The organism is Leucothrix arctica, assembly GCF_003172895.1.
Taxonomy (GTDB): domain Bacteria; phylum Pseudomonadota; class Gammaproteobacteria; order Thiotrichales; family Thiotrichaceae; genus Leucothrix; species Leucothrix arctica.
Map to the genome: position 1 here is coordinate 57672 of NZ_QGKL01000011.1, position 57671 is coordinate 115342.

Below are 57671 nucleotides of genomic sequence, written 5' to 3' on the forward strand. Positions count from 1 at the left end.
GCGATAAGCCCGAGGTTGCTGAAAAAGTAGGGCGTAAGTTAGGTATTGGTACAGTAATAGCTGGTCAGTTACCTGATCAAAAATTGGCTTATTTAAAGAAGCTACAAGCTCAAGGCAATGTGGTAACGATGGTGGGTGATGGTGTAAATGACGCGCCAGTATTAGCAGGGGCTGATGTTTCCATAGCGATGGGCGAGGGAAGTCAGTTGGCACAAGTGAGTGCAGACATGGTGTTAATGTCTAATCGATTGGAGTTACTACCAGAGGCATTGCGCGTATCAGGAAGTACCAAACGTATTATTCTGCAAAACTTAGCGTGGGCTTTAAGTTATAACGCATTAGCATTACCAATGGCTGTATTGGGGTATTTAGCCCCTTGGGCTGCAGCCATTGGTATGTCATTTAGTTCTGTTTTTGTTGTGTTAAATGCATTAAGGCTACGATCTAAATAAGCTTTCTGCATTTAACTTTAGCTATGATCTAGCTGGCTTGAGCTTTTACGACTTCGGCAATTCCAGCGGCAAGCATTGATGTTTCTTGCTCGTCCTGACCTTCAACCATGACTCTTATGAGCGGTTGTGTACCTGATGCACGAAGAAGAACACGTCCCCGTTTACCAAGTTGCGACTCAGCACTACTGACAGCGTCTTTGATTGGTGAATTATTAGCTAGGTCAACGGAGCCACTCAAATCAACATTGATCAGTGTTTGAGGATACTTCGTCATCACTTGTTTAAGCTCATGTAGCGATTTACCGGATTCAATCACAGCTTGCAGAACTTGAAGAGCGGCAATTGTTCCATCACCTGTTTCAATTCGATCACGAATGATAATGTGACCAGAGGACTCTCCACCTAGAAGACCATCGTGTTGCAACATTTGTTCCATTACGTAACGGTCTCCTACGTTGGCACGGTGGAAATTCAATCCCATACCTTCAATCGCTTGCTCAAGACCTAAGTTACTCATTAGTGTCCCAACAATGTGCTGACCTGAGTTACCATTTTTCAATCTGTGCTGAGCAATAATCGCTAATATCTCATCGCCATCAATGATTGCACCAGTATGGTCTATCATCATTAATCGGTCGCCATCACCATCTAGTGCTATGCCTAAATCCGCTTGGTGTAATGTGACTTGCTTTGACAGCATGTCTAGCGATGTTGCACCACATTTGTCATTAATGTTAAAGCCATTTGGCGAGTCAGCAACAGTAATCAAATCTGCACCAAGCTCTTCTAGAACATGAGGTGTTACGTGATAGGTCGCACCATTAGCGCAATCTACAACAATCTTCAGCCCTTCTAGCTTGATATGAGAGGGGAGTGCGCGCTTGCAAAACTCAATATATCGACCTGCTGCATCATCTATACGAACAACTTTACCAAGCTTATCAGATGGGACAGTGACGATGTCTTGATCAAGGTATTCTTCGATCGCTATTTCTGTTTCATCATCTAGCTTTGTTCCGTCAGCGGAGAAGAACTTAACCCCATTGTCTTGGTACGGGTTGTGGGAAGCACTGACAACGATACCTGCTGAGGCTCTAAACGTTTTTGTTAGGTATGCAATTGCAGGGGTAGGCATGGGTCCTAGTAGGCGGATGTTCACGCCTGCAGCCACCAATCCAGCTTCTAGTGCTGATTCCAGCATATACCCAGAAATACGGGTGTCTTTACCGATGAGTACCAAAGGGTTTTTTTGTGTCGCTAGTACTTTACCTGCGGCCCAACCTAACTTTAAAACAAAGTCAGGAGTCATTGGGTATTTGCCGATTTCGCCACGAATTCCATCCGTTCCGAAGTATTTTCTTCCCATTATAATACCTTTTTATTAGTGGTTAGATTTGTAATAGATACAATGTGTAGATCAAGTATCTGGGTTGATTCATATCGTGCACGGTATCAATTTGTATAAGCTGAAGTCAAAAATACCCGACGCATAAACAAAAAAGCAGCAAGAATTTCTCCTTGCTGCTTTTTTGAACTGATAATGTCAGATTAGTTTAGTGTGAGCTTGCTGGGTCCGCACTAACCGTTCCATCTTTCTTATCTGTTTTATCATCATCTGAAACAGCTTTGCCACCATCAATATCACCTTGCTCTGGATGATCATCATCATTCCAGTCTTCAGGAGGAGTAGGCTCTTTGCCTAACATGATTTCAGCAATTTGATCAGCATCAATAGTTTCATACTTAATAAGTGCTTTAGCCATCAAGTGTAAGATATCAATGTTCTCGCGCAGAATGTTCTCGGCACGATCATAGTTTCTATCGATCAAATCACGTACTTCCATATCGATATTCTTAGATGTTTCGCCTGACATTTGCTTGCTAGATGATGAGCCTTGGCCAAGGAATGTTTCGCCTTGTTCGTCAGCATAAGCAATAGCACCCATCTTTTCAGATAGTCCCCACTTAGTCACCATGTTGCGAGCAATATCAGTAGCACGTTCAATATCGTTTGAAGCACCCGTAGTTACACTGTCTTTACCAAAGATCATCTCTTCAGCAATACGTCCGCCATAAAGTGTAGATAGTTGGCTTTCTAAAGACTGCTTACTGTAACTAAAGCGCTCTTCTTCAGGCAAGAACATAGTCACACCTAAGGCACGTCCGCGAGGAATAATTGTAACTTTGTAAACAGGGTCATGGTCTGGCACTTTAAGTCCAATAATCGCATGTCCTGCTTCGTGGTAAGCTGTGTTACTCTTTTCTTTGTCATTCATCACCATGGATCTGCGCTCAGCACCCATCATGATTTTATCTTTAGCTTTTTCGAACTCGACCATGCCAACTGTACGCTTATCACCACGAGCAGCAAATAAAGCCGCTTCGTTGACTAGGTTAGCTAAGTCAGCACCAGAAAATCCAGGTGTACCACGTGCTAATAATGATGGCTTTACGTCGTTTCCTAAAGGAACCTTACGCATGTGCACCTTCAGAATTTGCTCACGGCCACGAACATCTGGCAATGGAACAACAACTTGACGGTCAAAACGACCAGGGCGAAGTAGAGCAGGGTCAAGCACGTCTGGACGGTTAGTCGCAGCAATGATGATTACGCCTTCTGTACCTTCAAAGCCATCCATTTCAACCAATAACTGGTTAAGTGTTTGTTCGCGTTCATCGTTACCGCCGCCCATGCCAGCGCCACGTTTACGACCAACCGCATCGATCTCATCGATAAAGATAATGCAAGGCGCATGCTTTTTAGCTTGCTCAAACATGTCACGTACACGAGAAGCACCAACACCCACAAACATCTCAACAAAGTCAGAACCAGAGATGCTAAAGAATGGAACCTTTGCTTCACCAGCAATCGCCTTAGCGAGAAGTGTTTTACCTGTACCCGGTGAGCCAGCTAAAAGAACACCGCGTGGAATTTTACCACCAAGCTTCTGGAACTTACTCGGGTCACGTAGGAACTCAACTAATTCAAAGACTTCATCTTTCGCTTCCTGACAACCCGCAACGTCATTGAAAGTTACTTTTACTTGGTCTTCAGTCATCATGCGAGCCTTGCTCTTACCAAATGACATTGGGCCGCCTTTGCCGCCGCCGCCTTGCATTTGACGCATGATGTAAATCCACAAACCAACAATAATCAGGAATGGGATAGTATTAATAAGAATGTCGACAAGGATATTGCGACCTTCTGGTGGGTCAACTTTAACTTCTACGTTATTGCTGAGTAATTCATCATACATCTTAGGGTCATTCGTTGGCGCATAGGTGTTGTAAGCCTGTGAACCGCTCGTGTAACCGATGATTGTTTGACCACTAACTTCAACTCTAGATATTTCCTTAGCCTTAATGCGATCAAGGAATGCAGAGTATGGAATATTGTTAGCTGATGTTGTAGGTTCTTGAAATTTACTGAAAACTCCAATTAACACGAGTGCTATTACAACCCACATCAAAATATTTTTGTTTAACTCGCTCAAGAAAAAGTCCTCTATTAAGCTGTATATCGAGTATTAAATTAACCGTCATTCTATCACGGTTTGTTTTAAATACTTTCGGCGCTATTAATTAGTAGAAAAAAACTGCTGTGCTACAACGTATACTTCTCGACTACGCGCTCTGGATGCCTTTGGTTTACGTATTTTTACCTGACGGAAGCTTTTCTTCACTTCTTTAAGGTATTCATCAGATCCAGCACCTTGGAAAAGCTTCACAACCATCGAGCCGTTGGGGGCCAGTATTCGTTGGGCCATATCTAACGTAAGTTCACATAAGTAAATTGACGTAGGCTGATCAATTGCATCATTACCACTTAAGTTGGGGGCCATATCAGAAATAACAATGTCTGCCTTATCTTTTCCAATTAATTCTAAAAGTTCTTCAAGAATACGCTCATCAGTGAAGTCACCCTGTATAAACTCGACAAATGGTATCGGGTCAATTGGTAAAATGTCGCTTCCAATCACTCGCCCTTTTTTGCCTACTAACTCGACAGCATATTGGCACCACCCACCGGGTGCTGCACCAAGGTCAACAACAGTCATCCCTTGTTTGATAATGCGGTCTTTCTCTTGAACTTCTTTTAATTTATAGATTGCACGTGATCTATAGCCCTCTTTTTGCGAGAGTTTCACGTATTCATCATTAAAATGTTCTTTTAGCCACTCAGTACTGCTTTTGCTTCGAGCCATAACGTCATACAATCCCTAGATGGATATGAATACTAAACAAATTAAGCACCTCAAGTCTCTTGGTCACAAATTGAACCCTATTGTTACAGTAGGTCAACATGGAATGAAAGAGAGTATTAATAACGAGTTGGAAATCGCATTGGATTACCACCAGCTAGTAAAACTTAAAGTGAGTGTTGGTGATAGAGATGCGCGTGACGCATTAGTTCAACAAATCGTAGAAACGCATAAGGTACTTTTAGTACAGCGTGTTGGAAATATTGCTCTACTCTATCGTAAAAACAAGAATAAGCCTTCGGTTTTTGAAGTCTCAGTCTAACTTGCTATGTTCACGGTCGCAGAAGGGTGCTTTTTTAGTATGTTTACAGCCGCAAAGGCCATACTTCTTGCTCTCTTCTGCGATAAATTTTAATGGTACAAAGTCGGTTACTGTATGTGAGCCATCACAGAACGGTTGTTTCTCAGAATGGCCACAAGTACACCAAAAGTAAGTTTTACCTTCCTCTAGTTCAACAACGTAAGGGCCTTTCTTAGCAATAACGGGGTTGTTCTTATGGGACATATCACTTTCACCGCTTGTTTATTCTAAATGATTATAAGTACGGGCACAGAGTGCCCGTACTTATAAAGTCATACTTTGATTTTAACTGATTCCTAGAACGGGATATCATCATCAAAATCATCAAAGTTTTGAGGTGCTGCTGGTGCTTGGTTTGACTGAGCAGGAGCCTGATTTCTTTGTTGAGGTGGACGTTGCTGCGGTTGACTGCGTTGCTGTGGAGTTGATGACTGATCCATCTCGCTGCTACCACCAGTACGACTACCTAGCATCTGCATTTCAGAGCCAACTATTTCAGTCGTGTATTTATCTTGTCCGCTCTGATCCTGCCACTTACGTGTACGAAGAGACCCTTCGATATAAACCTGAGAACCCTTCTTAAGGTATTCGCCAGCAATCTCAGCTAAACGATTAAAGAACACAACACGGTGCCACTCTGTTCTATCAACACGCTCGCCAGATGTTTTGTCTTTCCAACTATCTGCAGTCGCTAGACTAAAGTTAGTTACAGCACCACCGCTTGGCATGTACTTTACTTCTGGGTCATTACCCAAATTTCCTACCAGAATGACTTTATTAATGCCCTTGGCCATGGTTGATTCCTTGTATTAGCTTATCATTATTTTCTTTCAGCTTGGCATTATACCGCCTTAGCTGATTTTTTCGATAGGTATTTGAAGTGCTTACGCTTACTGGTTTTGCATTGTCTCAAGTATCTGTTCTAGTTGTGTTTTAGCGGCTGTACTTGGTTGTTCTGTTGTATCTTTTGCGGCATTAGGGACGACAGCTTGCTCTTTTGGTGTTTCGTCAACGACAACTTTGGTTGGTATAACTGCCTTAGCCTCTTCATTAATTGACTGCTGAATAGCGGCAGCTTTGACTTTTTCTTCTTTGAGTTTAAGCGCTAATGCTTCTAGCTTTTCAGTCTCAGCTTTAACCGCCAAGTCTTCTTCATGCTTAACTGCCTCAGCCGCTGCTTCGTTAATAGCTTCAACATCTTCCTGCTTTACCGCTGGTGCTGTAAGAGAAATTGCTGGTTTAGCTGCAACATCGTTTCCAGAGCTAAACACATTTTGTGTCCAAGTTTTTAGCTGTTGATCAAAAGAGGTATCTGCTGGCTTGGTAAAAAGTGACCATATGATGAGTAATACGAGAACTACTAGTAATGTGTTGGCAAGCACAATGAAATAGAACATAAAGGATCGTTTTACTTCAATCGGTTCAATTGTGTTTATATCTTCGACTTCGCTGTGGTCGCTGTATAGAAGGGGGTCTCTACGCACGTTATATTCCTATCTCGGTTAGGCAAACTAGTCGGAAGGTGTTGTTAAGCGGTTTGATGAGCGTGTGTTAATTTATTTTGGTAATTACATTGCCATCGAACTGTAGTGTTAAGTTTTTTTGCTCAGATCGTTGACCGCGCTCCGTTACATAATAAAGGTAGTCCCAACGGGATTGATTAAAATCATCGGTTAAAAGTGGTGAGCCTAGCGCCTGTATGACATCCGATTTACTCATACCTACTTTTATTTGAGAAACAGTTGTTGAGTCTAAAGCATTACCTTGCTGAATGGTCGGCTTGTAATTACTGCAACCAGAGATGCTTACGATAAATAAGGAAATAAGTATTAAATGCTTCATGGCGTCCATTTAGTGGGGGTTAGATTTTGAAGTCCGATATATTTTTTAAGGGACTTTATTTTCATCATTTTAGCGTAGCTGACCTACGCAGCAAGGTTATTTTTCATCAATCGGGTGAAATTTAATGTTATTCGTCAAATAAAATTCGTTTCAACTTTTGCATTTAGCGTGACTCGGGGTATAATGCGCGGCTACTTACTGAATATTTTGTATTGAGAAATCGAATTTTATGCCAAACGTAAAGATTAGAGAGAACGAGCCGTTCGAAGTTGCACTGCGTCGTTTTAAGCGTACTTGTGAAAAAGCAGGTGTTGTTGCAGAAGTTAGAAGTCGTGAATTCTACGAGAAGCCAACATCTATCCGTAAGCGTGAGAAAGCTGCTGCGGTTAAGCGTAACATCAAAAACTTAAAGCGTGAGATCAATCGTCGTACACGCCTATTTTGATTGACCAGTTTCTCTGTCGCTACTATGCTTCACTGCATAGTGCGGCGGCAAACACATTTAAATGTGTATAATAGACGCCCTTTGTTGGCGTTTATTAGTATCTGGGGTTTAGAGATTCCTCAGCGGCCTACTTTCAATGTATCCTCTTACATTGTATTGCTTTAAACGACAATGTCATTTTCTATGATAACGTCCTTCAAATCATAAGCATATTTTTAAGGTTTCCAATCTATGTCTTCTACTGTACTTAAAAACGATCGCTACCTGCGTGCACTTCTTCAAGAACCTGTCGATACAACACCTGTATGGATTATGCGTCAAGCAGGGCGTTATTTACCTGAGTATCGTGCTTTGCGAAAGCAGGCTGGAAGCTTTATGGATCTATGCACAAATCCAGAGCTAGCATGTGAGGTTACTTTACAGCCGCTTGAGCGTTTTGACTTGGATGCGGCGATATTGTTCTCCGATATTCTGACAATTCCAGATGCAATGGGTCTAGGTTTGTACTTTGCAGAAGGTGAAGGCCCGTGTTTTGAGCGTCCTATTAGAAGTGCAGCAGATGTTGCCGCTATTGGTATCCCTGATCCTGAGCTAGAGCTTTCTTATGTGACGGATGCAGTCCGTACTATACGTAAAGCTTTAGACGGTCGCGTACCGCTAATCGGTTTTTCGGGTAGTCCTTGGACGCTTGCAACTTATATGGTTGAAGGCGGTACGAGTAAGGACTTCTCTAAAGTTAAGGGAATGCTATACAGTGACCCTAAAACACTTCATTTGCTGTTAGATAAGCTAGCAGATAGTGTTATTAGTTATTTGAATGCACAAATTGCTGCGGGCGCTCAGTCTGTGATGATCTTTGATACTTGGGGTGGTGTTTTGAGCCCTCATGTTTATAAAGAGTTCTCATTGCAGTATATGGCTAAGATAGTAGATGGCTTACAGCGTGAAGCGGAAGGGCGTAAAGTCCCAGTTACACTGTTTACTAAAAATGGTGGTCGTTGGGCAACGTCTATTGCAGCGACAGGTTGTGATGCTATTGGTGTTGATTGGACAAGTGACTTGAAAGAAGTCGGCGAAGCAGTCGGTGACAAGGTTGCTTTGCAGGGGAATATGGATCCATCGGTTTTATATGCTGACGAAGAAACTATGCGTACTGAAGTGAAGAGAGTATTAAGTGACTTTGGTGATAAGCCAACGGGTCATGTCTTCAATCTAGGTCATGGTATTCACCAGCATGTGAATCCAGACCACCTAAAGATTGTTGTAGACAGTGTTCATGAGTTTGGCCGCAAGGGCTAAGCTGTTATCAGTTTGATGACTCAAGCTGAAAGGCTAACCTAGACAATATCAGTCTAGGTTAGCTCATAGTTCCACTTATTCTAAGTTGAGCTCGTTAATCATTCTCATTAGTTCTTGGTCTTCTGTTAGCGGAGTAGTCGGTGTTACCGCTGTGTTTCCTGTTGTGGTTACAGGAACACCACCATTCGCTTTAGTAAGCCTTTCTGCACGTATTCTTTCCGCCTCAAATAACTTTGCCAGTTCTTCTGGTGGCTCTGGAGGTGGAGCTAGTTGTGCAGGTACAAAGGTACTGCCAATAGATTGTAGTCGGGCAACTTCTTGTTCACGTGCAGCAACTCGACGATTGTAGTTGTCGATTTGTTGTTGATACTCTGCACGTAAGCGATCATTTTGTCGCTGTTGAGCTAAGTCTACTACCGTAATCAAGAACTCTTCAGGGTGCAGTTCCTTATAGAGTGCTAAGTCTTCTTCCGTTGGGATTTGAGATGCAATGACTAATTCATTAATTGTATCTAACGTTAATTCCGAAGGAGGGAAGCCATTCCTAGCATCGATCGTGATGTTGAGCATACCTTTTGGTGGCGGTGCCCATGCAGCACTCTCTGTACCTTCAAGTGCTCCCTTCATGAAATCAATCCATAATGGCAGTGCGGCTCGTGTCGCAGTTTCGCCCCGACCAAGTGGGGCTAGATTATCAAATCCCATCCACACGGTCGTTACTTTTTTAGGTGTGAAGCCTGCGAACCATGAGTCACGTTGGTCATTGGTTGTCCCTGTTTTGCCCGCAAGGTCAGTACGCTGTAGGATTCGGCTCGCTTTTGCTGCAGTGCCTGATCTCGCAACATCACGTAACATACTTGTAATTTGGTAATGTACGTAAGGTTCAATAATGCGTTTTGCGACAGGGTTGCCATTAATGCTAGTCGGCATATTAGGTGCTTCTAGCTCTGTTAACGCAGGAATAGGGCACTGTGTACAAACAGTTGCAGGTTTATGTTCGAATAATATTCTATCGTCTTTATCTTTAATTTCACGAATGTAATAGTTATCAACTTTAAAGCCGCCATTTGCAAAGCTCGCATAAGCCGTCGCTAGGTCAAGTGGTGTCACAGATCCTGAACCTAATGACAGTGTGAGATCTTGCGGTATTGCTTTCTCATCAAAGCCAAATCGTTGCGCATAACTCGTTGCTTGAGCAAGGCCGATTTGTTGTAGTAGCTTGATTGACACAATGTTACGAGACTTTCTCAGCGCTTCACGAAGCAACGTTGGCCCGTGGTATTTTTTGTCATAGTTTTGTGGCGACCAAGTGCTTCCTGGGATAACGATTTCTTCATCTTCAACAACACTTCCAGGTGAGTACTTACCTGTTGCAAGTGCTGCGCTATAAATGAAAGGCTTAAAGCTGGAACCTGGTTGACGCTTTGCCTGAACAGCTCGATTAAACTTACTATAAGTAAAGTCGAAGCCACCGACCATTGCTTCTATGGCACCATCTTTAGGGTCTACAACGGTTAGGGCACCGGTTACTTTTGGTAGTTGAGTAAGCTCCCATTCTGAGTCGCTGTTTTGACTCACCCAAACCGCATCACCTTTAGATAGAACGCTACTGACCTTTTTAATCGTAGGGCCGCGTCGGTTATTACTTTGGTAAGTTCTTGCCCACTTAACAGCGTCTAAATCCAGTGTAAGGGGTGTTGTACTGCCTCGACGCACAAGTGTTGCAGACTCTTCGTTAGACTCTAAAACAACCGCAGGTATTAGGTCTTGGTAGTTGTTATAACTTTGTAGCTGTTTTTCTAGGCTTTCTGGCGTGTTAAATTTATTTAAGTCTAACTTTGCGATAGGGCCTCGGTATCCGTGGCGGCGGCTATAGCTAATTAGGTGTTTGCGCACTGTTTTTAGAGCGATATCTTGCTGGCGACTATCTAATGTCGTGTAAATTTTAAGACCTAGCGTATACATGTTCTCAACACCGTAGCGTTCTTCTGCTTCAGCGCGAGCCATTTCGGCGATGTAAGGTGCGTAGGTTTCAGACTCTACTTGGTAGACTTTTGCTGATACAGACTCATTTTTTGCAGTGGTGTATTGGTCTTGTGTGATGTAGTCAAGCTCGTACATACGCTTGAGAATATAGTCACGACGCTGCTTTGCACGAGTAGGTTGTCTTATTGGATTGTAGCGTGAAGGCGCTTTCGGTAACCCAGCAATCATTGCCATTTGAGCGAGAGAAAGTTCGGATAGCTTCTTGCCGTAATAAATTTCAGCAGCTGATCCCACTCCGTAGGCACGATTTCCTAAGAAGATTTTGTTCACATAAAGCTCAAGAATTTCCTCTTTAGAGAACTCTTTCTCGATCTTAAATGCTAAAAACATTTCTCGTAACTTACGATCAGCTGTTTTTTCAGACGTTAGGAATAGATTTCGCGCGAGCTGCATCGTAATCGTACTTGCACCCTCGGACACTGAGCCAGTCCTGAGCGCTTTCACAACTGCTCTGGCGATACCTCTGAAATCAACCCCAGCATGTTCCCAGTAACGAGCGTCTTCGATAGAGACGAACGCATTAATCATATCTTTTGGGACCTCGTCTATAGTGACAGGCCTTCTACGAAACTGGCCAAACTCAGCAATTAGCTGATTTTCTTTACTATAGACTTGAATAGGAAGCTGTAGCTGAGTGTTCCTTAGTTGTTCAGTTCTAGGTAGATTTGGTTCGTAAAAAAAGTACGCTGCAATGAAGAGCGTGACACTTAGTGTAAAGAGCAAAACTAAGGGCGAGAGGATGCTTTTAAAGAATATTTTTATGATGTTTGACATGTCTTAATCGTTTATTAACAGTCGGTTAATTGGACGTTATTCTCGCAAACCGTTTGTCTAGAGAGTCGTCCAATCAGATGGTTGAGGGTAGACTAATTAAATGCTTGTCGCTACCATTGAGTTAGAAATCTAAATTTCCGCACTAGTCGGAAGTATATAACAATAAAAATAATACGGCGGTATCTATTCTGTGTTTTCTTTCAACAAAAAGGGTGGGCTCTTAGGTATTGATATCAGTTCCTCTGCTGTCAAACTAATCGAACTTTCATACAAAGGCGGCACCTATCGAGTTGATAGTTATGGTGTGGCCTCATTGCCTGAAGGTGCGGCCTATGAGCGTGACATCGTAGAAGCTGATCCAGTTGGTGAAGCTATCAAGCGCGTACTTAAACAAAGTCGGACTAAAACTAGGCATTGTGCTCTAGGTATTCCATCTTCCATGGCGGTTAATAAGGTTATTGCAATGCCTGCTTCTATTCCTGCATCGGAAATGGAAGCTCAAGTAACACTTGAGGCTGAGCAATATATTCCTTACCCGATGGAAGAAGTGAACTTTGATTTTGAAATCTTAGGCCCATCAAGTCAATCACCAGAAATGGTAGATGTACTGCTAGCAGCGACCCGAACTGAAAATGTCGAAATACGACTCGCCGCTGCAGAGATGGCAGGCTTAACGGTCGATATTATTGACTTAGAGTCACATGCTATAGAGTTACTGTTTAGTACCTTGGTAGACGATGTCTCAAGACACAGTACAGTAGCGCTGGTCGATTTTGGTTCGTCTATGACGGGTGTTAACGTGTTCGAAAAAGGCCGTGTTGTGTTCTCTAGAGAACAAGCATTCGGTGGAAAGCAGTTAACAGAAGAGATTATGCAGCGTTACGGTTTACCTTATTCTGAAGCTGGACTTGCAAAGAAAAACGGTAATTTACCAGAAGGCTATATTCCTGAGGTACTAGATCCGTTTAGAGAGAATATGGTTCGTCAGGTACAGCGTTTCCTTCAGTTTTATCATGCGTCAACTCAGCAGGGTAGTGTGGATAAGATCCTGCTGTCTGGAGGTTGTGCAAGTATTCCTGGTATTGATGAGCAGATACAAGATGCAACGGGTATCTCTACGACACTCGCTAATCCATTCTCAGATATTGTTCTTAATTCTCGTGTAAACCCCGCTCGTTTTACCAGTGATATTCCAGCGATGTTGGTATCAACCGGCTTAGCATTACGAGGGCTCACCTAATGGCAGGTTTAAATTTATTACCGTGGCGTGAAGCTGCCCGTAAAGAGAGTCAAAAGCAGTTCTTTATGATGGCCGTAGCAGGTGTTGCTATTTCCGCAATTGCAGTCTTTGGTGTTTATAGTTTTTATCAAGATCAAATTACAAAGCAATCAACAAGAAATATGTACGTTGAGTCTGAAATTAAAGAGCTAGATAAAACGATTGCTGAAATAAAGAAGCTTGATGTGACTCGTAAGGCACTACTTGATCGGATAACGATTATCGAAGGATTGCAGTCTACGCGACCAGGAATCGTTCATCTATTTGATGAGATGGTGAAGTCATTACCTAAGGGAATGTACCTTACCGAGTTAGAGCAGAAAGAAAGTACCATTAAGTTAGCTGGTAAAGCGGAGTCAAATGCACGTGTTTCTAGTTACATGAATCGCTTGGATATGTCTCCATGGCTTAGTTCTTCTGCGTTGAATGTTATCGAAATCGATACCCGAAAGAAAAAATCAGAACGATTACGTAACTTTAGTTTGAGTGTGACTCAGTTGCTAAAGTCCGGCGGTGAAGAAGAGGAGTCTCAGTAATGGCTATTGATTTACAGGAATTTAACAGCCTTGTTGATGATCCGGCAAATGTATCACTACCGGTAAAGATACTGGCAATTTTGATCATTTGTGGGCTTGTGTTGTTCATGGGTTACAAAATGATCGTCATTGATAAAATGGGCGAACTAGATAATGTTGTCTCTAAAGAGTCTTCATTAAAGATAACCTACGAACGGAAACAGGCGCGAGCTAATCAACTTCCAGCGTTTCGTGCACAGCTAAAGGAAATGCAGCAGTCATTTGGTTCATTAATGAAGCAACTGCCGAGTGGAACAGAGATACCTGGTTTGATTCTAGATATTTCAGAAAAGGGCTTATCTAACGGTCTTGAAATAGAATTGTTTAAGCCTAAAGGTGAAAATCAAAAAGAGTTCTACGCTGAAAAACCAATTGAGTTGAAGGCTAAGGGTACTTATAACCAGTTAGCGGCTTTTGTTAGTGATATCTCTGGTTTACCTCGTATAGTAACTATTTCAAATATCCGCTTGGCTCCAGAAGATGACAAGAAAATAGAAAAAAAGAAACAACAGCCATTTCGCTTAACAATGCAGGCGGTTATTAAAACGTATCGCTACCTTGATGAAAACGAAGAGGGGAATTGATAATGATTCATTACAAAAAAAATCTACGGTTATTGATGACGCCGATTGCCCTTGGTGTGTTTCTAACGGGGTGTATTCAAGATACTTCTGATTTGGATTCTTATTTTGAGCTGCATCGCGCTAAACCGATTAGGGCGATAGATCCTATCCCTGAGGTGAAGCCTTATCTACGTTATGTTTATCCGGTTAATGAAAAAGATCCTTTTGATGTGTCGATGCTAGCGCCGAGTGAAGTGCCAGTTGTCGAGTCAGGTGTACAAGTCGATGTGACACGCGTAAAAGAGTTTCTAGAAGGCTTCCCATTAGACAGTTTAGAGATGGTGGGTACGGTCGATAAAGATAAGCAGCTTTGGGCTTTGATTAAGATTCCTGATGGTGGCGTACAAAGCGTTAAAGCAGGAAATTATTTAGGTCAGAATTACGGAAAGATTTTATCCGTATCTGAAGCTGAGCTAGCATTATCTGAGACGGTATCAAACGGTCTTGGTGGTTACAAGAAGCAAGAAAACAGATTGCTGTTGGCGCAATAAGAATAAAAATTTTAGCCCCGTAGAGGGTGTTGATGTGACTAAAGCGAATAAAAATAAATAGGTCCGAAAATGAAAACAATAACGCGTCTAATGACTGCCATTGTATTACCTCTAGGGTTATTAGCCTCGACAGAGGCTCTTGCAACGGCACGACTACAAAAAGTTGATGCAGTGAGTCAAGGCAACGTAAATACTGTATTACGCTTCTTTTTTGACTCTGCTGTAACTAATCCAAAAAGTTTTGCGATGCCATCGTCTAACATGGTCGTTCTAGACTTCCATGATGCTGAGTCGGCAATGGGTGTTAGAAAGCAACTCATTAAGTCGCCTTATGTGAAAAGTGTCCGAACAGCTAGAGGTGGCGGAAAGCTACGCGTTATGGTGGCTTTGACTCAGAAGGTTGCTTACAAGGCTCAGGTAAATGGCTCTCAGGTGTCAGTTACTTTTGGTCGTGAAGCGCCAGCTTCACGACCTGTTGCTAACATGAACCAACGAGGGCCGGCTGTTCAGCAGCGTGCGGTTTCTCATCAAGCACAAGCCAGTAACTATATTCAACGACCAGCGGCGGCTCAAGCTCAGCGTAGAGTGGCAGCACCAAAGCCAGCGGTGATGACTGTTAGAAATTTAGCCCCTATTGATTATAGGCGTGATGCTAAAGGTAACGGTACTGCTCATATTACGTTGCCACATACATCAACGAAGGTAACAGCAGTAAAGAACGGCAACATGGTTGTGCTCACTATTGAAGACACTTCAAGTAAAGAGCCAAGAAAACGTTTAAATGTTTTGGATTTTGCAACGCCATTATCTTTTATCGACATCGAACGTAAAGGGCCAGATCTTTTAGTTAAATTAATTGGTAACACTGCTTTTGAGCACGCAGTGAGGCGTGATGGTAATAAGTATAGCGTCAGCTTAAACCGCGTGAAGCGAGTGGTTAAGGCGGTAGATCCGTTGAAACCAAAAGTCAAAAAATACACTGGTAAAGCGTTATCATTGAACTTCCAGGATATTGAAGTTCGTTCCGTGTTGCAGTTGTTAGCAGACTTCACCGATAAAAATATCGTTGTGAGTGATAGTGTAAAAGGCAATATCACATTACGTTTGAAGTCTGTCCCTTGGGATCAGGCATTGGATATTGTGCTTGAGTCAAAAGCGCTAGCGATGCGTAGTAATGGAAATGTAATTTGGGTTGCTCCAGCAGTTGAGCTTCAAGCTAAAGAGCAGCAAGAGCTGAAAGCGCTTGAGCGTAAGAAAGCACTAGAGCCATTAGTAACAGAGTATATTGCTGTGAACTTTGCTAAAGCTGAAGAGTTAGTTCAATTGATCAGTTCCAATAGATCTAATACTAATAACGCTAACTCAACAGCATCAATGCTGTCTGATCGCGGTAGTGTCTCTGTTGATCAACGTACGAATACCATTTTAGTACAAGATACGATTTCACGAGTTGATGAAGTCAGAAATATGATTCAAAGCTTAGACGTTCCAGTTAAGCAGGTTTCTGTTGAAGCGCGGATAGTTATTGCAAGCGATAGCTTTGGTAAAGAGCTTGGTGCTCGCTTTGGTGTGACTAAGATTGGAAGTAGCGGTGGTATCACCTCTGGATCACTAGACTCTACTAGTTCTATAGCGAGCGAGATCTCTTCAGATAGTGACGTAAGTATTCCTAGTCTTGCAGATCGATTGAATGTAAGCCTTCCAGTTACGGGTGCGGCGGGTACATTAGGCTTCTCACTATTAGCGAAAGATTATTTGTTAGATCTTGAACTGTCAGCATTACAAGCAGAAAGTGAAGGTGAGATTGTTTCCACACCTCGAGTTGTGACTGCGGATAAGCAAAAGGCGTCAATTGAGCAAGGTGTGGAAATTCCATACCTAGAAGCGAGTTCAAGTGGAGCGACGAGTGTATCCTTTAAAAAGGCTGTATTGAGTCTTGAAGTTACGCCACAAGTTACGCCTGATGAGCATGTCATTATGGATCTTAAAATCAACCAAGATAGCGTTGGCTCAATTTACTCAGATGTACCTAGTATCGATACGCGTGAAATCAATACACAGGTACTTGTCGATAATGGGCAGACCGTTGTATTAGGTGGTGTTCATGAGGAAACGAGTAACAAAGATACGACTAAAGTACCTATTTTAGCGGACCTACCTTACCTAGGTAAGTTGTTCCAAAATAATAGTAAGAGTACTTACAAGCGTGAGCTTCTAATCTTTGTAACACCGAAAATTATGAACTAATTATTACGTTAGTTTGTTGAATAAAAGAGGGGCTCATTTGAGTTCCTTTTTTTTTGCCTGAAAATTGCCATGCAATCCCGACCTGTAGCGTTTAGAATGCTTAAATCAAATTAGAATAGAGTGGCTCAGTCGCCGGTGAACAAGAATATATTTTTGGTAGGCCTTATGGGGGCTGGAAAATCAACGGTAGGTCGACAGTTAGCGAGAAGGCTAAAGGTTGAATTTTATGACTCAGATAAAGTCATCGTTGATCGTACAGGTGTTCCAATAGCCACCATTTTTGAAATAGAGGGCGAAGAAGGTTTTCGTGAGCGTGAAACGCAAGTCATTGAAGAGCTTAGTGGCTACAATGGTTGCGTGATTGCGACGGGTGGTGGAAGTTTAACTCGCCCCGAAAATCAGGCCATCATTAAAGAGCACGGATGTGTCGTGTATTTAAGGGCCTCTGCCGAGCGTCTTTATGCGCGAATCAAACACGATCAAGCGCGACCATTAATGCAAACAGAGAACCCACTCAAAACATTGAGAGATCTGCTTGCGGAGCGTGAACCTACTTATCTAGAAGCTGCCGATATTGTGATCAGAACAGGCAATCAAAAGATCGGCGTTGTATTGCACCGCATCGATCAAGCACTAAAAAAGGAAAGACGAAGTCATGCAAAAGCTAACCGTTGAATTAGGCGATAGAAGCTACCCAATCTATATTGGCGCAGGACTTCTAAAAAGAACGGACTTATTACCAGACTTCATTAAGGGTAAAAGTGTCATTACAGTGAGTAATGAAACGGTTGCACCGCTCTATGCTGAGACGCTCAATAAAAGCTTAGAAGGTTTTAAAGCTTCGAGTGTTGAACTGCCAGATGGTGAGGTTTACAAAACACTAACCGTTTTGGACCAAATATTTACTGGAATGCTGGAAAACCATTGTGATCGTCAAACGACGTTAGTCGCGTTAGGTGGTGGTGTCGTTGGTGATATGGGAGGCTTTGCGGCTGCAAGTTACCAGCGTGGTATTAACTTTATCCAGGTTCCAACCACACTGTTATCAATGGTGGACTCGTCTGTCGGCGGAAAAACAGGTGTTAATCATCCGCTTGGTAAAAACATGATTGGGGCATTTCATCAGCCACAATGTGTTGTAATTGATACAGAGACACTAGATACGTTAAGTGATCGGGAGCTAAGTGCAGGTATTGCCGAAGTACTTAAATATGGCTTCATAAATGACCTCAAGTTTCTTGAGTGGTTAGAAGAAAATATGTCATTACTTCTCGCTCGTGACCCTGAAGCGTTAGCTTATGCGATTTATATATCGTGCAAACATAAAGCGGCGACAGTGGCTGCGGATGAGCGTGAAGCAGGGCAGCGCGCACTGCTTAACTTAGGCCATACCTTTGGCCACGCCATCGAAACTGGAATGGGCTATGGTAATTGGTTGCACGGTGAAGGTGTTGCTGCAGGTACGGTAATGGCTGCTGAGTTGTCAATGAAGATGGGTTGGATTTCGGAAGCTGACTTAAGCTATGTGAAGCACCTATTTACATTGGCTAAATTACCGATAGAACCACCCAGTGAATTAACCGCTGATGACTATCGTCTTCATATGATGCGTGATAAGAAAACGAAAGATGGCGTGATGAACCTAATTCTTATGCATAAGTTAGGTGAGTGTATTCAAACGAGCGACTACGATGCTCAAGCATTTCAGGAAGTTTTGGAGAGAGTATGACCGCAAGCTATGCCGCCAGTATTGAGACCAGTAAAGGTCGTCGATTTGAAGAAGCTGCACCAACGTTTCGTTCAGAATACCAGCGGGATCGCGACCGTATCATCCACTCGACAGGCTTTCGCCGATTGGAATACAAAACACAAGTTTTCGTTAACCATGAAGGTGACTTGTATCGAACACGCTTAACGCACTCGATAGAAGTTTCCCAAATTGCTCGGTCTATCTCAAGGACGTTAGGTCTAAATGAAGACCTAACAGAAGCAATCGCATTGGCTCATGACCTTGGGCATACCCCATTTGGCCATGCAGGACAGGATGCGTTAAATGCCTGTATGAAGCCTTTCGGAGGCTTTGAGCATAACTTGCAGTCGTTGCGTGTGGTTGATCATCTTGAAAATAAATATGCTGACTTCGATGGATTAAACCTGACCTTTGAAACGCGTGAAGGTATCTTGAAGCATTGTGCTTTGAGTCATGCTAAAGCGTTAGGTGATGTTGGTCAGCGCTTCTTAGATAAAACGCAACCTAGCTTAGAAGGGCAGTTAACAAATATTGCCGACCTGGTGGCGTATAACAACCATGATATTGATGATGGTATTCGTTCTGGCTTGATTACTGTTGAGCAACTGCGTGATACGGATCTGTTTTCGCAGCACTTTGATCAAGTTAAGTGGAAGTACCCCGATTTAGATGAAAATCGAAGCGTTCATGAGACTATTCGGCGTATGATAGGTGAGCAAGTTGCCGACCTCATTAATACCAGTAAAGCTAAGATAGAAGAAGCCGGTATTCAAACGATTAATGATGTTCGTGCGCACCCAGAAAAGCTAATTTGTTTTAGTGAAGAAATGTTTTCACAAAGCAGGCTTATGAAGAAGTTTTTACGTGAAAACTTATATTTTCACCATCAAGTCTACCGGATGACTCGCAAAGCTCATCAAATCATCGAGTCATTATTTGATGCTTTCATCAATGATGTCCGCTTGTTACCACCAGAACACCAAATTTACGCTAAAGCCGCGCAGCTTAGTGGTGGTGAAGTAGATTACGCAAGAGTAGTCGCAGACTACATTGCAGGTATGACAGACCGGTTTGCAATTAAGGAATATGAACGCTTATTTAATATGAGCAACTCCCTTCTGTAAGAAACTGCTTGTATTATTATGGTTAATTAAATAGCAGATAAACGGTGTTTTATCTTGCTAATTTTTGCACAGTATGCAATATTATTCTCCAATAATAAAAATAATCGCAGTGTCAGTATCTAACTGAGCCTGCTGGGGGATTCGGTGTATCGTGAAATATTTAATCAGCTTTTTTGCTAGTCTACGGAAAAAATTCAACTTACTTATAAAAATTGTAGCGCACGTTGCAACGATCGGTTTTGCGAGTGCTGCACTATTTTTATTGGGTTTTTACGTTATTCCTGTTTTTGCAGAAAAAATACCTCATGTCGTGTCTAGCTCTGATCAAATCAAGCGTTCATCTACGCATGCATTAACAACTGACTTTCAAAAAGGTTCTTTAGAAAGAGACCAAGATGGTGATGGTTTACCTGATTATTGGGAGAGAGAAATAGGCTCAGAAGTACTTTTAAGTGATACGGATGGCGATGGTATTGCTGACGGTTTAGAAGTTAACTTCAAAAAAAAAATACTCTTGACCACGATAAAGACGGCCGACCAGACATTTTAGATGAAGATGATGACGGCGATGGGATACCGACTATTTACGAAGGTAGTCAAGATGTTGATAAAGATGGCTTAGCGAATTACTTAGACTTGGACTCAGATGGCGACGGTATTTTAGATCATAATGAGGTAGGGCTAACACTAGGTGATGCAGACCGAGACCGTGTAGACAACATGTTTGATGCGGACTTCACCAAAGGTCAAGATGATAACGGCGACGGGATCGATGATAGCGTCGTTTTAAGTGATGCTAATAATAATGGCATTGTGGATTTTCTTGATAGCAAAGTAAGAGTGGCGCGTACTACCTTAATGCATCCCGTAGTGAAGCCAGAAATAGAAAAGAAGCTAGCAAAACTAGCTACAAAGCCTGTTCAAGAAAATGCACCAAAGCCCGTATTCAAGGCTGTTATTAAGTCCCAAGAGAATCAGACGGCCTCCCCAAAAAAAATTCCTCAGACAGAGCCAAAACAAGTTGTTGTTACAGACGTTGCTTCTAAGCTATCCCCAGTAACAAAACAGAAGAGTAGTGGAGCAATCCAAATCACAGGCGATGCTGATGGCGATGGGTTATCTAACGCAGTTGAGCTTGCGTTAGGGATGAATCCAACAAGTAATGATAGTGACAGTGATGGCGTACCTGACTTCATTGAAATAGGCAGTAATAACAAAAAACCACAAGACAGCGACCAAGATGGAACGCCTGATGTATTGGATGACGATGATGATAACGACGGTATATTAACCAAGCTCGAAGATATCGATAGAAATGGTCAAGCAATCAATGACGATACAGACAAAGATGGCGTGCCGAATTACCTAGATGCGAATGACGATGGCGACTCTCGTTTGACGAAGCTTGAAGGAGCAGAGAAAGATTCCGATAGGGACGGTGTGCCAGATTATTTAGACAATAGTGATGGTGTATCGACCGCTGAAAACGCCAAGGTCGTTGTACTGTATGACGAAAAAAACAAATCCAATCAATCAGTCAAAGAGAAAACAACAGGCTTTAATATAGTGACAAAAGCAGAGTGACGGTTGGCTAGGTATAGGCACAATAGCTAAAAGCGAATTAAGAGTTTAAAGAAATTAATATCTCCCTAAACTCTAAGTGATTGCTTTATTCGCTGGTAGCACTCTCAAGCATTTCACGGGCTAGGGCGCGAGTTGAGTCGGTAATCTCAATACCACCCATCATGCGAGAAATCTCTTCAACACGAGCATCGCCTTCCAAAGTCAGCATGCCAGTACTAGTACTCGTATTACCTTTAACTTTAGTCACTTTGTAGTGCTGGTGAGCCTGTGAAGCAACCTGCGGTAAGTGAGTCACACAAAGCACCTGTCGACTACTACCTAGCTTGCGAAGTTGTTGTCCAACAACCTCCGCCGTACCACCACCAATACCAGTATCGACTTCATCAAAGATCAATGCAGGCAGTGTCACTTTCTGTGCCGCAATCATTTGGATAGCCAAAGAAATACGTGACAGCTCACCACCCGATGCTACTTTAACTAATGACTTCAACGGCTGACCAGGGTTAGCGCTTACTTGAAACTCAATATCATCCAAGCCATGAGCCGTAAATTTACTGTTCACGTCGAAGGCACATTGAATTTCAAAAACACCGCCATCCATGCCAAGCTGTTGCATCGCTTTCGAAACACCTTTGCTGAGTTGCTTAGCTGCTTTCGTCCGTGAAGTATGTAGTTTCTCAGCTTGCTTCAAATAAGCTTGCTGACTTAACTCAAGCTTCTCTTTCAAAGCATCTAAATCATAGTCATCACCACTCAAACTGGCTAAACGAGCGGATAAATCCTGAAACTTACCCAGTAGCTCTGCCGGCATCACATTATGCTTGCGAGCCATTTGGTGAAGGGATGCTATACGTCCTTCCACATACTCTAAGCGCTGTGGGTCAAGCTCCAAGCTATCTTGGTAATGACGTAAAATGCTACTCGCTTCTTCAACTTGAATCTGAGCCTCAGTCAATAAAGCGAGAGGTTCTTCAAGGCTTGAATCCAAACTCTTTAGCTCATTAAGGTCAGTAATTAAATGACTAATAATCGAGTAAACTGAATTCTGCTCAGCGTCATATAGCTTTTCAAGACCATCAGATGCCGTACTTAATAACTGGCCCGCATTAGATAAGCGGCCGTGTTCTTCATCAAGTTGCTCATATTCTTTTTCGACTAACTCTAACGCTTCCAGCTCTTGTGTCTGAAAACTCAATAAATCTATTTGCGCTTGATGATCACTGTTTTGGTTTTGCAACTGATCAAGCTTGTCGTTCAGTACTTTCCACGCTTTATAATCTTCGTTGAGCGTTTTCAGTAGCTTGGTGTGATTACCGTAGTCATCAACCATCTGACGTTGCGCTTCTTTCTTCATCAATGACTGATGCTCATGCTGACCATGGATATCAACAACCTGTTCACCCAGTTGACGCAGCATTGTCAGGTTGGCTGGAGTGCCGTTAATCCACGCGCGAGACTTACCACTACTAGTAATAACACGTCGTAAAATACAATCATCATCCTGATCGAGATCTTGTTCTTGCAGCCATTTAAGTGCGGTTGGTGTGTCAGAAATATCGATGGCTAACGTGATTTCAGTCTTTGCAGCACCGTGTCGTACCACGCCACTATCAGCACGGTCACCAAGGACTAAACCAATCGCATCAACTAAGATCGATTTACCCGCACCCGTTTCTCCGGTCAATGCGGTCATGCCTTGGTCAAACTCAAGGTCTAGCGTTTCAATAATGGCAAAATCACGAAGAAAGATATGGCTTAACATAGAGGACTGCTTGGAGTAAATGAGGGGACATTGTGCCAGCGAAAAATAGCTTTGCATAGCATCGCTAGATCATAGGTGACACCGTTTGAAAACTAAGTGCAGACGCATAGTGTTTAGCTAGGCGGCGTCGCACTCCAGCCCAGTTTGGAGCGTAAAATATGATAATAATCATAGCTCTCAGGGTGAATCAGTTTTAGCTTGTTAGGGTGTTGGCGAATAACAATGCGATCACCCGCTTGCATCTCAACATTTGACTGACCGTCGAACGATACACGTGAGTCAACTTCTCGTGACTCGCAGAGTAAAATCTCGATAACACTTTCAGAGCCAACAACAATAGGGCGGTTAGTCAGTGTGTGTGGGCAAACCGGCACTAGCGTCACTGCAGCTAAACCTGGGTGCAAAATAGGCCCACCCGCTGATAATGAATAAGCGGTGGAGCCTGTCGGTGTTGAGATGATCAGGCCATCTGCACGCTGAGTATTAACAAAGTGGCCGTCGATATGAGTATTAAACTCAATCATACGCACATCATTTCTCACATGAATAGCGACATCGTTTAGTGCGTTACCTTCACCAAGAAGCTCATCATCTCGGTACACTTGGCCTTGCAGTAACGTGCGCGACTCCACAGTGAAGTTACCGTCAAGCATTGTCTCTAGCTGGTTGCTCAGGTTGACAGAAGAAATATCCACAAGGAAGCCCAAACGGCCTAGGTTAATACCTATAATCGGCACATCTTTAGGGGTCAGTAATCGACCAACTTTGAGTAACGTGCCATCACCACCAACCACGACAGCAAGGTCGATATTATCAGCGATAAATTCATCGTCATGGCCTTCAATATCTAAAAAGTCAGCGACAGTATGCGTTGCATAAACAGTGAAGTCGTGTTTTGACAGAAAGGATTGTAACTCGTTAAGAGTGTCGACGATTCGATGGTCTTGTTGTTTTGAAAATAATCCGATCCGGCTAAATGAGCGCATACAAAGTCCACTATGAGTAGTTGAGCTAGAGTGGCAAACCTTGGAGTCAAATGCAAGTCTGCGAATTCTATTTGCAAGCATTCACAATCATCCCCATATAGAAGTAATATAGAGTTATAAAACTAGACTGGGCAGCGGTATGGCAACTGAAAAAAATTCGCTAAATGAACGCGCACAACAACTATTAAAAGTCCTAATCGAAGGTTATATCTTGGACGGACAGCCCGTCGGTTCGACCACGCTCGCTAAGCGTAGTGGTCTCAAATTGAGCCCTGCAACTGTTCGTAATGTGATGGCTAACCTTGAAGATCAGGGTTATATACATGCGCCTCATACATCAGCTGGTCGTGTGCCTACCGCGCTGGGTTATCGCTTGTTTGTTGACTCTCTGGTCAGTGTGCGGGAGCTAGATGCAAAAGACCTAAGCTCTTTACAGTCTCGTTTTAGTGACCGATATACCAATAGCGAGTTGATTCAAACAGCCTCCGGCTTGTTATCGAATATCACCCAGCTTGCCGGGGTTGTGTCGCTGCCTAGTATTGAAACGGTGGGAATTCGTCATATCGAGTTTCTGTATTTGTCTAAGGATCAAATACTGACTGTGTTAGTGATGAATGATAACGACGTACAAAATCGCATTATTCAAACTGACCGAGAATACACCTCCAGCGAGTTGCAGCAGTACGGTAATTATCTCAATGAACAATTAAACGGCATGGACTTGCAGAAAGCGCGAGCGCACATGTTGGACGCTATGCGTGAAGATAGAGAAGCGCTCAACCGTATGATGCTGTCGGCGATTGAGTTAGGTGAGAAAACATTCGATTCGATACCCGATAAAATGCCAGCGCAAGAAAGCTGTTTAGTGGTTGGGAAAACGAATTTGCTGGAATACGACGACTTTGCTGATATGAGCACACTACGTCAAATATTTAACGCATTTAATGAAAAGCGCGACATGCTGAGTTTGTTGGATAACTGTATTCAGGCACAGGGCGTGCAAATATTTATTGGTCGTGAGTCAGGGCAGGCCGTTTTTGATGATTGTAGTTTGGTGACTGCGCCCTACAGTATTGACGATAAACATATTGGTGTCTTAGGTGTGATAGGTCCTAAACGTATGCAGTATGAGCGTGTTATTCCAGTTGTGGATATAACGTCACGACTGCTTAGTGCGGCTTTACGATCAAATATTAGTTAATGACTATGAGTGATTAAACACGTCGAGATTTAACATTTAGAGTGCGTTAAGATATGCACCAAATTTCCCAGCCCTGCCTCGTGCAGGGTTTTTTTGTTTTTTTTGGCCTATTTGCTTGAAAACGCAATCATTACCCAAATTATACAGTCAAAGATTATCTTAGAGAGCGAAAGCAATGAGTAATTCGGAACAAACACCTGAGAGCCAGCAAGCACCTGAAGCTGACGTAGAAAACGTATCAGTTGAAGCAGTCGACGAGCAAGTTGATGCTGAGTTAAGCAGTGAAGATCTAATCGTACAGTTACGCGAGCAGCTAGAAACGACGCAACAAAAAGCTGATGAGAACTGGGACAGCTTCGTTCGCCTACAAGCGGAAATAGAGAACAACCGTAAGCGTAGCGATAAGCAACTTGAAGACGCGCATAAGTACGGTTCTAAAAAATTCGTTGAGGCGTTATTGCCTGTTGTCGACAGCCTAGAAATGGGAATGACGGCAGAAGGTGATATTACTCAAATCCGTGAGGGCATGAACCTAACACTTAAGCAGTTAGAGTCGGTCATGGAAAAGTTCAACATTGAAGCAATCGACCCAATGGGCGAAAAATTCAATCCTGAACTGCATCAAGCAATGGCAATGCAGCCGAATCCTGAGATGGAAAATAACACCGTAATGGCTGTTATGCAGAAAGGCTTCACTATTAGCGGTCGTTTGATTCGTCCAGCAATGGTTATGGTTGTTAAAAACTAAGTATCTGTTAAAAAATATTTAACGATTAGATACTAACAACACTTGATTTTTGAGAAATGAACCGCATTTATTTCTCATGTTAAAAAGTTTTCTTTGGAGAAAAAGAAATGGGTAAGATTATTGGAATTGACTTGGGTACAACCAACTCATGTGTTGCCGTTATTGAAGGCAAAGAAGCAAAAGTAATTGAGAATTCAGAAGGCCACCGTACAACACCTTCAATCGTCGCTTTCACTGACGAAGAAGTACTTGTAGGTCACTCAGCAAAGCGTCAAGCAGTGACTAACCCTGCTAACACTCTATACGCAATCAAGCGTCTAATCGGACGCACGTTTGACGAAGAAGCAGTACAAAAAGATATTAAACTAGTGCCTTACAACATTGTTAAAGCTGACAATGGTGATGCATGGGTTGAAGTAAACGGCAAGAAGATGTCGGCGCCTGAAGTATCAGCACGTATTTTGATGAAGCTGAAGAAAGATGCTGAAGCATATCTTGGTGAAGAAGTAACAGAAGCAGTAATTACTGTTCCTGCATACTTCAATGATTCACAGCGTCAAGCGACTAAAGATGCAGGTAAAATTGCAGGTCTAGACGTTAAGCGTATTATCAATGAGCCTACTGCTGCTGCACTTGCTTACGGCATGGACAAAGCGGCTAAAGGCAACAAGAACATTGCTGTATATGACTTAGGTGGTGGTACTTTTGACGTATCTATCATTGAAATCGACGAAGTAGATGGCGAGTACCAGTTCGAAGTACTAGCAACGAATGGTGATACATTCCTTGGTGGTGAAGATTTCGACATGCGTCTGATCGACTATCTTGCAGATGAGTTCAAAAAAGATAACGGCATGGATCTTCATAATGATCCTCTTGCGCTACAGCGTTTGAAAGAAGCAGCAGAGAAGGCGAAGATCGAGCTTTCTTCTTCAGTTCAGACTGACGTAAACATTCCGTACATCACTGCTGATGCAACGGGTCCTAAGCATCTTAACGTTAAAGTAACTCGCGCTAAGCTTGAGTCTCTAGTTGATGATTTAGTTACTCGTACTATCAAGCCTTGCCAAACGGCACTTAAAGATGCTGGTTTGTCAGCGTCTGAGATTGACGATGTCATCTTGGTTGGTGGTCAGACTCGTATGCCTAAAGTTCAGGAAGCGGTTACAGCATTCTTCGGTCAAGAAGCGCGTAAAGACGTTAATCCTGATGAAGCCGTTGCAATGGGTGCTGCGATTCAAGGTGGTGTTCTAGGTGGTACGGTTACAGATGTATTACTACTTGACGTTACTCCACTGTCTCTAGGTATCGAGACTATGGGCGGCGTGATGACTAAGCTAGTTGAGAAGAACACTACAATCCCAACTAAAGCTCAGCAGGTTTTCTCTACAGCAGATGACAACCAAAACGCAGTAACGGTTCACGTGCTACAGGGTGAGCGCGAGATGGCTTCTGGTAATAAGTCACTAGGTCGTTTTGATCTAACTGACATTCCACCAGCACCACGCGGTCAGCCACAGATCGAAGTTAGCTTAGACATTGATGCTAACGGTATTTTGAATGTATCAGCTAAAGATAAGGCGACTGGAAAAGAGCAATCTATCCAGATCAAATCATCTTCTGGTCTTTCAGATGAAGAGATCGAAGCAATGGTTAAGGACGCTGAAGCTCACGCTGAAGACGACAAGAAGCTACGTGAATTAATCGATGCTCGTAACTCAGCAGACGGCATGGTTCACGCAACTGAAAAGTCACTTAAAGATTTTGGCGACAAAGTTGACGGTGCTGAACTTGCTAAGATCCAAGCATTGGTTGACGAAGTTAAAGAAGCAATCAAAGGCGAAGACAAAGACCTAATCGAGTCTAAGTCTCAAGCGTTGATGGAAGCTTCTGGTGCATTAGCTCAAGCGCAAGCTGGCGGCGAAGCAGGTCCAGAAGGTGCTGAAGAAGCTAAAAAGAAAGCGGAAGACGATGACATCGTTGATGCTGAGTTTGAAGAAGTAAATGACAGCAAGAAGTAATCTACTTTAGCTGTGATGTAAGAGTAGGCGCGTAAGGTTTTCCTTGCGCGCCTTCTTTGGTATAGAGAAATAATATTTACGTTAAAGAATTCGAGTTAAATTATGGCAAAGCTGGATTATTACGAAACGCTAAGCATCTCAAAAAGTGCTAGCGATGGTGAAATTAAAAAGTCTTTTAGACGTCTGTCCATGAAGTTTCACCCTGACCGTAACCAAGATGACCCAGAGGCTGAATCTAAATTTAAAACGATTAAGGAAGCATATGAGGTTTTAAAAGATCCTCAGAAGCGTTCTGCTTATGATCAGTTCGGCCACGCGGGTGTTGATGGCTCAGCAGGTAGACACGGCGGCTTTGGTGGCGGCGGTGGCGGCGGATTTGGTGATATTTTTGATGAGATATTTGGTGGCGGTCGAGGCGGCGGTGGTGGAAACCCTAACCGTGCTTACCGTGGTAACGACTTACAGTACAACCTAGACTTAACACTAGAGCAGGCTGTTTTCGGTACAAACGTCGATATTCGCATACCGACTATGCAAGACTGTAAGCCTTGTCATGGTTCTGGTGCAAAAGATGGTACAAGCCCTGAAACCTGTGGCACATGCCATGGACAAGGTCAGGTAAGAATTCAGCAAGGTTTCTTTGCCGTGCAGCAGGCGTGTCCTGCTTGCCAAGGTACAGGAAAAATCATCAAGTCACCGTGTAGCTCATGCCACGGTCAAGGTCAGGTTGAAGAGAACAAGACCCTTGATGTGAAAATCCCAATGGGTGTTGATACAGGCGATCGCATTCGTTTAACGGGTGAAGGTGAGGGCGGTATTAATGGTGGCCCATCTGGTGATCTATATGTACAGATGAACTTGAAACCACATGAAATATTTACACGTGACGGAAGTGATCTTCACTGCACTATCCCTGTTTGGTTTACAACGACTGCGCTAGGTGGCGAAGTTGAAGTACCGACACTAAACGGCAAAGTGAATTTAAAGATTCCAGCTGGCGCGCAGTCAGGAAAAGTCTTCCGTATGCGTGGTAAGGGTGTGAAGTCAGTTCGTGACGCATTCGAAGGTGACTTGTTTTGCAAAATCCAAGTAGAGACACCAGTCAACCTGACAAAAGATCAGAACCAAATGTTACGTGATCTTGAGAATAGCTTGATCGAAGGTAAAGAGAAGCATAACCCTGAAATGCACGGTTGGGGCACAAAGACTTCTTCATTCTTTGATAATGTGAAAAGCTGGTTTGATGGAGACAAAAAGTAATGAATAGAATAGCGATTGTCGGTGGTGCAGGCCGCATGGGTAAGGTACTTATCGAAGCGTGCCACGCTGATGATAACTGTCAGCTAACAGCTGCTACTGTATCGCCTTCTAGTTCATTGGTTGGTGCGGACGCCGGCGAATTAGCCAGCGTTGGCAAAAACGCGGTTGCGTTAGTCAGCTCATTGGATGATGCAGAAGTGTTTGATGTTCTAATCGACTTCACAACGACAGAGTCAACACTGAAACACCTAGATTGGTGTGTTGCCAATAACAAAGCGATTGTTATTGGAACCACTGGTTTTAGTGATGAGCAAAAAATGCTAATTACTGAGGCAGGGAAGAGTATCCCTATTGTGTTTGCGCCAAACATGAGTGTTGGTGTAAACCTTTGCTTCAAATTACTTGATATGGCTGCTCGCGTCCTTGGTGACACGGTTGATATTGAAGTGATTGAAGCGCATCATCGTCACAAGATTGACGCGCCATCTGGTACAGCTTTAGGTATGGGGGAAGTGCTTGCAAAAGCATTAGACCGTGACCTAAAAGAGTGTGCAGTGTATGGCCGTGAAGGTGTGACTGGTGAGCGTGACCGCAAAACGATTGGCTTTGAAACCATTCGTGCCGGTGACATTGTTGGAGAACATACGGTGATGTTTGCTGATATTGGCGAGCGCATCGAAATTACTCATAAAGCATCTAGCAGAATGACGTTTGCAAAAGGCGCTATTCGTGCAGCGAATTGGTTGGCTGATAATAAGTCACCACGCGTTAACAGCATGCAGGACGTGCTCGACTTGAATTAAACCCGAGAGGCAGTATGACAGCCAATACAAGATGGTTCTGGTTAGCGATATTCAGCGTAACAGGTCTTTTGTTATACCTATTAGCGCCTATTTTATTGCCCTTTATAGTCGGTGCTTTATTAGCGTACCTAGGTGACCCTTTAGTTGATCGTCTAGAGACCTATAACATCTCAAGAAGCAATTCAGTTGTGATTGTCTTTGTGGTGGTCTTAGGCATATTACTGCCCTTTTTCATTATTCTAATTCCATTATTAGAAGATCAGATTCAAGTATTTATCACTAAAGTACCTAACTATATTAAATGGGTAGGGGACTCCTTACGTCCAATGTTGGAGTCTGTTGGAATCGCTATTCCACAGGTAGACATTGAAAAGTTCGGACAAGCACTGACTAAAGAGTGGTCAGTAACTGGTGGTTTACTAAAGAATATAATCGGTGCGCTATCTAAGTCAGGTATCGCAGTGATGGGTTGGGTAGTGAATGCATTACTTATCCCTGTGATTACGTTCTACTTGCTACGTGACTGGGATCGTCTAGTGGCTTACATCCGAGAGCTGTTACCACGCAATGTAGAGTCTAAATTTTCTGAGTTAGCTAAAGAGTCAGATGAAATGCTAGGTGCGTTTTTACGCGGCCAAGTGATGGTTATGTTTGCACTATCCTTAATTTATAGTGTGGGTTTAAGCGTCGTTGGAGTGGACTTCGCACTGTTGATTGGCATTATTGCTGGCATCATTAGTTTTATTCCTTATATGGGACTCATTGTCGGCATCTCTATCGCTGCTATTTCAGCCATTGTTGAAACGCAAAGCTTCATTATGGTCGGTGGTGTGGTTGCCGTTTTCGTTATTGCACAGGTGTTCGAAGGCTTCTTCTTAACGCCTATGCTAGTAGGTGACCGAATCGGTTTACACCCTGTCACTGTTATTTTTGCAGTGCTTGCAGGTGGCCAACTGTTTGGATTCTTTGGTATCTTACTCGCACTTCCTATCTCCGCTGTGTTAGCTGTCTTACTCAGACACGCGCACGACTCTTATCTCGAAAGCCAGATATATAGGCTCTAATGACTCAGCAACAGATGATTTTAAATGTCACCTCACGTGACAGTTTACGTTTTGACTCTTTCTATGCTGCTAACGAAGAGAATAAGGACGTACTCGAACTAGTAACGGCGTTTGCCGAAAGCTATGACCGGAAGCAGTTTTTTCTTTGGGGCGAAACACACTCAGGAAAATCTCACATGCTGCAAGCATGTTGTTACCATGCGACCGAGCGTGGCCAGCGTGTGTCCTACTTGCCAATGAAAACCTTAGCAACGTATGGCAGCACTGCGGCACGTGGTCTAGATAGTATGGACTTGATCGTTATTGATGACGTTGATCGTGTACTCGGTAACGCAGACTGGGAAGAGGCATTATTTGACCTTATCAACCACTGCCGAACGGGCAAACAGCGCCTAGTGTTTAGTTCGACACAAAACCCGCGGTACTTAGAATGTGAGTTGCCTGATCTCGCGTCGCGTTTAATATGGGGTGAGACTTACACACTTCATGCGTTAACCGATGACGAAAAGCAGGATGCTTTACTGCATCGCGCTAAGATTCGTCATCTCGCTATTAGCGAGCGTGTGATGGATTATTTAAGTCGCCATTACCCAAGAGATATGGGGTCTTTGCTGACTATCTTGGATGTGCTTGATCAAGAAAGTATTCGTCGCCAATCAAAAATTACAATACCCTTTGTAAAACAAGTCCTTGATTCTTCGTAATTAAACCCAATTTAATAACTAAGAATTAATTTACTGATTACCAAGCAAGAGGTTTACTAATGGACGCTAAATCGTTATTGGAAGGTTTGTTAAAGACAGGGCGCGAAATGGCTGCAAAAGGCCAAGCCGTGGTAGAAGAAAAATTAGATATTCAAGAGCCAGGAGAGAAGCGTGACGCGACTATTTCTGGTTTAAAAACCGGTGCAATGGCTGCTGGTATTATGGCTTTGTTGCTAGGGACTAAGACTGGTCGTAATGTGACTGGCTCAGCACTCAAGCTAGGTAGCTTAGCGGCTGTTGGTGGTATTGCGTGGCAAGCTTACAATAACTGGTCGACTAATAATGAAAACGCGGCTAAGAATGGCGAGCCAGTCGCGATAGATAACCTACCAGAAGCAGCCGCTAATGAACGCAGTATGTTATTGCTTAAGGCGATGATTGCTGCGGCAAAAGCAGATGGTCAGGTTGACGCACAAGAAATGGCAGACATTCAAAAGCAAGTGTCAGAGCTTGGTTTGACGGGTGATATTGCAGGTTTTATTCAGTCAGAAATTGCATCACCTAGTAGCTTGGAAGCGCTTGCTGCTCAATGTGATACTGCTGAAGTTGCGGCTGAGGTTTACTTGATCTCATCAGTCATGATCAATAAGACAAATGAAATGGAAAGCGCTTACTTAGATGCATTAGCAGCAGCACTTGAGCTACCAGATTCATTATTAGTAGAGCTAGAAAAAGCGAAAGCAGACGCAAGCGCATAAGTCGTTCTGCTTTAAAAAAGCCCGTCATTGTGAGTGTCACAGTGGTGGGCTTTTTTGTTTACTCAGCGTTTAATGATTGCTCAGCTTCGACCAGACGATCTAAGTTTTTCTGAGAAACGGTTGGGTACTCCGGCTGCATATCTTCAAGTGTTTTGCGAACGATCTTCGCAACTTGTAAGCGCATGTAGGGTTTGTTGTCTGCAGGTATCGCAAACCATGGCGCAGTGTCGGTTGATGTCTCATTCAGCAGGTCATTATAAGCTTGCTGGTATTCATCCCACAGGGCGCGTTCGCCTAAGTCAGAATGAGAGAACTTCCAGTTTTTGTCTTTCTCTTCAATGCGCGATAAGAAACGTTGCTTTTGTTCTTCTTTAGACACATTTAGAAAGAACTTGAGAACGGTTGTGCCGTTCTTTACGAGGTGTTTCTCTGCGTTGTTAATAGATTCATAGCGATCGTCCCAAAAGTCGTCAGCGCCGCCCTCTGGGATCTCTATGTGTTGTCCAGCTAGGTACTCAAGATGTACTTTTATCACCAGCACTTCCTCGTAATAACTACGGTTAAACACACCGATGCGTCCACGCTCAGGCATTTTGCAATGAGTGCGCCATAGGAAGTCGTGATCTAGCTCTTCTTTGGATGGCTGCTTAAATGAAAACACTTGGAAGCCAGCCGGGTTAACGCCTGTAAGAACCGAACGAATAGTGCTGTCTTTACCTGCGGCATCCATCGCTTGAAAGACTAATAGTATGGAGTGTTTGTCTTCTGCGTAGAGCTGGTGTTGTAACTCTGCGATGAGTGCGATTTCTTTTTTGAGTTGTTTTTTTAGTGACTTTTTATCATCAACGCTACCCTCTGGAGCCGTCGAAAGTGCGCTGTAGTCAAAGTTTCCATGAGGTGGGACTAGGTATTTTTTGGACATTGTTAGTTCCTGTGCTTAGACGTTTTGTATATTAGCATAGCTTGAGAACGCGGTATTTATCTACGGCGAGCGGTGGTGTCGACTATATGCCAGTAAAATCCAAGGGCTACGCTCGGATTTTACTGGTGTAATGTATTAATGAAGGTCTTGGTCGGTATACCAGCGACGAAGAACCGCAATGCCACCTAAGCCGATAACGACAATGCCACTCTCAATTTCAGTCTGCCACTCAGCAGGAATATCGATGCCGTACTTGGTTCCCAGATAAGCAACGCCAGTGGTTACTGCGAGTGTAATGATCTTGCTTTGGTGAGCGGGTTTGCTCGTTTGAGTCTTGGTTTTACGCGTTTTTTTGGTGGATTTTGTTCGAGTAGAAGGAGTCTTCTTTTTAGTGCGGGACTTGCTCGATACACTGCTTGGTTTACAATTGTCTTCCCACATAGCGCACTCGACTTCTCTGCGATTTGCCAAGCCTCGACTGACTTGCTTCTTACCGCCAACGGTTACGATATTCCATTTTCTGATTTCAGCGGGAACTGCGTCAAAGTCACGAGCGTTAATACGTTTGAGTAGGGTGCTTTTGCGAAATGCACCGATGCCAACGTTAAATGCAAAGTGTACTAGCGCATCGAACTGTTCTTGCTCTAATGACACATCCACTAAGTCATAGACGGCTTTTTCGCGTGGAATGAGATCGTCAGCTAGTAGCCGTTCAACACTTCGGTCGCTGATTTTACCTTTGCGCAGATCAATAATCGAACCGTCTGATAATTCGATCTTGCTGCTGGATAGCTCTGACTTTTTTAGTAGGTGGCCAACACCAATGGTGGGTAAGCCTGCTTGGTCATCGTAAATGGTATTGATAGACCCTTCGGAGTCGATGAGGGTGCGGATTCCTTGCGGTGACATTTTCATCATAATAGCTAGTTGGCATTAATCAGTTAATGGGGTGTGTTTCATTTTATGATCAGTACTTTAGCACAAGAATCGTGTCAGTCTTAGCTACAAGCACCCCGCTGGAATTTGAATAATATTGTCCGTCAGCATTTTAACCTCGCTGCTGTTATTAATAACGATACCTAGTGGTAACTCATGCAGCTTTACGAACTGTTGCAATGAGGTCAGCTGCTTCACTTTAGTTTGATGCCCGAACTTAGTCTCGATAGGCAATAATCCAAACTTGCCTTCCAGTACTAGATCAACTTCCGCGCCATTCTTCGTCCTGAAGTAATAGTAATCCCAACGTGTGACCTCGGTTGCTTGAATGCCTTTGATGATCTCTTCAATCACAAAGGACTCAAAGTTGTGTCCAACCTGAGCAGAACGCAGCATTGCTTCTCTTGAGTCGATACCCGCTAAATAATGTGTAAAGCCGCTATCTCGCAAAATACCTTTTGGCATTTTAAGTGCTGACTTACTCTTATTGTTTTCATAAGACGGTATCGTGCGCCAAACATGCGTTTTATCCGCTATTTCTAAATAGTCGCGTATGGTCGTTTCAGAGGCATCAATCGAGCGCCCAAGCTGAGCTTTATTGATAATCGTGCCCGACAAAGAGGCTAGCGTATTAATAAAGCGACGATAACGAATACTGTCTAAGCGTGGAAACAAGCGCCTAACATCACGGTTGATATAGGTTTGGTAATAGTTCTCCATCCACACGTTATAGCCAAAGTCATCCGCACTTTGAATCGGCTCTGGGTAACCACCACGAAGAAAGTAGGGTAACGTGTCATCAATCTCAGGCTTTAACTGCTTGAGTTGTAGGATTGAGTCATCGGTGATTGGCTGCTGAAATAACTCGTAGAAAGAGGGCAGCGGTTGTTCTGCGACCTCATTCATTTTTAACGTACCGATCTCAACGATAGCAATACGACCTGCAAGTGTTTCACTGGCTTGTTCCAGTAAGTCAGGCGAGTGAGAACTTGTCAGTATAAAGCGACCTTTATTGTTTCGGTCGGCATCTACCACACCTCGCAAATGACGAAACAGCGCTGGGTCTTCTTGTGCTTCATCAATGATTAGGTGCTGCGGGTATTCACTAAAAAAGAAGTCATAGTCACGACTTACAAAGTCGAAGTCAGACGCATTCTCAAGGTCAATGTACTTCCAGTCAGGACGTAGCATTTTACTCAGCGTTGTTTTACCTGTTTGACGAGCACCAATGAGCATGACAACTGGAAACAGCGTCAGTAGGCGATTGATTTTTTGTTCGAGATTTCGTTTTACACCAGACATATCCAAACTCTATGCTTGGATATGTCTGGTGTAAAGGTTTGTGTTTATGTTAACTACTTGATTCATACGAGGGGAATATAAAAGTATATTTTTATTACATAATGACTTTTTTCTTATTATAAAGCTATTATAACTGACTTATTCTTAGTTGCTGGAAGACCACATACCCAAATGATTAGAGTCTTCGATATAGCTGCAATTAGAACACTGGGAGTGTGACATGAGAGATTTAGGTTCAATGGGAGAAAGCACATTCTCTCTATGGTGCGCAGATGCTGGGCTAGTAGCTAATGTTTCTCAAATAGATAAGACAGGTTGGGACTTTTTTGTAGAATTTCCTTTTAAAAACAATAATGACCCATGCGGAGTCCATAACTCTGCCTTAGAGTGCAAGGTCCAAGTTAAAGCAACAGACCAAAATTATAGGAAGTTGTCTATTAAGCTATCTAACCTTAGACGCTTAGTTACAGCTCAAATGCCTGCTTTTTTTGTTTTTCTTGAGTTTGAGGGTAAATCAGAACCACAGAGCGCTTATGTTGTTCATGTGGATAATAAGCTGATTTCAAAAGTTTTAAAGAGATTGCATGAGGTTGAACAGAGCGACCAAGAGAATAAATTTAATAAAAGAAAAATGACAGTTCACTATTGTGAATCTAACCGATTAGAGGCTCTAAATGGAAGGTGTCTGGAGAGAAAAATTGTTGAATATGTTGGGTCAAGCATGTCTGAATATGTTGCCAGCAAAAAGAAACATTTAACAAGTTCTGGCTTTGAAGATGGTTTTGCCAAAATGACTCTTACTGCAATAGGTGAAGAAAATCTCGAGAAACTAATTGATGTTTCAATCGGTGCTGAAGACTTTGTTGAAGTGTCATCTATTCAAGCAGTAAAGACTAGGTTTGGTGTAGAAAGTAGTAGTCTTTTTCTAGATACACTGATGGGTAGGTTAGAGATGCCTAACTTGAAACCTTTCGCAGAGGGGGTAATTAAGTTCAAAGAAAGTAAGTTTTCTACCAGTTTAGGTTTTGATTGTCGGTTGTATAATTCACCATTTAACAGCTTTTCTGATAAAAAGCTGTGGAAAATGAGGTTTGAAAGCGACTTCTTTGGTTTGAGCTTCAACCCATTTAATGGTGAAGCCACAATCACTTTTTCATTTTTTGAAGATAAAAGGTTTCCTATTTTTGAGTTTAGAAATGCGGTTAAGCTTCTATCTAATATTTACCAGAACAGCTCGAAGACCTTGGGAGAGTTCAAAGCCAAAGAGTTACCTCCACTGAAGTTCACGATAGGTGGTGTTAATAGGGACTTTGATTACATGAGGGAAATGAAGGCATTAGATTCTGCTACTAAATTAATGTCTATTTTTAATGTCAGTGAGCCTGTGAATGCCTCATTCATTGAAATGTCTAGGTTCTCGAACGAAATATGCGGATTAGAGGCATTTGTTTCTGGTTCTAATGAAAACTTCGGTGTAGAGCTTTCAATGAAGAGAAATGATTTCCATACAGATCAACTCTATGCATGTGTTGTATTTTTTCATGCTGCTGTAGGTAGTCATTATTTTTGTGTTTTTTTTGTTGCTAAGGGCCATTTAAAAGAAGTCGAAGGTGAAAGGTTTAAACTCAATACCTCTGATATCTCAATTGAACGTAAATTCATTTCGCCAGTTAGTGATGTCATAGAGAAAGAGGAGTTATTTTCTGAGATGAAAAAGATCGAAGAAAAATATGAAAAAGACTATTGTGTTATTACCTTGACTTAAAAGTTAGATGTGACCTGAAAATTAGCTTCTCAGGTCACATGCGATAGGTGTGTCTACTATCCTACTAACCGAGCCCGAATCTCCCCAAGACTCTGATCAATAATCAACGTTCCATCCTCAAACACAACCTTAAACGCCCCTTGCTTCTCCTGCTCAGCCGTCTGCTGATCAAACATCTCAAAGCCGTTTTCAGTCTCCTCAACACGCAACAAACCACGCGCTGACTTCTTCTCACCATTATCGGTAATAGGGTCTTTAAAGATCTCACGAGCCTCGCCATTCACCTGACCCCAAGTCGCTTTAAGCGCAAAGCCAAAGTTATCTCGAGTTAAGTACTGGTAAGTAAAGCTGCCGATACCAAATACAATATTGTTAGACGCAAAGCCTTTCGCCGCTAAGCCTTCCAATATCGCTTGCGCACGTTGCAAAGTAATAGAGTCACCATAAATCACACCGACACGCTGGTTTAGTACCTTGTAACCTTCGTCAGTGACCTCCCCACCAAAGATCTCCCATAAGCACTCAACAGCACCTTTGTAAGCGGGGCTACCTGGTTCAGCATCTGCATCACCACAAATCACTTTAATCGGGTCGCCACTGTCTGGACGGAACACAACTTTAGCCAAGCCCATTTCGTTCTCTTTTCGAGCTAAGATAGTCTCTTTCAACTCGCTGGCGAACTCGCTAATCACCTGCCAAAAGTCCCACGTATCAGAAACAATACTCACCACGCCAGAAGGGTATAAGTCTTCAATCAAGCGTCTAAATGTTTCTATCTCGCCATCTTGTGTACCCATGCACATAACGCTGTGCTCTGTTGCAGGTACTGAAACACCAATCACACCGTCAGCGTTGTAATAGTCTTCCGCGTAGTCGATAGCAGCCACAGTATCTGTGCCGATAAAGCTAGTTAAGTGCCCCATCCCAGATTGTGCAGCATCCTCCAAACCACTCATTCCGCGACAGCTAAAGTCGTGTCCTTGCACTGGGATAAAGTCCAAAGGCGCACCTGTTTTCACGGCAAACTCAGTTAACAAACGTTTGTACTCATAAGCAATCGTTGCCGTTGTACACATCTTCCAAACTTCAGCACTGATGCTAGTTTCAAGGTAGTTAGTTAACCAAAAGTACTCAGGTTTAGTATTCACCATCGTAAACATCGGTACTTTAATATTTACGCGGCTACCTTCAGGTAATGCCTTAATGCGTAATGGCAAATAGCCCAAGTCGTGTAACGCTTCCATGTGATCAACGGGCACCGCATCTTTGCCTAAGGCTTGATCCATACGGCGCTTGTACTTAGCGATGACCTTTCCTTTTGGCTGCTGGAAAAAGTGTGTGTCCCAAGCATCCATCAAAATACGTTTGATATAACCCTGCAAACCAACCAACACAACACGGTCATCAAAACCATCAAGCACAGGGGCTAAACGAGAAGAACGCGGTGTTAGATTAGAATAGACATACTCCGTACCTTCTGGGTACTGGCGTCTGTGGTCCGCTTTGTAAAAGTCGATAGCTGTTAATGGGTTCATGGTGATACTCCTTTCTCTAATTTTTTAAGCGAACTTAATCTGGTTAATACGTGGGTCAGTTGCCTCACGTTCAAAGCTGTCTGTGGTGTAGATCTCATCAATCAAACCATCGAAAACGTCTAATCCTTTGCTGAAAATACCGTGCGTCACATATAAAATTACTTTGTCAGCGCCTTTGGCTTTTAGCTGTTCTGCGATCTTTATAAAGGTGTAACCACCGTCGCAAATGTCATCGGTAATGATCGCGGTCTTACCTGCAAGCGAGTCGATATTGACCTCGGTACATAAAACCTTGCCAGTGCTTGGGTCTCGTTTTTTGTAACACTGCACGCTATCGCTAATGTTTAATTCGGTTTTGATTGCCTCGCAGCGTGCCTTCGCACCTTCATCTGGGCAAATCAAAACACTGTTGTCTGCCGTTAACACTTCAACTAGAGCAGGGCTACTAGCGATGATCTTTTCAGGCATCACATTAATTGCACCTGTTAACTCAATACCGACCGTGCTGTGACAATCCCAAGTAGTGATGCTTCGAACAGGCATAGTGGCTAACACTGCGGCAAACACTTCCAACGAAAACGCTTGGCCTGCCGCACACACTCTGTCTTGACGTGCATAAGGTAGGTAAGGAATGGTTACATCAATCGCGACCTCAGTCCCAAAGCGGTGACGTAAAGCATTGACCACCAATAACAAATCCATAATGCCTGTCGCGCTGTTGATGCGGGCAGTAACGTTAAGACTCGTCGCTGCAAGGCTGTCGATATTGCCAAGTTGTACGTGGCGTTCGCCGCCTGAAAACGAAATTACGCTAATATCAATGTTGTCGTTTTGGTTGTTGGTTACTGTGATGGTCATGTTGTGCTCCTTGGTAAGTGTCTTTATGTCACTTAAGTTAAATAGTGGACGTAGTTGATCCCTAAGTCAATCATTAATTGTCAAAAAGACACTATTCAAAAGGAGTGTATAAAGTTCTTGCTAGAGAAGGGCTGAATCACCGGCACAAAAAAGGCGACTCAATGAGTCGCCTAATCTTTACCAGCTTAATTTGGAAGGGTGGCTAGTAAGCTTTAAAGGGGAGTATTATTCGCCTTTGTCCATTTTGCCTTTTCCACCGCGCTTGCCTTTACGGTTTTCTTTCATCTCCTTCATTGTCGCAAGTTGCTCAGCAGTTAGTACTGCTTGGAATTTTTGACGTGCAGAGCTCTTCAGGATAAACGTTTGACGCGTTAGGTTTGCTTTCTTGTCTGCAATTGCAGCTACTTGGCCATCGTAATTAGCGCTAGAGGTATCGAGTGCTTTCATTTCAGTGCGAAGCGCTTTCATTTCTTCACGTAGTGGCGCAGATGCAGCTTTTTGCTCTTCACGGAGTGTCTTTAGCTCAGCTTGCTGCGCTTCCGTTAGCTCAAGCTTTTTAATCATGCGCTTCATGCCATGGCCGCTTTTACCACTACGCTTACCATGGCTCTTGCCGTGGTGCTTACCACCTTTACCGTCTTTGTGCTTTGAGTAGCTGCTCGACTGCTCAGTCGTCGTTGTTGTGTCTTCTGCTGCGTTTACTACAGATGCGCCAAGTGTCAAAGTACTTGCTAAAATTGTTACTAATAATGTCTTGTTCATTTTTTAATTCTCAGTTTGTTTTAGTAGGTTCGACATGTTTTGCGTCGATGGGAGAATTATGGATGAAGTAAATATTAAGTTGGGTAAGCAAGGCGTAAGGATTTTGTAAAGAACGTCAGGGCTTACTGTAAGCCCTGTACCCAGTCTAATAAGCCCTGAAGCGTTTCTTTCTGTTCATCACTTAAGTCTCGTTGAGAAATATCCTGCATGGAATCTTGAAAGTCTTGTGCAGTAAAGTCACAACCGTATTCGCCATCAAGTAGGCGCGCGCGGCAAAACTCCTGCCATTGCCACTGTTCTTGTTGGTCGAGTGTTTCTGGAAAGTTACGTGCACGGTAACGGAACAACAGTGTTTGTAAGCGGGGGTCAGAGAAAACGATGTTTTCACTGGCTAGGCGCTCAGCAGACTGATTAATAACAAAGTTACATAGCTTACGGTCTGAGGCGTTGATAAAGCCGTTATAGAGTGCTGAGTCAGCGTCACTAGGCCCATGGTCACGCGTCTGCCCGTAAAGTTCAGCTAGGCGGTCTAGCAGCGAAGTATCCGCTAGTAGTATTTGCTTATGTTCTTCAATGACAGTCCAATCAATTTGCCATTTTTCAGCTTGTTCTGCTGACAGTGTTTTAGGGGGGGCTAGTGCAGGGCATTTATTGATATGAACACCTTTTAGCGCAAGGCGTGGTGGCATATCGTCGGTGCGTTCTGCATTGGGTGTGTAGAGGCTAGTCGCCATTTCTTCTGGTGTTGATTTTAATAACTGGTCAGGGTGCTGGCGCAGATCAAAACAGATTATTTCGTTTTTATTAACAGGATGCTGCATGAGTGGAATAACAGGCGTGATACAACCTAGTTCCGCAGGCACCATGCCTGAAATATGTAACACGACCTGCTGCTTATGCAGACTCAATAAGTCAGATGCCTTGTGCTTTTCACGTAATGAAAAGTAGAAGTCAAATAGGCGAGGCTGCTTGTCTTTAATCAGTTTTGCCATCGCAATGGTGGCGCGAACATCAACCAGTGCATCATGCGCACCTTCGTGTTCGATGTCGTTTGCTTCGGTGAGTAGCTCTAGGCGAAAACTAGTTACGCCAGGCTCGCGCTCAGGCCAAACGATTCCTTCAGGGCGTAGCGCATGAGTCATACGTACAAGGTCGAGTATATCCCAACGGCTATTGCCATTTTGCCACTCGCGAGCGTAAGGGTCGATGAAGTTACGATAAAAGCCAAAGCGGGTGACTTCGTCATCAAACCGTAAGCTGTTGTAACCGACACCACAAGTACCAGGCTTGGCTAGTTCTTCATGTATGCGATTGTAAAACTCTGATTCGGGTAATCCTTCAGCAGCGGCCTTTTGTGGAGTTATACCTGTAATAAGTACTGCTTCTGGGTGTGGTAGGAAGTCAACGCTTGGTTGACAATAGATCATAACTGGCTCATTAATTATTTCTAGTTCCATATTGGTACGAATACCTGCAAACTGTGAAGCTCGATCCTTCCGAGGATTGACGCCCCACGTTTCGTAGTCGTGCCAGAATAAGGTTTTCTCTGCCATGTTGCGATCCATTGTGTACGTGTATTAGTAGGTGGCTATAATACACGCTAAACAGCGCCAATTGTTGGATCGAAAGGAATTCTAAAAACAATCAGGAGGTTTATCATGTGGAACGACCGTTATAGCGGAGATGTCTATGTCTGCGGCACCATGCCCAATGATTTTTTGTACCGCGTCAGTAACTTCGTTAAAGGAAATAAGGTGTTATGCCTAGGTGAAGGCGAGGGGCGCAATGCCGTTTACTTGGCCCGTGAAGGTTTTGATGTGTCAGCGGTGGATTCTTCTCCACTTGCTCTAGAAAATGCGGAGCGTTTAGCTGATCAAAGTTATGTCGATATCAATACTCAGGTTGCAGAGCTCAGCCAATATGTCATTAAGCCTAAGCGCTGGAGTGGCATTGTTTCTATCTTTTGCCATTTACCATCAGCCGTACGTACTAGTCTTCATAAGAAAATAGTTGTTGGCTTAAAGCCTGGCGGAATTTTTATAATGGAAGCGTATCGTTCAGAGCTACTTGCATCATTATCTCAACTAAAACAAGAGTTAGCTGGTTTGGAGTTTCTTCATATCAAAGAAGTCGTGCGCGACGTAAATGAAGGCAGCTTTAAGAAAAAAAATGCAGAGTTAGTCCAGTTGGTGGCACGTAAGCCTTTTTAGGCGCTTACTTGCTTTCACGAACCCATTGTTCATAGTCAGACTTTGAGCTGAGCAAGCTTAGGATAATGCCTAATCCATCGTTAGGTGATGTGCCATTTTCGGTGCTTATGCCTAGCGGTATTAGGTTAATGACGGCACCTACTAGTGCAGCAAAGCCTAGGCTTTGTAGTGCTATTTGTAGGTAGTTGTCGTTTTGGGAAAACATTTGGTCTGTCCCTAAGAACAACATAATCCCAAAAAACACCAATAGCTCGATGCCGGGGCCAGCGAAATAGATCAGTGCGTGCTTGATGCGTACACCACTCATATTTAGCGGTGCAATCCGCACAAAACCTTCCAACGGAATCATACGGATTTCCATTGGCGCACCGAATAGGGTGGTTTTGTGAAAGATGTTACCCAAACCAATTACCGTTCCTTTGACTTTCCAACCGCACAGTTTTGCCATGAGTGCGTGACCGAACTCGTGTAAGAACAATAGTGGTACCCAAAAGGCTAGAAAGAACACGATGGAGAGTTTGCGGGGTTCGTAATTGCTGAGCAACTCCATGGTCATCATAAATAGGAATAGCCCAATGAGTATGAGAATAAATATCTTCTCACCGCGGGAGCTTGCGCCTTTGTCTTTCTGGTCAATGTACATAGCGTCGTAATCTCAAAAAGTGACTTAATGATGTGCTTAGTTGTTACTAAATAATAACTTATTTCTAAGCGGTAAACAGTCGCTTATAACAATGTTAGGGTATAAAAAAGCGCCCCTAAAAAGGGACGCAAAGGGTACAACTATGGAGAGTCTTTAGTGTTACTTCGGAATATAGGCAGTGATGTAGCGTGCAGAGTCTTCACGAATAACCAATAGAGGAACCGCTTTGCCCTTAGGCGCGTCCTTCATTGCTTGCTTAAGGTCGTCACCAGAAGTGATTTCGCGCTTGTTGAACGACACAATGATGTCATTGATAACGATACCTGCTTCTTGGGCAATACTGTTAGCCATGACTTGGTTAACAACGACGCCACCCTTATAACTTGCACTAATCTTATCGCGCTGCTCTGGTGACAGTACGCCAACAACAACACCTAACGATCCTTTAGTACGTGCGTCAGAGACAACTTCAGCCTTAGCATCTTTAGTCAGAGTGCCAACAGTTACGTCTAGTTTCTTCTCAGAACCTGCACGTATAACCGTTACAGAAACCACTTTACCGATCTCAGTATTACCCACTAATGGCGGTAAGTCAGATGACGTGTAAACCGGAGTGCTGTCATAAGTAATGATTACATCACCGTGTTGGAAGCCTGCTTTATCTGCTGCACTGCCTTTCTCAATCTTAGACACTAGCGCGCCGGTTGGGCTTGGTAGGTTAAACGAGTCAGCTAAGTCTTGGCTTACATCTTGAATGTGTACGCCCAACTTACCGCGACTAACAAAGCCTTTTTCTTTCAACTGGTTAATAACATTTCTAACCGTATTTGACGGGATTGAGAATGAAATACCTTGGTAGCCACCGCTGCGGCTATAAATCATCGAGTTAACACCGACAACATTACCTTTCAAATCAAACAGTGGGCCACCTGAATTACCAGGGTTTACCGCAACGTCTGTTTGAATGAATGGAACATACGTCGTGTTTGCTTGGTTTAAGCTACGTGCTAGTGCACTAACAATACCTTGTGAAGCACTGTGCTCAAGTCCAAATGGCGCGCCAATTGCAACAACCCACTGACCCACTTTAAGCTTAGAAGAGTCACCAATGGTTACTGCTGGTAAGTCTTTAGCATCAATTTTTAGTAATGCGATGTCGCTAGCTTCATCAACACCAATCAGCTTTGCATCTAGTTCACGACGATCTTTTAGTGTCACACGAATGCTTTCAGCGTCATCAATTACGTGAGCGTTCGTTACAACATAACCATCTGAAGATGTTATGAAGCCGGACCCTAATGAATTAAAAGGACGTGCTCTGCTTTGACCTTGACTGTTTGAGTCAGGTTGCGGCATGTTTTTGAAAAATTCTCGAAGCTGTGGCGGCAGTGAATCAAGGTCTAAACCGCTGCTGGCGGCTGCCGTTGGGCTAGCGCTTCCTTTGGTTGCGATATTAACGACAGAGTTGCGATTCTTTTCGATCACATCCATGAGGTTAGGCAAGCCGTCGGCGATTGCAGGAATTGATGCGACCATTAATAGGCCGGTGACGAGCATCGTACTGAATGCTTTAACTGTTGTTGGCTGAATTGCCTGGCGAATCATTGTAAACTCCACTGGATTATTGTTGCGTGAAATATTGTCATGCACTTCATTACTAAATGTTTTCCGTTTGATTAAAAAATATTTATAAAGGCACAACAGGTAATATTCTCAATATGTTGGAAATTCTTTATCAAGACAAGGCCATTGTGGCGATTAATAAACCCTCAGGTTTATTGGTCCACCGTAGTCCTATCGATAGGCACGAAACCCGCTTCGCAATTCAGCTTACACGTGATCAAATCGGCCAACATGTTTACCCTGTTCATCGTCTGGATAAACCCACGTCGGGTGTGTTGCTGTTTGCACTTTCTTCAGAGGTTGCCGCTTTGCTAACAAAGCAGTTTACCGAGAAGGCCATTTCCAAACGCTACTGGGCGGTTGTTCGTGGTTATACGGAAGATAGTGGGGTTGTGGATTACGCATTACAAGAACAGCTGGATAAAATGACAGATCGTTTAGTTTCTCCAGACAAACCACCACAAGAGGCAGTAACTGACTATCAGTGCTTAAATAAAAGTGAGCTATCTTATCCTGTTGGGCGCTACCAGACGGCACGTTACACGCTGGTTGAACTATCACCTAAGACGGGGCGCAAACACCAACTTAGACGACACATGAAACATATTTTTCACCCGATTGTGGGCGACACGTCGCATGGAGACGGTAAACAGAATATCTTTTTGCGGGATACATTTGGACTATCGCGTTTGATGTTACACGCGAAGTCGCTACAGTTAGCCCACCCAATGACGGGTGAGCCTTTGCATATTGAAGCAGGGTTGCCCGATGAGTTTTCGGAGATGTTAGCGAAGCTTAAGCTAAACGGTTCTGCACAAGCTTGACCCAATAACTTGCACCCAGCGCTGAGACATCGTCATTAAAGTCATAGTGAGCGTTGTGTAGCATGCAGCCACCTTCGCCTTCACCATTGCCGACCCAAATATACGCACCGGGCAGGGCTTCCAGCATATAACCAAAATCTTCTGCAGCCATGCTTGGGTGTAAGTCACGTTGGACGTGCTCAGCGCCAACAACATCACTAGCAGCTTGCGCGGCATAACCCGCATGTTCCGGTGTGTTGATCGTCGCAGGGTAATGATTGACTAGTGTTAACTCACCTTTCGTACCGAAGGTTGCACAGATCCCATCTATCACTTCACCCATGCGTTTTAACAACATATCACCGTCTTCATTATGGTAGTAACGAATGGTGCCTGAGATGTTTACATCGTCAGGGATAACGTTGTGGGCATGTCCTGCGTTTATTTTGGTGATACTTAATACGGCAGACTTAAACGGTGATTTGTTACGAGAGATAATGCTCTGCAGTGCAGTGATTAACTGTGCGCTCGCAACGATAGGGTCAGTGACTTTATCCGGCATTGCCGCATGGCCACCATGGCCAGTTATTTTGATGTCAAACGTACGAACTGCAGCCATAACCGCCGTATCGTGAACCGCAAATTCACCTGCTGCTAGTCCCGGCCAGTTGTGCATGCCGTAGACTTCTTTACAGGGGAAACGTTCGAATAGACCTTCATCAATCATAACTTTTGCACCCGCATCACCTTCCTCAGCAGGTTGGAAAATGCAATGTACCGTGCCTTTGAATTGATTGTTTTTGATCAGGTAAGCAGCCGCACCTAGTAGCATGGTACTGTGACCATCATGACCGCAACCGTGCATATGGCCTTCATGTAGCGACTTATGAGCAAAGTCATTGGCTTCTAGTATTGGCAGCGCGTCCATGTCTGCTCTTAAACCAATATGATCACCGTCTTCTGTGCCTTTTATAGTGGCGACGATCCCCGTCACCGCGATACCTCGGACAAAAGGAATGTCTAGTGATGTTAAAATTTGTGCAATGTAGTCGCTTGTTTTTAGCTCTTTGAAGGACAGTTCTGGGTGCTGGTGCAGCCAGTGTCTCCACGTAATCATCTGCTGGTGTAACGGTGAGGCCGTTTCGATAGGATTCATAGTGGAGACTCTTTATGTGCTGTTATTAAACGTCCAGTATAGGTGTTTCCTCGTCACTTGTGAAAGGTGGATCCATCACTCGTTCAATCGGAAATGTGCAGCGGAAAGTACTTCCTTTACCGACTCGGCTGGTGATTTTTAGTGCCGCATCGTGCCTTTGAAGCGCATGTTTAACAATCGCTAAACCAAGACCTGTGCCACCTTCGGCACGAGAGCGACCTTTATCTGCACGATAAAAACGTTCAGTCAGTCTGTCGATGTGTTGTTCTTCTATACCAAGGCCTGTGTCGACCACTTCCATGACCGCGTTGTTTGCTGTTTGATACCAACGAATGGTGATAGTGCCTTCTTCTGGTGTGTAATGAACAGCATTGGCGATCAGGTTAGAAAATACACCATGAAGCTCGCGAGTATTCCCTAGTAGCCATTGGTCTGAGTCTATGGCCAACTTTATGTCATGGTTTCTGCTACCACTTAAAATGATGGCGTCATCCGCGATGCCCTTAAGCATATCAGGCACTGGGACTTCATTTTGGTGGTTACTGCTTTGCTCACTTTCTAAATTTGATAATGTCAGTAGGTCTTCTACCAAACGAGTCATGCGGTCTGATTGCTGCTTCATTTGGTGGAAGATAGGTGCGTAAGCTTCTAGCTCGGGTTGATCATCGTCATCTAAGGTTTCGATGTAACCAACGATGACACTCAGCGGTGTTCGTAGCTCGTGCGAAACATTGGCAACAAAGTCCTGACGCACTTGTTCCATATGGTGTAGTTTGCTGAAGTCTTGAATGATTAAAAGGTGCTTGTCAGCATAGTTAATCATTCGAATATCAAGTTTGATTTTAGGGTCGTACGGTGAGTCTAAACGCAGATTTTCTCCAATGACTTTGTCTTGGTAGAAGTGAATAAAACTAGGGTCACGTACTAAGTTAGTAATGTGACTGCCTATATCTTCTTTTTTGCGTAGCCCTAACAAGGCTTCAGCTTTGTCGTTGCACCACTCGATGCGGCTGAGCTCATCGAGAATAATGACACCGTCGGGTAACGCTAAGCTGGCTTTACGAAATTGCCCAATTAGCCCGCGAGAGCGGATGTCGCTTGCTTGGTGGGCTTTATTTTTTTGATGTACTTTACTCGCAAATAAACTCCAAATGCCAAATAGCTCATCCGGAGGGCCGTGGCTTTTTCTCAAGCTGAGCCATTCCAGTAACAACTTTGCTTGGTAGATATGGTAGCAACTGAAACCAACCAAGCCGACCAGTAGCAAAACGGTAATAGGTATACCAGTGGTATATAGAAGTGCGCAGGCAAAGACGATCGCAAAAACTATTTTCAGTTCTCTGGTGATGACTTCGCTAAAGAACGTGCCCCAACTCATTTAGTGTGCCTATTGAGTTGGCGAGAGTCTGTAGCCAACACCGCGAACGGTTTGGATGAGTTTGTCATATTGCCAAGGGGCCAATGATTTTCGTAAGCGCAATATATGTACATCTACAGTACGTTCCTCAACGTAGGTATTTCTCCCCCACACATGATCAAGTAGGGCACCTCGGCTATAAACACGGTTTGGATTTTCCATTAAAAAGTTTAGCAGACGGAACTCCGTCGGACCCAACTCTAAAAGATTATCGTCCACTGTGACGCGATGACTTGCTTTGTCTAAGCGAAGGTTTAACGTTGTTAAAACCTCATCATCTTTTTTGTGCAACGTATTGCGACGCAACACCGCTTGAATACGTGCTATCAGTTCTTTAGGTGAAAACGGCTTGCTAACGTAGTCGTCAGCACCAGAGTTCAATCCGGTAATTTTATCATCTTCTGTCGTTTTAGCAGTCAGCATGATGACGGGAATATTGCTGGTAAATTTGTCTTTCTTTAGGCTTCGAACTAATTCGATACCTGTTGAGTCCGGCAACATCCAATCCATTAGAATGAGGTCGGGTTGTGTCTCGTTTAGTTGACACTGAGCTTGTCGAGCGTCGCCCGCTTCAATGGTGTTATAGCCTGCACGCTTAAGTGCAAAACCTAACATATGACGGATCGGCTGCTCATCTTCTACTAGAAGTATAGTTTCCATAATAACTTCTGCTATGTGGCTTTATCAGATCAGCTATTACAACAGAGCTATGTGTCAGCTATGTGACAAGGCAGGTATTATTACTCAAAGTGAGTAAATAAGTAATGTAATTTGGGACGGTATTTGGCTATAGGTTATACTTCATCGGTGTTTATATTGACACTTTCATGGCTTGCTGAGATGATTCGCGCCATCAAATATAGTGGCTTATAACTAATTAAATGTAGTATTAGGTTTACTCCAAATAAAAATAAACCCCCCATTCTTCATAGGTATCAGCTTACTAATGGACACACTTTTTAAGTATTATAAAGGCAGTTTTTTACTCTTTTTTCTCGGTATTGTGGCTGCTTTTTTTCTTGGCGGAATGCAGGCCGTATTTATCATCCTGATCCTTTGTATTTTAGAAATATCGTTGTCGTTTGATAACGCGGTGGTGAACGCTACTGTATTGAAAGACATGAGTGAAGTCTGGCGTCGCCGTTTCTTGACATGGGGGATTCTTATCGCTGTCTTTGGGATGAGAATTGTATTTCCTGTCGTGATTGTCAGTATTGTTTCAGGGCTATCGCCTTGGGCAGCCTTAGAAGTAGCGGTGAATGATCCTGATGCATACGCGGCTTATATGACCTCTGCCCACATATCCATCATGGCCTTTGGTGGTGCTTTCTTGATGATGGTTGGTCTAAGCTTTTTCTTTGATGATGACAAAGACCACTGGATTCCAGTGATTGAAAATCCTTTGTCTAGAATCAGCAATATCCCTTTTGTTGCTTATATTTTGGCGCTTTTGATCGTCGCAGTGATGGGCTTTTTAGTGTTATCAGGAGAGGATTCTCAGTCTTTTTTAACCGCTGGCGTTTCGGGTGTATTGGTGTTTTTCGTTATTGAAAAAATAACTGAGTATATGGAGCATATTGAGAAAAAACGTGCAGTAGAGCAGGCCGCAAAAAGTGGTGCAGCCATGTTTTTATACCTTGAAGTACTTGATGCATCCTTCAGTTTTGATGGCGTAATAGGTGCTTTTGCAATTACAACGGATATCTTTATTATTGCAATTGGCTTGGGTGTTGGTGCGATGTTTGTGCGCTCCATGACAATTATGTTAGTTGAAAAAGGAACGCTAGAAGAGTATGTGTATTTGGAGCATGGCGCGTTTTACGCGATTGTTGCGTTAGCAAGTATCATGTTCATCAAGACAGTTGGGCATGTGCCAGAGGTGTTAACAGGGCTAATTGGTGCTGGTTTTATCTGTGTTGCATTTATTCATTCAATTATGCTCAAAAGAAAAGAACAAACGAATTAAGCCTAAAAATAATATTACTAATTTTCAAATAGGAGATCACGACAATGGCAATCAGTCTAGAGAAAGGCCAACGAGTTAGTTTAGAAAAAAATGGTGGACAATTAAGCCGTGTTTGCGTGGGTGTGAACTGGGGTGCCATAGAGAAAAAAGGTTTCTTTGGGACTAAGAAAAAAGCGGTTGATTTGGATGCTAGCGTTGGCTTCTTTGATGCAAATAAGACCTTAATGGACGTCGTCTACTTCGGTCAACTAAAGAGCAAAGATGGTTCAGTGAGTCACAGTGGTGATGACCGTACTGGCGATGTTGATGGTGATGATGGCCTAGATAACGAAATCATTACGGTTGAGTTGAACCGTGTTCCTGCAGAAGTTGCACATGTTGCTGTGCTATTGAATAGCTTCCAAGGTGATGACTTTGCGACGATTCCATTCGCTACAGTGAGATTGTACGAAGGTACACCTGAGCGAGTAGACAGTGTTTTAGCAGACTACAATATTGCTAATGACGCAAAGTTCAAAGGTGCAGTATCAATGGTTTTAGGTGTGTTATATCGCCATAACTCAGGCTGGAAATTTAAAGCAGTAGGTGACCCTACTCAAGACAAAGGCCTAGAAGACACATTGAAAACAACTGCTAGCTCATACCTCTAATATTTTTGATGGTGACTGAATGATGCAACGACTCATTTCAGGACAAAAAGTGGCGTTGACGGATGTCAGCTATCGATTGCAGATAGATATATCCAGTTGGCAGTGGGGGGTGATTGTGCTTAAAGCAGGTCACTCTGCTATTTTGTCGTCTGATGATTTAGGGTTAACGCGTGATGGTAATCAACTGATGGTTGATTTTCAGAGCTTGGATTCCTCTATCGAAAGGATAGTCATTTTTATTCATACCAATGCCTCTGATGAGTTGAACACTGAGGCGCTAAGTACGACTTTATATCCAGGGTCATCTGATCAAGCACAGTTCAATATTTTACTTGAACAGCAATCTCGTTCAGAAAGGGCATTGAATTTACTAGAAATGTACCAACATAAGGGTAAGTGGAAGGTAAGTTGTGTGTGTCAGGGTTTTGTTGAGGGTTTAGACCGTTTGTTAGGTCTGTATAAACTCAATAGGCCGGTCAGTCACTCATTAAATAAACCAGCACCTCAACGAACAAAACCTGCTGTGAATAATGGTAAGGGAAGTATCGAGATGAGTTGGGATATGGCTGAAGAGAGTCAGCATTCTCCACAAAAACTATACGTTGGTAGTCAGTTTAATGTGATTTCTGATTTTCGTATTGGTTGTTTTTACCAGCTACGCAATGGTCAGGTTGGGCTTGCGCATAGTATAGAAAAAAGTGAGTCGGGATCTTTTATTGGTGTACCGTATATAGAAGCCTCTCGAGAGCTGGATAAGCATTTTGAGCAGTTGAAGATTAATCTGCAATACCAGCATAAGTTACACCGTTACTTAATATTTGCCTTCATGGTTGAAGGGTATGGGTATTGGAAGGCACACAATATCAAAATCAACGTTCAGGTTGATGGTGTGGAGCCAACGATATTAACCCCCGATTCTCTGATGGTTAAGCCAGTTCACGCGGTTGCGATGCTGGAGTTTGATCAAGGAAATACCGAGCTAACGCCATTGAATGAATACTTTGAAAACTTACCTTCCATGGATCAAGCGTATGGTTGGGGTTTGCAATGGCGTCAAACACAGTAATTTTAAAATAAATTTAAGGGAGTCATTATGAGCTTTGCCAATTTTATGTCTGATTTGAAAAACAAGGCAAGTGGTTTAAAAGACGAAATATCGAAATTTAAAAACAAAAAATTCCTCAATGCTGCCACAGCAGGTGCAGCGCTAATTGCGATGGCTGATGGAGAATTGGATTCTGAAGAAAAGAAGAAGATGCTCAAGTTCATTGAAAGTAATGACGCACTATCTGTCTTTAAAACATCGGAAGTGATTGGTTCTTTCAAAGAGTACATTGAGAACTTTGAGTTTGACCAAGATATTGGTGAGTCAAAAGCGTATGAGGCGATTAATCTTCTTAGAGGTAATGAGGTTGAGTGCCGTACAGTGATGCGCTTGATTTTATCTGTTGCAGCAGCAGATGGCGTTTTTGACGATAATGAAAAAGCAGTTGCAAGAAAAATCGCGGTTGAGTTAAATCTTTCCCCGAGTGATTTCGAACTTTGAAAGTCAAATAAAAAAGGAGTAGTAAAAATGGGTGTTTCATTACAAAAAGGCGGCAACGTTTCTTTAGAGAAAGTTGCTCCAGGTATGACAAAGTGTGTCTTAGGTTTAGGTTGGGATACGCGCGCGACAGATGGTGCAGATTTTGATTTGGATGCTTCTGTATTCATGGTTGGCGAAAATGGCCAAGTACGCGGCGACAGTGACTTTATTTTTTACAACAACTTGAAGTCGACTGAAGGTTCAGTTGAGCATACTGGTGACAACCTAACGGGTGAAGGCGACGGTGACGATGAGTCAGTTAAAGTTAATTTGCCACTTGTTCCAGCAGATGTTTCAAAAATCATCTTGGGTGTCACTATTCATGACGGTGAAGCTAGAGGTCAGAACTTCGGCCAAGTTTCGAATGCGTTCATTCGTATTGTGAACCAAGATAATAATGAAGAAGTTGCTCGTTATGATTTATCTGAGGATTACTCTGTTGAAACTGCGTTAGTTTTTGGTGAACTTTACCGTCACAACGGCGCTTGGAAGTTCAAGGCAATTGGACAAGGTTTCGCTGGCGGCTTAAGCCCAATGGCAAAACAATACGGTGTTAGTGTTGGTTAATACCCTGCTTGATTGTTTTGAAACGTATGCTTGATCAGCATCGGGCAACGTTAATAACGGGGCAGTTGGACATTACGGTAACGGATGAACAGCTGCCTTTAAATGACTTATTAACCTTTGGTGCCAGACAAAATCCAAAGCGACGATACCTATTCATTTCAAAGGTATTGGGTAAGTACGTTCCTTGTTACCCCAGAGTAATGAGACGGTCTTATCAACAATTAGCCGCCACTATTTTGAAAGAAGGCGTGCACGGAAATATTCGGGTGTTAGGTGTTGCTGAAACTGCAACAGGTCTTGGTGCAGGGGTTGCGCAAGAACTTCAGCGTCAGACAAATACTTCATTGTTATATAGTCATACCAGTCGTTATGAGCTGAAAAATCCCATTTCGTTTTCCATTAGTGAGGTTCATAGTCATGCGCCGTCACATATAATTTATGAGTTGGACGATGAATTACAATCGATTGATATTGAAACATTGGTCATTGTTGATGATGAGATTAGTACCGGACAAACGCTTGAGCAGTTAACTCGTCAGCTATGTGATCGTAATCCAAAGTTGAAGAAAGTGATTTGGGTATGTCTGGTTAATTGGCTTTCTGAGGATCGACGAGCGCAGCTCCAAGCAAGTGTTCCTCAATTAGAGTTAGTATTTTGTAGCTTACTCAGTGGTCACTTTCAGTTTGAGCCGAATGAGGATGTCGCACTAGGATTACCAGAAAAAACGGCAACGGGCCTTTGTTCTATTGATCAGAGCGAGGAGTCAATCCATGCTCAGAAAAGTCGAACGGGCTATCACGTCACTGACTCTCAAGCCTTTAGTTTCGTAGGTCCTAATCAACAAGTATTAGCTGTATCAGACTTTGACCCAGAACAGGCTTATATGATTATTGGAACCGGAGAGTTTACTTTTCAACCTTTCCTGTTTGCAGAAGAAATGGAGCAACATGGGCTGGATGTGTTGATGCAGTCAACGGGACGCTCACCCATTTTGGAAGGGGAAGGCGTTGACCGTAAAGAGAGCTTCTTTGATGAAAGTCATGATGGAATGCTGCATCTTTATAACCGGTGCGTATCACGGAAACCAATTATGCTGTATGAAACCGTTGACCAATATTTAAAATGTCCAGTGCGTACGAGCATTAATGCGACGGCAGGCATTTTAAGTGACAGGTTGGAATCAGCATGAAGGTAGTTGTTTTTTCGGATATTGACGATACGTTGATAGCGGCAAAGTCGGCATGTCCGAATGATGCTGTCTTGCAGCCCGCAGGCGAGCGTTCAAGCTCATATACAACCCAACATCAGCGTAGCCTTATTGAATTGTTTTCAGCTCATGAGCTTATCCCTGTGACTGGTCGTAATAAAGCGGGCTTGGATCGTATCAACATTCCCTTTAAAAGCTTCAAAGTCGTGTCTCATGGCGCGGTTGTTCTGGATGCTAATGATGAGTTGTTACCTGATTGGGTCAAATATATTCAAGAACTAAGTCAGCTCTGGCTACCAATATTGAATCAATATAATGCTGACATTAATGCATTTATTGATCAGGAAAGGTTGAGTGTTCGATGCCGTGTTATTAGTGATTTTGGCTTTCCATGTTACTTATCCATCAAGGGTGAGGTGGGTGACTTATCTCGATTAGATAATTTTTCCAGCAGTTTTTGTGCCTTGGGTGACAATGCTCGCGTCCACTTGAATGGAGGCAATATGGCATTGCTGCCACCTTATGCCTGCAAGAAACTAGCGGTTGAGTTCTTACAGAAACAGTACCTGGCTGCAGAAGAGGGTGTGCTTTTTCTAGCGGCGGGTGATAGTTGCTCAGACCTTCCTTATATGAATAGCTGCGACTTTTCGCTTATTCCTCAACGCAGCCAAATTACTCAAGAAAGACTATAACAATGAAGACAACAGATTTAACGTTTATTACGGGTAGTTATACGGAGCAAGATTGTCGGTTTTTATTGCAACCCATCCAACTAACCATGTTGAGTGTGGAAGAGAAGGAACGACAGTTACAGTCTGGGAAGAAACACTATTCTGAGATGGTTTCACAAGAGGCCGCGCCCAGTCGAGCTTATCTGGATGTCTTTTATGCACTAGTAGAGCAATACCGACACCGTCTAGCTCAAGAAATTGCAGACTTAGCTTATCAAGTGAATCAGTTAAAGGGCGGGCAAGTTACCGTCGTTTCATTGGCTCGTGCAGGAACGCCAATTGGTGTGCTGCTCACTCGCGCCTTGCGTCACTATTATGGTTCGGAGGTTGAGCATTATTCTGTTTCAATTGTGCGTGATAAGGGTATTGACGAAGCAGCCTTGGAATATATTGAAGCCGCAGGTCGCCCCGCTGAAAGCATAATCTTTGCTGATGGCTGGACGGCGAAAGGAGTCATTACGCATGAGTTAAAAACTGCTGTTGCCCACTGGAATGCGCACCATGATTATCAGATACCTGATGATTTGTGTGTGGTATCGGATATTGGTGGAACGGCTGATATTGTCGCAACGACAGAAGACTATGTGATTCCTTCTGGTATTTTGAATAGCACTGTTTCAGGGCTTATTTCACGCTCAATACTATTGGCACAGTACCACGGTTTTCATCAGTGTGTAATGTACACAGAATTGCAAGAACATGACTTGAGTAATTGGTTTGTTGATGAGGTTTCAGGTTTGTTTAAGCAGTGCCAACCGCGACAAATCCAAGTTGCTCAAGTGTCTGCTGAGCAACGACGTGCAGTCATGCTTGAATACATTGAAGGGCTGATGGCGAAGTACGATGTAAAAGATCGTAATCGAATTAAACCCGGTATTGCTGAAGCGACACGCGTGATGCTGAGACGCATTCCTCGATTGCTAATTGTGCGAGATCTCAAGGATGAAAATGTAAATCATCTTGTTTTACTGGCTAAGGACAAAGGCGTTAAGGTACTTGAAGATGCGAGAATGCCTTTTAATGCAGTGTCACTGATAGCTGATGCTATCTAGAGTCAAAACTCTTGCCTAGCAGTGGTTATCTAGTTTCTGAGCTGGCACTGAGTGATCTATCTTGGGGAAGGTAATTATTTACAATGAGACCCTACTCTGCTTGTGGGTAAGCAGAGTAGGGGGCATTAATTGCTTAATTAGGTTTTCTTATCTGAGTCTTTCGCCATATCTGGATATAGCTTCTTACGAATCTTTTTAAGGCTCGTATGACGAATATCTTTACCTTTAACGCGGTAGATAACGAATTCGCAAATATTAGTTGAGTGATTACCGATACGCTCAAATGCACGCGCACACCAAATAACACGTAATGCATTTTTGATGTTACGGGTGTCATCCATCATGTGAGTGATTAATACGCGAGATAAGTCATCAAACTCTTTACCAATATCACGACTCTTGCGAGCGACTTCCATTGCTTGCTCATCATCCATACGAGCGAATGCGTCTAGTGCTAGCTTTAGCAGTGAGTGAGCGAGTGTACCTAGGTGCTGTAACTGTGCGCTCATGCCTTGGTTGCTTGCATGAGTACCTAACTGCGAGGCATATAGGCCGATTTTTTCAGCCTCATCACCAATACGCTCAAGGTCAGTAGTGATCTTGATGATACTGAGTAGTAAGCGTAAGTCACCAGCAGCAGGCTGACGACGAGCGATGATGCTTGCGCACTCTTCATCAATCGCAACCTCTAGTTCATTAATCTCATCATCAGAAGCAGCAACGTGCTCGCCTAGCTCAGTGTCACGCTCAAGTACTGCGATCAATGCGTTGCTAACTTGCTTCTCTACCAAACCACCCATTTCTAGGGCTTTACTACGAATTTCTTCAAGCTCCTGGTCATAGGATTGAAGAATGTGTTCTCCGTCTTCCATAGCTGTCTCCTGTAAGCTTAGCCGAATCGGCCAGTAATGTAATTTTCAGTGAGTTTGTGTTCAGGGTTAGTGAACACCGTATTCGTTGCATTAACTTCAACCAATTTACCAAGGTGGAAGTAGGCGGTACGTTGTGAAATACGTGCTGCCTGCTGCATTGAGTGAGTTACGATTGCAATAGTGTAGTTGTGACGTAACTCATCCATTAGCTCTTCGATAATGGCTGTTGCAATTGGATCAAGTGCTGACGTTGGCTCATCCATCAAGATAACTTCAGGGTCAACTGCGATAGTACGAGCAATGCATAAACGCTGCTGCTGACCGCCTGATAAGCCAGTACCTGGCTTTAGTAGGCTATCTTTTACTTCTTTGAACAGACCCGCTTTAGTCAAACTTGCTTCTACCAAGTCATCTAGCTCAGACTTGTTTGTCACCAAACCGTGTAGACGTGCGCCATAAGCCACATTGTCATAAATAGACTTAGGGAATGGATTTGGTTTTTGAAACACCATACCAACACGTGCGCGAAGTAGCACAGGGTCTTGGTCTTTTGCGTAGATGTCTTGGCCATCTAGCGTTAAGTCACCCGTCACTTTACAAATATCGATGGTGTCGTTCATGCGGTTGAGTGCGCGTAAAAAGGTTGATTTACCGCAACCTGAAGGGCCGATCATCGCAATGATTTCATTCTTACCGATGTCTAGGTC

57 protein-coding genes (2 of these 57 cut by a window edge) are annotated in these 57671 nt (G+C 43.3%); 33 read left to right on the forward strand and 24 right to left on the reverse strand.

Annotated elements, in window-relative coordinates; all coding sequences use genetic code 11:
- On the forward strand, window positions 1-452 hold the end of the coding sequence (locus DKT75_RS03410) for a heavy metal translocating P-type ATPase (protein ID WP_109822031.1). 2005 nt of this gene lie to the left of the window's left edge; the window shows 452 of its 2457 coding nt (coding positions 2006-2457); the start codon falls outside the window, past its left edge; its stop codon occupies window positions 450-452.
- 28 nt (window positions 453-480) lie between these two features.
- Here the strand turns inward: DKT75_RS03410 and glmM are convergent, their stop codons facing one another.
- The 3 genes from glmM to rlmE form a co-directional block, all read right to left on the reverse strand.
- Window positions 481-1818 (reverse strand): phosphoglucosamine mutase, encoded by a 1338-nt coding sequence (gene glmM / locus DKT75_RS03415; protein ID WP_109822032.1) that lies wholly within the window; start codon window positions 1816-1818, stop codon window positions 481-483.
- Window positions 1819-2005: 187 nt separating this feature from the next.
- Window positions 2006-3919, reverse strand: a complete 1914-nt coding sequence (gene ftsH, locus DKT75_RS03420) for an ATP-dependent zinc metalloprotease FtsH (RefSeq protein ID WP_211665148.1) — start codon at window positions 3917-3919, stop codon at window positions 2006-2008.
- A 111-nt stretch (window positions 3920-4030) separates the two neighbouring features.
- Entirely contained in the window at window positions 4031-4657 is a 627-nt protein-coding gene (rlmE, locus tag DKT75_RS03425) for a 23S rRNA (uridine(2552)-2'-O)-methyltransferase RlmE (RefSeq protein WP_109822034.1), read from the reverse strand.
- Between the two features lie 25 nt (window positions 4658-4682).
- On the opposite strand from rlmE, the gene DKT75_RS03430 reads away from it, so the two are divergent.
- A complete protein-coding gene (locus tag DKT75_RS03430; RefSeq protein WP_245923057.1) occupies window positions 4683-4976 on the forward strand; it encodes a YhbY family RNA-binding protein in 294 nt (97 codons plus the stop codon).
- Here DKT75_RS03430 and DKT75_RS03435 read toward each other — a convergent pair.
- From DKT75_RS03435 to DKT75_RS03450, 4 genes are all read right to left on the reverse strand, one after another.
- Complete coding sequence (locus tag DKT75_RS03435; RefSeq protein WP_109822036.1) at window positions 4968-5219, reverse strand: CDGSH iron-sulfur domain-containing protein; 252 nt, start codon at window positions 5217-5219, stop codon at window positions 4968-4970. The two genes, DKT75_RS03430 and DKT75_RS03435, sit on opposite strands and share 9 nt — an antisense overlap.
- A gap of 92 nt (window positions 5220-5311) precedes the next feature.
- Window positions 5312-5809, reverse strand: a complete 498-nt coding sequence (ssb, locus tag DKT75_RS03440; protein ID WP_109822037.1) for a single-stranded DNA-binding protein — start codon at window positions 5807-5809, stop codon at window positions 5312-5314.
- 96 nt (window positions 5810-5905) lie between these two features.
- Window positions 5906-6499: a hypothetical protein gene (locus DKT75_RS03445; protein ID WP_109822038.1), complete on the reverse strand. Its 594-nt coding sequence runs from the start codon at window positions 6497-6499 to the stop codon at window positions 5906-5908.
- Window positions 6500-6566: 67 nt separating this feature from the next.
- The gene (locus DKT75_RS03450) at window positions 6567-6857 is read right to left on the reverse strand and encodes an outer membrane protein assembly factor BamE (protein WP_158278790.1); all 291 of its coding nucleotides are present in this window, start codon (window positions 6855-6857) and stop codon (window positions 6567-6569) included.
- A gap of 229 nt (window positions 6858-7086) precedes the next feature.
- Between DKT75_RS03450 and rpsU the strand changes: the two genes are divergently transcribed.
- Window positions 7087-7302 (forward strand): 30S ribosomal protein S21, encoded by a 216-nt coding sequence (gene rpsU / locus DKT75_RS03455; protein ID WP_109822040.1) that lies wholly within the window; start codon window positions 7087-7089, stop codon window positions 7300-7302.
- 231 nt (window positions 7303-7533) lie between these two features.
- Window positions 7534-8601 carry a uroporphyrinogen decarboxylase gene (hemE, locus tag DKT75_RS03460; protein WP_109822041.1) on the forward strand — a complete coding sequence of 356 codons (1068 nt, stop codon included), beginning with the start codon at window positions 7534-7536 and terminating at the stop codon, window positions 8599-8601.
- A gap of 75 nt (window positions 8602-8676) precedes the next feature.
- Here the strand turns inward: hemE and DKT75_RS03465 are convergent, their stop codons facing one another.
- Window positions 8677-11421: a penicillin-binding protein 1A gene (locus DKT75_RS03465; protein ID WP_109822042.1), complete on the reverse strand. Its 2745-nt coding sequence runs from the start codon at window positions 11419-11421 to the stop codon at window positions 8677-8679.
- A gap of 190 nt (window positions 11422-11611) precedes the next feature.
- Between DKT75_RS03465 and DKT75_RS03470 the strand changes: the two genes are divergently transcribed.
- From DKT75_RS03470 to DKT75_RS03515, 10 genes are all read left to right on the forward strand, one after another.
- Window positions 11612-12661: a pilus assembly protein PilM gene (locus DKT75_RS03470; protein WP_109822043.1), complete on the forward strand. Its 1050-nt coding sequence runs from the start codon at window positions 11612-11614 to the stop codon at window positions 12659-12661.
- Window positions 12661-13236, forward strand: coding sequence for a PilN domain-containing protein (locus DKT75_RS03475; RefSeq protein ID WP_109822044.1), 576 nt, complete (start codon window positions 12661-12663; stop codon window positions 13234-13236). The genes DKT75_RS03470 and DKT75_RS03475 overlap by 1 nt, the downstream gene beginning before the upstream one ends.
- Window positions 13236-13859 carry a type IV pilus inner membrane component PilO gene (locus DKT75_RS03480; protein ID WP_245923059.1) on the forward strand — a complete coding sequence of 208 codons (624 nt, stop codon included), beginning with the start codon at window positions 13236-13238 and terminating at the stop codon, window positions 13857-13859. The genes DKT75_RS03475 and DKT75_RS03480 overlap by 1 nt, the downstream gene beginning before the upstream one ends.
- Window positions 13860-13861: 2 nt before the next feature.
- Window positions 13862-14389 carry a pilus assembly protein PilP gene (locus tag DKT75_RS03485; RefSeq protein ID WP_109822045.1) on the forward strand — a complete coding sequence of 176 codons (528 nt, stop codon included), beginning with the start codon at window positions 13862-13864 and terminating at the stop codon, window positions 14387-14389.
- A gap of 69 nt (window positions 14390-14458) precedes the next feature.
- Entirely contained in the window at window positions 14459-16636 is a 2178-nt protein-coding gene (locus DKT75_RS03490) for a type IV pilus secretin PilQ (RefSeq protein WP_109822046.1), read from the forward strand.
- 135 nt (window positions 16637-16771) lie between these two features.
- Window positions 16772-17311 (forward strand): shikimate kinase, encoded by a 540-nt coding sequence (locus tag DKT75_RS03495; protein ID WP_109822097.1) that lies wholly within the window; start codon window positions 16772-16774, stop codon window positions 17309-17311.
- Window positions 17292-18365: a 3-dehydroquinate synthase gene (aroB, locus tag DKT75_RS03500; protein WP_109822047.1), complete on the forward strand. Its 1074-nt coding sequence runs from the start codon at window positions 17292-17294 to the stop codon at window positions 18363-18365. Before DKT75_RS03495 ends, aroB begins: the two co-directional genes overlap by 20 nt.
- The gene (locus DKT75_RS03505; protein WP_109822048.1) at window positions 18362-19510 is read left to right on the forward strand and encodes a deoxyguanosinetriphosphate triphosphohydrolase; all 1149 of its coding nucleotides are present in this window, start codon (window positions 18362-18364) and stop codon (window positions 19508-19510) included. The genes aroB and DKT75_RS03505 overlap by 4 nt, the downstream gene beginning before the upstream one ends.
- 151 nt (window positions 19511-19661) lie before the next feature.
- Entirely contained in the window at window positions 19662-20060 is a 399-nt protein-coding gene (locus DKT75_RS03510; RefSeq protein ID WP_109822049.1) for a hypothetical protein, read from the forward strand.
- Between the two features lie 86 nt (window positions 20061-20146).
- Entirely contained in the window at window positions 20147-21094 is a 948-nt protein-coding gene (locus tag DKT75_RS03515) for a hypothetical protein (RefSeq protein WP_109822050.1), read from the forward strand.
- Between the two features lie 85 nt (window positions 21095-21179).
- On the opposite strand, the gene recN is transcribed toward DKT75_RS03515, so the two are convergent.
- Complete coding sequence (gene recN, locus DKT75_RS03520; RefSeq protein ID WP_109822051.1) at window positions 21180-22856, reverse strand: DNA repair protein RecN; 1677 nt, start codon at window positions 22854-22856, stop codon at window positions 21180-21182.
- Between the two features lie 113 nt (window positions 22857-22969).
- Window positions 22970-23923 (reverse strand): NAD(+) kinase, encoded by a 954-nt coding sequence (locus DKT75_RS03525; protein WP_245923062.1) that lies wholly within the window; start codon window positions 23921-23923, stop codon window positions 22970-22972.
- Between the two features lie 58 nt (window positions 23924-23981).
- Here DKT75_RS03525 and hrcA point away from each other — a divergent pair, with 58 nt between their 5' ends.
- The 8 genes from hrcA to DKT75_RS03565 all read left to right on the forward strand — a co-directional run bounded on the left by hrcA (window position 23982) and on the right by DKT75_RS03565 (window position 32401).
- Entirely contained in the window at window positions 23982-25043 is a 1062-nt protein-coding gene (gene hrcA / locus DKT75_RS03530) for a heat-inducible transcriptional repressor HrcA (RefSeq protein WP_109822053.1), read from the forward strand.
- Between the two features lie 175 nt (window positions 25044-25218).
- On the forward strand, window positions 25219-25791 hold the full coding sequence (gene grpE, locus DKT75_RS03535) for a nucleotide exchange factor GrpE (RefSeq protein WP_109822054.1): 573 nt from the start codon (window positions 25219-25221) through the stop codon (window positions 25789-25791).
- Window positions 25792-25898: 107 nt separating this feature from the next.
- Complete coding sequence (gene dnaK, locus DKT75_RS03540; RefSeq protein ID WP_109822055.1) at window positions 25899-27812, forward strand: molecular chaperone DnaK; 1914 nt, start codon at window positions 25899-25901, stop codon at window positions 27810-27812.
- Window positions 27813-27914: 102 nt separating this feature from the next.
- Window positions 27915-29072 carry a molecular chaperone DnaJ gene (dnaJ, locus tag DKT75_RS03545; RefSeq protein ID WP_109822056.1) on the forward strand — a complete coding sequence of 386 codons (1158 nt, stop codon included), beginning with the start codon at window positions 27915-27917 and terminating at the stop codon, window positions 29070-29072.
- Window positions 29072-29875: a 4-hydroxy-tetrahydrodipicolinate reductase gene (gene dapB, locus DKT75_RS03550; RefSeq protein WP_109822057.1), complete on the forward strand. Its 804-nt coding sequence runs from the start codon at window positions 29072-29074 to the stop codon at window positions 29873-29875. Before dnaJ ends, dapB begins: the two co-directional genes overlap by 1 nt.
- A 14-nt stretch (window positions 29876-29889) precedes the next feature.
- Entirely contained in the window at window positions 29890-30939 is a 1050-nt protein-coding gene (locus tag DKT75_RS03555; protein WP_109822058.1) for an AI-2E family transporter, read from the forward strand.
- Window positions 30939-31643 (forward strand): DnaA regulatory inactivator Hda, encoded by a 705-nt coding sequence (gene hda / locus DKT75_RS03560; RefSeq protein ID WP_109822059.1) that lies wholly within the window; start codon window positions 30939-30941, stop codon window positions 31641-31643. The genes DKT75_RS03555 and hda overlap by 1 nt, the downstream gene beginning before the upstream one ends.
- A gap of 59 nt (window positions 31644-31702) precedes the next feature.
- Window positions 31703-32401 (forward strand): tellurite resistance TerB family protein, encoded by a 699-nt coding sequence (locus DKT75_RS03565; protein WP_109822060.1) that lies wholly within the window; start codon window positions 31703-31705, stop codon window positions 32399-32401.
- Between the two features lie 58 nt (window positions 32402-32459).
- Here DKT75_RS03565 and DKT75_RS03570 read toward each other — a convergent pair whose 3' ends face one another.
- From DKT75_RS03570 to DKT75_RS03580, 3 genes are all read right to left on the reverse strand, one after another.
- Complete coding sequence (locus DKT75_RS03570) at window positions 32460-33323, reverse strand: PPK2 family polyphosphate kinase (RefSeq protein WP_109822061.1); 864 nt, start codon at window positions 33321-33323, stop codon at window positions 32460-32462.
- Window positions 33324-33458: 135 nt separating this feature from the next.
- On the reverse strand, window positions 33459-34241 hold the full coding sequence (locus DKT75_RS03575) for a lysozyme (RefSeq protein ID WP_109822062.1): 783 nt from the start codon (window positions 34239-34241) through the stop codon (window positions 33459-33461).
- Window positions 34242-34325: 84 nt separating this feature from the next.
- Complete coding sequence (locus DKT75_RS03580) at window positions 34326-35561, reverse strand: ATP-binding protein (protein ID WP_109822063.1); 1236 nt, start codon at window positions 35559-35561, stop codon at window positions 34326-34328.
- A gap of 220 nt (window positions 35562-35781) precedes the next feature.
- Here DKT75_RS03580 and DKT75_RS03585 point away from each other — a divergent pair, with 220 nt between their 5' ends.
- The gene (locus tag DKT75_RS03585) at window positions 35782-37326 is read left to right on the forward strand and encodes a hypothetical protein (protein WP_109822064.1); all 1545 of its coding nucleotides are present in this window, start codon (window positions 35782-35784) and stop codon (window positions 37324-37326) included.
- Window positions 37327-37382: 56 nt separating this feature from the next.
- Here DKT75_RS03585 and DKT75_RS03590 read toward each other — a convergent pair whose 3' ends face one another.
- The 4 genes from DKT75_RS03590 to sbcB form a co-directional block, all read right to left on the reverse strand.
- Window positions 37383-38861 carry a nicotinate phosphoribosyltransferase gene (locus DKT75_RS03590; RefSeq protein WP_109822065.1) on the reverse strand — a complete coding sequence of 493 codons (1479 nt, stop codon included), beginning with the start codon at window positions 38859-38861 and terminating at the stop codon, window positions 37383-37385.
- Between the two features lie 24 nt (window positions 38862-38885).
- Window positions 38886-39719 (reverse strand): ribose-phosphate diphosphokinase, encoded by an 834-nt coding sequence (gene prs / locus DKT75_RS03595; protein ID WP_109822066.1) that lies wholly within the window; start codon window positions 39717-39719, stop codon window positions 38886-38888.
- A gap of 225 nt (window positions 39720-39944) precedes the next feature.
- Complete coding sequence (locus DKT75_RS03600) at window positions 39945-40481, reverse strand: Spy/CpxP family protein refolding chaperone (protein WP_109822067.1); 537 nt, start codon at window positions 40479-40481, stop codon at window positions 39945-39947.
- Between the two features lie 122 nt (window positions 40482-40603).
- Window positions 40604-42034 carry an exodeoxyribonuclease I gene (gene sbcB / locus DKT75_RS03605; protein WP_211665140.1) on the reverse strand — a complete coding sequence of 477 codons (1431 nt, stop codon included), beginning with the start codon at window positions 42032-42034 and terminating at the stop codon, window positions 40604-40606.
- Between the two features lie 105 nt (window positions 42035-42139).
- Here sbcB and DKT75_RS03610 point away from each other — a divergent pair, with 105 nt between their 5' ends.
- Window positions 42140-42691, forward strand: a complete 552-nt coding sequence (locus tag DKT75_RS03610; protein ID WP_109822069.1) for a class I SAM-dependent methyltransferase — start codon at window positions 42140-42142, stop codon at window positions 42689-42691.
- 4 nt (window positions 42692-42695) lie between these two features.
- Here the strand turns inward: DKT75_RS03610 and DKT75_RS03615 are convergent, their stop codons facing one another.
- Window positions 42696-43334, reverse strand: a complete 639-nt coding sequence (locus DKT75_RS03615; RefSeq protein ID WP_109822070.1) for a M50 family metallopeptidase — start codon at window positions 43332-43334, stop codon at window positions 42696-42698.
- A gap of 159 nt (window positions 43335-43493) precedes the next feature.
- The gene (locus DKT75_RS03620; protein ID WP_109822071.1) at window positions 43494-44939 is read right to left on the reverse strand and encodes a Do family serine endopeptidase; all 1446 of its coding nucleotides are present in this window, start codon (window positions 44937-44939) and stop codon (window positions 43494-43496) included.
- A gap of 113 nt (window positions 44940-45052) precedes the next feature.
- Here DKT75_RS03620 and truC point away from each other — a divergent pair, with 113 nt between their 5' ends.
- On the forward strand, window positions 45053-45781 hold the full coding sequence (truC, locus tag DKT75_RS03625; RefSeq protein WP_109822072.1) for a tRNA pseudouridine(65) synthase TruC: 729 nt from the start codon (window positions 45053-45055) through the stop codon (window positions 45779-45781).
- On the opposite strand, the gene DKT75_RS03630 is transcribed toward truC, so the two are convergent.
- Genes DKT75_RS03630 through phoB form a run of 3 tightly spaced genes read right to left on the reverse strand, consistent with a single transcriptional unit; the run spans window position 45753 to window position 48993 of the window.
- The gene (locus DKT75_RS03630) at window positions 45753-46916 is read right to left on the reverse strand and encodes a M20 aminoacylase family protein (RefSeq protein ID WP_109822073.1); all 1164 of its coding nucleotides are present in this window, start codon (window positions 46914-46916) and stop codon (window positions 45753-45755) included. The genes truC and DKT75_RS03630 overlap by 29 nt on opposite strands.
- Window positions 46917-46941: 25 nt before the next feature.
- Window positions 46942-48294: a phosphate regulon sensor histidine kinase PhoR gene (gene phoR, locus DKT75_RS03635; protein WP_109822074.1), complete on the reverse strand. Its 1353-nt coding sequence runs from the start codon at window positions 48292-48294 to the stop codon at window positions 46942-46944.
- Window positions 48295-48303: 9 nt separating this feature from the next.
- Entirely contained in the window at window positions 48304-48993 is a 690-nt protein-coding gene (gene phoB, locus DKT75_RS03640) for a phosphate regulon transcriptional regulator PhoB (protein ID WP_170310653.1), read from the reverse strand.
- A gap of 286 nt (window positions 48994-49279) precedes the next feature.
- Here phoB and DKT75_RS03645 point away from each other — a divergent pair, with 286 nt between their 5' ends.
- Genes DKT75_RS03645 through DKT75_RS03680 form a run of 8 tightly spaced genes read left to right on the forward strand, consistent with a single transcriptional unit; the run spans window position 49280 to window position 56092 of the window.
- Entirely contained in the window at window positions 49280-50299 is a 1020-nt protein-coding gene (locus tag DKT75_RS03645; RefSeq protein WP_109822076.1) for a DUF475 domain-containing protein, read from the forward strand.
- Window positions 50300-50343: 44 nt separating this feature from the next.
- A complete protein-coding gene (locus DKT75_RS03650; RefSeq protein WP_109822077.1) occupies window positions 50344-50949 on the forward strand; it encodes a TerD family protein in 606 nt (201 codons plus the stop codon).
- Window positions 50950-50968: 19 nt separating this feature from the next.
- Window positions 50969-52015 carry a TerD family protein gene (locus DKT75_RS03655; RefSeq protein ID WP_109822078.1) on the forward strand — a complete coding sequence of 349 codons (1047 nt, stop codon included), beginning with the start codon at window positions 50969-50971 and terminating at the stop codon, window positions 52013-52015.
- A 27-nt stretch (window positions 52016-52042) separates the two neighbouring features.
- Window positions 52043-52495 (forward strand): tellurite resistance TerB family protein, encoded by a 453-nt coding sequence (locus DKT75_RS03660; RefSeq protein WP_109822079.1) that lies wholly within the window; start codon window positions 52043-52045, stop codon window positions 52493-52495.
- Between the two features lie 27 nt (window positions 52496-52522).
- A complete protein-coding gene (locus DKT75_RS03665; protein WP_109822080.1) occupies window positions 52523-53101 on the forward strand; it encodes a TerD family protein in 579 nt (192 codons plus the stop codon).
- An 8-nt stretch (window positions 53102-53109) separates the two neighbouring features.
- Window positions 53110-54291, forward strand: a complete 1182-nt coding sequence (locus tag DKT75_RS03670; RefSeq protein WP_146201314.1) for a phosphoribosyltransferase domain-containing protein — start codon at window positions 53110-53112, stop codon at window positions 54289-54291.
- The gene (locus tag DKT75_RS03675; RefSeq protein ID WP_109822082.1) at window positions 54288-55001 is read left to right on the forward strand and encodes an HAD family hydrolase; all 714 of its coding nucleotides are present in this window, start codon (window positions 54288-54290) and stop codon (window positions 54999-55001) included. Before DKT75_RS03670 ends, DKT75_RS03675 begins: the two co-directional genes overlap by 4 nt.
- Before the next feature lie 2 nt (window positions 55002-55003).
- On the forward strand, window positions 55004-56092 hold the full coding sequence (locus DKT75_RS03680; protein ID WP_109822083.1) for a cysteine protease StiP family protein: 1089 nt from the start codon (window positions 55004-55006) through the stop codon (window positions 56090-56092).
- 137 nt (window positions 56093-56229) lie between these two features.
- Here DKT75_RS03680 and phoU read toward each other — a convergent pair whose 3' ends face one another.
- Window positions 56230-56964: a phosphate signaling complex protein PhoU gene (gene phoU / locus DKT75_RS03685; protein ID WP_109822084.1), complete on the reverse strand. Its 735-nt coding sequence runs from the start codon at window positions 56962-56964 to the stop codon at window positions 56230-56232.
- 17 nt (window positions 56965-56981) lie between these two features.
- Window positions 56982-57671, reverse strand: the 3' portion of a protein-coding gene (gene pstB / locus DKT75_RS03690; protein ID WP_109822085.1) for a phosphate ABC transporter ATP-binding protein PstB. It continues 156 nt past the right edge of the window; the window shows 690 of its 846 coding nt (coding positions 157-846); the start codon falls outside the window, past its right edge; the stop codon is at window positions 56982-56984.

Excerpts from the sequence above, each read along its gene's own strand:
- glmM (WP_109822032.1), bottom strand. The coding sequence starts at position 1,818 with ATGGGAAGAAAATACTTCGGAACGGATGGAATTCGTGGCGAAATCGGC.
- ftsH (WP_211665148.1), bottom strand. The coding sequence starts at position 3,919 with ATGTGGGTTGTAATAGCACTCGTGTTAATTGGAGTTTTCAGTAAATTT.
- rlmE (WP_109822034.1), bottom strand. The coding sequence starts at position 4,657 with ATGGCTCGAAGCAAAAGCAGTACTGAGTGGCTAAAAGAACATTTTAAT.
- DKT75_RS03430 (WP_245923057.1), top strand. The coding sequence starts at position 4,683 with ATGAATACTAAACAAATTAAGCACCTCAAGTCTCTTGGTCACAAATTG.
- DKT75_RS03435 (WP_109822036.1), bottom strand. The coding sequence starts at position 5,219 with ATGTCCCATAAGAACAACCCCGTTATTGCTAAGAAAGGCCCTTACGTT.
- ssb (WP_109822037.1), bottom strand. The coding sequence starts at position 5,809 with ATGGCCAAGGGCATTAATAAAGTCATTCTGGTAGGAAATTTGGGTAAT.
- DKT75_RS03450 (WP_158278790.1), bottom strand. The coding sequence starts at position 6,857 with ATGAAGCATTTAATACTTATTTCCTTATTTATCGTAAGCATCTCTGGT.
- rpsU (WP_109822040.1), top strand. The coding sequence starts at position 7,087 with ATGCCAAACGTAAAGATTAGAGAGAACGAGCCGTTCGAAGTTGCACTG.
- hemE (WP_109822041.1), top strand. The coding sequence starts at position 7,534 with ATGTCTTCTACTGTACTTAAAAACGATCGCTACCTGCGTGCACTTCTT.
- DKT75_RS03465 (WP_109822042.1), bottom strand. The coding sequence starts at position 11,421 with ATGTCAAACATCATAAAAATATTCTTTAAAAGCATCCTCTCGCCCTTA.
- DKT75_RS03475 (WP_109822044.1), top strand. The coding sequence starts at position 12,661 with ATGGCAGGTTTAAATTTATTACCGTGGCGTGAAGCTGCCCGTAAAGAG.
- DKT75_RS03480 (WP_245923059.1), top strand. The coding sequence starts at position 13,236 with ATGGCTATTGATTTACAGGAATTTAACAGCCTTGTTGATGATCCGGCA.
- DKT75_RS03485 (WP_109822045.1), top strand. The coding sequence starts at position 13,862 with ATGATTCATTACAAAAAAAATCTACGGTTATTGATGACGCCGATTGCC.
- DKT75_RS03490 (WP_109822046.1), top strand. The coding sequence starts at position 14,459 with ATGAAAACAATAACGCGTCTAATGACTGCCATTGTATTACCTCTAGGG.
- aroB (WP_109822047.1), top strand. The coding sequence starts at position 17,292 with ATGCAAAAGCTAACCGTTGAATTAGGCGATAGAAGCTACCCAATCTAT.
- DKT75_RS03505 (WP_109822048.1), top strand. The coding sequence starts at position 18,362 with ATGACCGCAAGCTATGCCGCCAGTATTGAGACCAGTAAAGGTCGTCGA.
- recN (WP_109822051.1), bottom strand. The coding sequence starts at position 22,856 with ATGTTAAGCCATATCTTTCTTCGTGATTTTGCCATTATTGAAACGCTA.
- DKT75_RS03525 (WP_245923062.1), bottom strand. The coding sequence starts at position 23,923 with ATGCTTGCAAATAGAATTCGCAGACTTGCATTTGACTCCAAGGTTTGC.
- hrcA (WP_109822053.1), top strand. The coding sequence starts at position 23,982 with ATGGCAACTGAAAAAAATTCGCTAAATGAACGCGCACAACAACTATTA.
- grpE (WP_109822054.1), top strand. The coding sequence starts at position 25,219 with ATGAGTAATTCGGAACAAACACCTGAGAGCCAGCAAGCACCTGAAGCT.
- dnaK (WP_109822055.1), top strand. The coding sequence starts at position 25,899 with ATGGGTAAGATTATTGGAATTGACTTGGGTACAACCAACTCATGTGTT.
- dnaJ (WP_109822056.1), top strand. The coding sequence starts at position 27,915 with ATGGCAAAGCTGGATTATTACGAAACGCTAAGCATCTCAAAAAGTGCT.
- dapB (WP_109822057.1), top strand. The coding sequence starts at position 29,072 with ATGAATAGAATAGCGATTGTCGGTGGTGCAGGCCGCATGGGTAAGGTA.
- DKT75_RS03555 (WP_109822058.1), top strand. The coding sequence starts at position 29,890 with ATGACAGCCAATACAAGATGGTTCTGGTTAGCGATATTCAGCGTAACA.
- hda (WP_109822059.1), top strand. The coding sequence starts at position 30,939 with ATGACTCAGCAACAGATGATTTTAAATGTCACCTCACGTGACAGTTTA.
- DKT75_RS03565 (WP_109822060.1), top strand. The coding sequence starts at position 31,703 with ATGGACGCTAAATCGTTATTGGAAGGTTTGTTAAAGACAGGGCGCGAA.
- DKT75_RS03570 (WP_109822061.1), bottom strand. The coding sequence starts at position 33,323 with ATGTCCAAAAAATACCTAGTCCCACCTCATGGAAACTTTGACTACAGC.
- DKT75_RS03575 (WP_109822062.1), bottom strand. The coding sequence starts at position 34,241 with ATGATGAAAATGTCACCGCAAGGAATCCGCACCCTCATCGACTCCGAA.
- DKT75_RS03580 (WP_109822063.1), bottom strand. The coding sequence starts at position 35,561 with ATGTCTGGTGTAAAACGAAATCTCGAACAAAAAATCAATCGCCTACTG.
- DKT75_RS03585 (WP_109822064.1), top strand. The coding sequence starts at position 35,782 with ATGAGAGATTTAGGTTCAATGGGAGAAAGCACATTCTCTCTATGGTGC.
- DKT75_RS03590 (WP_109822065.1), bottom strand. The coding sequence starts at position 38,861 with ATGAACCCATTAACAGCTATCGACTTTTACAAAGCGGACCACAGACGC.
- prs (WP_109822066.1), bottom strand. The coding sequence starts at position 39,719 with ATGACCATCACAGTAACCAACAACCAAAACGACAACATTGATATTAGC.
- DKT75_RS03600 (WP_109822067.1), bottom strand. The coding sequence starts at position 40,481 with ATGAACAAGACATTATTAGTAACAATTTTAGCAAGTACTTTGACACTT.
- sbcB (WP_211665140.1), bottom strand. The coding sequence starts at position 42,034 with ATGGCAGAGAAAACCTTATTCTGGCACGACTACGAAACGTGGGGCGTC.
- DKT75_RS03610 (WP_109822069.1), top strand. The coding sequence starts at position 42,140 with ATGTGGAACGACCGTTATAGCGGAGATGTCTATGTCTGCGGCACCATG.
- DKT75_RS03615 (WP_109822070.1), bottom strand. The coding sequence starts at position 43,334 with ATGTACATTGACCAGAAAGACAAAGGCGCAAGCTCCCGCGGTGAGAAG.
- DKT75_RS03620 (WP_109822071.1), bottom strand. The coding sequence starts at position 44,939 with ATGATTCGCCAGGCAATTCAGCCAACAACAGTTAAAGCATTCAGTACG.
- truC (WP_109822072.1), top strand. The coding sequence starts at position 45,053 with ATGTTGGAAATTCTTTATCAAGACAAGGCCATTGTGGCGATTAATAAA.
- DKT75_RS03630 (WP_109822073.1), bottom strand. The coding sequence starts at position 46,916 with ATGAATCCTATCGAAACGGCCTCACCGTTACACCAGCAGATGATTACG.
- phoR (WP_109822074.1), bottom strand. The coding sequence starts at position 48,294 with ATGAGTTGGGGCACGTTCTTTAGCGAAGTCATCACCAGAGAACTGAAA.
- phoB (WP_170310653.1), bottom strand. The coding sequence starts at position 48,993 with ATGGAAACTATACTTCTAGTAGAAGATGAGCAGCCGATCCGTCATATG.
- DKT75_RS03645 (WP_109822076.1), top strand. The coding sequence starts at position 49,280 with ATGGACACACTTTTTAAGTATTATAAAGGCAGTTTTTTACTCTTTTTT.
- DKT75_RS03650 (WP_109822077.1), top strand. The coding sequence starts at position 50,344 with ATGGCAATCAGTCTAGAGAAAGGCCAACGAGTTAGTTTAGAAAAAAAT.
- DKT75_RS03655 (WP_109822078.1), top strand. The coding sequence starts at position 50,969 with ATGATGCAACGACTCATTTCAGGACAAAAAGTGGCGTTGACGGATGTC.
- DKT75_RS03660 (WP_109822079.1), top strand. The coding sequence starts at position 52,043 with ATGAGCTTTGCCAATTTTATGTCTGATTTGAAAAACAAGGCAAGTGGT.
- DKT75_RS03665 (WP_109822080.1), top strand. The coding sequence starts at position 52,523 with ATGGGTGTTTCATTACAAAAAGGCGGCAACGTTTCTTTAGAGAAAGTT.
- DKT75_RS03675 (WP_109822082.1), top strand. The coding sequence starts at position 54,288 with ATGAAGGTAGTTGTTTTTTCGGATATTGACGATACGTTGATAGCGGCA.
- DKT75_RS03680 (WP_109822083.1), top strand. The coding sequence starts at position 55,004 with ATGAAGACAACAGATTTAACGTTTATTACGGGTAGTTATACGGAGCAA.
- phoU (WP_109822084.1), bottom strand. The coding sequence starts at position 56,964 with ATGGAAGACGGAGAACACATTCTTCAATCCTATGACCAGGAGCTTGAA.